Origin of the sequence: Curtobacterium sp. UNCCL17, from assembly GCF_000686685.1 — a bacterium.
Taxonomy (GTDB): domain Bacteria; phylum Actinomycetota; class Actinomycetes; order Actinomycetales; family Microbacteriaceae; genus Curtobacterium; species Curtobacterium flaccumfaciens.
In genome coordinates, this window is record NZ_JMLI01000021.1 from 114152 (window position 1) to 170090 (window position 55939).

Annotated in this window: 59 protein-coding genes and 1 tRNA gene (2 of these 60 cut by a window edge); 24 read left to right on the forward strand and 36 right to left on the reverse strand. The window is 71.0% G+C overall.

Features of this window, described 5'->3' with window-relative positions:
* The 3 genes in view from crtI to BR70_RS0103390 are tightly spaced (each overlapping or abutting the next) and all read right to left on the reverse strand, a layout consistent with a single transcriptional unit that may run on beyond the window.
* Positions 1-13: the 5' end (the start) of a phytoene desaturase family protein gene (gene crtI / locus BR70_RS0103380; RefSeq protein ID WP_231495635.1), read on the reverse strand. The gene continues 1628 nt to the left of window position 1, outside the view; 13 of the gene's 1641 nt are visible here — the first part of the coding sequence; the start codon lies at positions 11-13; its stop codon lies beyond the left edge, outside the window.
* On the reverse strand, positions 10-948 hold the full coding sequence (locus BR70_RS0103385) for a phytoene/squalene synthase family protein (RefSeq protein ID WP_027464927.1): 939 nt from the start codon (positions 946-948) through the stop codon (positions 10-12). Before BR70_RS0103385 ends, crtI begins: the two co-directional genes overlap by 4 nt.
* Complete coding sequence (locus BR70_RS0103390; protein WP_027464928.1) at positions 945-2003, reverse strand: polyprenyl synthetase family protein; 1059 nt, start codon at positions 2001-2003, stop codon at positions 945-947. The genes BR70_RS0103385 and BR70_RS0103390 overlap by 4 nt, the downstream gene beginning before the upstream one ends.
* Before the next feature lie 21 nt (positions 2004-2024).
* On the opposite strand from BR70_RS0103390, the gene idi reads away from it, so the two are divergent.
* The 6 genes from idi to BR70_RS0103420 all read left to right on the forward strand — a co-directional run bounded on the left by idi (position 2025) and on the right by BR70_RS0103420 (position 9703).
* Entirely contained in the window at positions 2025-2567 is a 543-nt protein-coding gene (idi, locus tag BR70_RS0103395) for an isopentenyl-diphosphate Delta-isomerase (protein WP_027464929.1), read from the forward strand.
* A gap of 246 nt (positions 2568-2813) precedes the next feature.
* Entirely contained in the window at positions 2814-3863 is a 1050-nt protein-coding gene (locus BR70_RS0103400; protein ID WP_027464930.1) for a magnesium and cobalt transport protein CorA, read from the forward strand.
* 117 nt (positions 3864-3980) lie between these two features.
* Entirely contained in the window at positions 3981-5000 is a 1020-nt protein-coding gene (locus tag BR70_RS0103405) for a LacI family DNA-binding transcriptional regulator (RefSeq protein ID WP_017886425.1), read from the forward strand.
* 724 nt (positions 5001-5724) lie between these two features.
* Complete coding sequence (gene mmsA / locus BR70_RS0103410) at positions 5725-7248, forward strand: multiple monosaccharide ABC transporter ATP-binding protein (protein ID WP_051596601.1); 1524 nt, start codon at positions 5725-5727, stop codon at positions 7246-7248.
* Entirely contained in the window at positions 7245-8537 is a 1293-nt protein-coding gene (mmsB, locus tag BR70_RS19315; RefSeq protein WP_035807945.1) for a multiple monosaccharide ABC transporter permease, read from the forward strand. Before mmsA ends, mmsB begins: the two co-directional genes overlap by 4 nt.
* A gap of 62 nt (positions 8538-8599) precedes the next feature.
* Positions 8600-9703 (forward strand): substrate-binding domain-containing protein, encoded by a 1104-nt coding sequence (locus BR70_RS0103420; RefSeq protein WP_027464932.1) that lies wholly within the window; start codon positions 8600-8602, stop codon positions 9701-9703.
* Positions 9704-9880: 177 nt separating this feature from the next.
* On the opposite strand, the gene BR70_RS0103425 is transcribed toward BR70_RS0103420, so the two are convergent.
* From BR70_RS0103425 to dcd, 3 genes are all read right to left on the reverse strand, one after another.
* Positions 9881-10228 (reverse strand): HepT-like ribonuclease domain-containing protein, encoded by a 348-nt coding sequence (locus tag BR70_RS0103425; protein WP_027464933.1) that lies wholly within the window; start codon positions 10226-10228, stop codon positions 9881-9883.
* Positions 10225-10740 (reverse strand): helix-turn-helix domain-containing protein, encoded by a 516-nt coding sequence (locus BR70_RS0103430; protein WP_051596589.1) that lies wholly within the window; start codon positions 10738-10740, stop codon positions 10225-10227. Before BR70_RS0103430 ends, BR70_RS0103425 begins: the two co-directional genes overlap by 4 nt.
* 92 nt (positions 10741-10832) lie before the next feature.
* Positions 10833-11420, reverse strand: coding sequence for a dCTP deaminase (dcd, locus tag BR70_RS0103435; protein WP_027464935.1), 588 nt, complete (start codon positions 11418-11420; stop codon positions 10833-10835).
* Positions 11421-11503: 83 nt separating this feature from the next.
* Between dcd and BR70_RS19320 the strand changes: the two genes are divergently transcribed.
* Together BR70_RS19320 and BR70_RS0103445 are read left to right on the forward strand one after the other, a co-directional pair.
* The gene (locus tag BR70_RS19320) at positions 11504-12595 is read left to right on the forward strand and encodes a GNAT family N-acetyltransferase (RefSeq protein ID WP_051596590.1); all 1092 of its coding nucleotides are present in this window, start codon (positions 11504-11506) and stop codon (positions 12593-12595) included.
* 52 nt (positions 12596-12647) lie between these two features.
* Positions 12648-14693: a bifunctional copper resistance protein CopD/cytochrome c oxidase assembly protein gene (locus tag BR70_RS0103445; protein ID WP_027464936.1), complete on the forward strand. Its 2046-nt coding sequence runs from the start codon at positions 12648-12650 to the stop codon at positions 14691-14693.
* A gap of 36 nt (positions 14694-14729) precedes the next feature.
* Here BR70_RS0103445 and BR70_RS0103450 read toward each other — a convergent pair whose 3' ends face one another.
* Positions 14730-15077 (reverse strand): hypothetical protein, encoded by a 348-nt coding sequence (locus BR70_RS0103450; RefSeq protein ID WP_027464937.1) that lies wholly within the window; start codon positions 15075-15077, stop codon positions 14730-14732.
* Positions 15067-16176, reverse strand: a complete 1110-nt coding sequence (locus BR70_RS0103455; protein WP_027464938.1) for a DUF6177 family protein — start codon at positions 16174-16176, stop codon at positions 15067-15069. The genes BR70_RS0103450 and BR70_RS0103455 overlap by 11 nt, the downstream gene beginning before the upstream one ends.
* Positions 16177-16371: 195 nt before the next feature.
* Between BR70_RS0103455 and BR70_RS0103460 the strand changes: the two genes are divergently transcribed.
* The 4 genes from BR70_RS0103460 to BR70_RS0103475 all read left to right on the forward strand — a co-directional run bounded on the left by BR70_RS0103460 (position 16372) and on the right by BR70_RS0103475 (position 20093).
* Positions 16372-16442: transfer RNA gene (locus tag BR70_RS0103460), tRNA-Gly, on the forward strand.
* 22 nt (positions 16443-16464) lie between these two features.
* Entirely contained in the window at positions 16465-17601 is a 1137-nt protein-coding gene (locus BR70_RS0103465) for an FAD-dependent oxidoreductase (protein WP_051596602.1), read from the forward strand.
* Positions 17602-17827: 226 nt separating this feature from the next.
* On the forward strand, positions 17828-18874 hold the full coding sequence (locus tag BR70_RS0103470; protein WP_027464940.1) for a glycerate kinase: 1047 nt from the start codon (positions 17828-17830) through the stop codon (positions 18872-18874).
* 172 nt (positions 18875-19046) lie between these two features.
* Entirely contained in the window at positions 19047-20093 is a 1047-nt protein-coding gene (locus tag BR70_RS0103475) for an NAD(P)-dependent alcohol dehydrogenase (RefSeq protein WP_027464941.1), read from the forward strand.
* 72 nt (positions 20094-20165) lie between these two features.
* On the opposite strand, the gene BR70_RS0103480 is transcribed toward BR70_RS0103475, so the two are convergent.
* The 4 genes from BR70_RS0103480 to BR70_RS0103495 all read right to left on the reverse strand — a co-directional run bounded on the left by BR70_RS0103480 (position 20166) and on the right by BR70_RS0103495 (position 24243).
* Positions 20166-21617, reverse strand: a complete 1452-nt coding sequence (locus BR70_RS0103480; RefSeq protein ID WP_155896755.1) for a hypothetical protein — start codon at positions 21615-21617, stop codon at positions 20166-20168.
* Complete coding sequence (locus BR70_RS0103485; RefSeq protein ID WP_051596591.1) at positions 21607-22479, reverse strand: TIGR03943 family putative permease subunit; 873 nt, start codon at positions 22477-22479, stop codon at positions 21607-21609. Before BR70_RS0103485 ends, BR70_RS0103480 begins: the two co-directional genes overlap by 11 nt.
* Positions 22466-23479 carry a permease gene (locus BR70_RS0103490; protein ID WP_027464944.1) on the reverse strand — a complete coding sequence of 338 codons (1014 nt, stop codon included), beginning with the start codon at positions 23477-23479 and terminating at the stop codon, positions 22466-22468. Before BR70_RS0103490 ends, BR70_RS0103485 begins: the two co-directional genes overlap by 14 nt.
* Before the next feature lie 185 nt (positions 23480-23664).
* Positions 23665-24243, reverse strand: a complete 579-nt coding sequence (locus tag BR70_RS0103495) for a TetR/AcrR family transcriptional regulator (RefSeq protein WP_027464945.1) — start codon at positions 24241-24243, stop codon at positions 23665-23667.
* Between the two features lie 106 nt (positions 24244-24349).
* Here BR70_RS0103495 and BR70_RS0103500 point away from each other — a divergent pair, with 106 nt between their 5' ends.
* Positions 24350-24664, forward strand: a complete 315-nt coding sequence (locus tag BR70_RS0103500; protein WP_027464946.1) for a DMT family transporter — start codon at positions 24350-24352, stop codon at positions 24662-24664.
* A 1-nt stretch (position 24665) separates the two neighbouring features.
* Positions 24666-25019: a DMT family transporter gene (locus BR70_RS0103505; protein WP_027464947.1), complete on the forward strand. Its 354-nt coding sequence runs from the start codon at positions 24666-24668 to the stop codon at positions 25017-25019.
* 290 nt (positions 25020-25309) lie between these two features.
* On the opposite strand, the gene BR70_RS0103510 is transcribed toward BR70_RS0103505, so the two are convergent.
* Positions 25310-26449, reverse strand: a complete 1140-nt coding sequence (locus BR70_RS0103510; protein WP_027464948.1) for a CE1758 family FMN-dependent luciferase-like monooxygenase — start codon at positions 26447-26449, stop codon at positions 25310-25312.
* 159 nt (positions 26450-26608) lie between these two features.
* The gene (locus BR70_RS22730) at positions 26609-27508 is read right to left on the reverse strand and encodes a phosphatase PAP2 family protein (RefSeq protein ID WP_197019611.1); all 900 of its coding nucleotides are present in this window, start codon (positions 27506-27508) and stop codon (positions 26609-26611) included.
* A 241-nt stretch (positions 27509-27749) separates the two neighbouring features.
* On the opposite strand from BR70_RS22730, the gene BR70_RS23545 reads away from it, so the two are divergent.
* Positions 27750-28196 carry a DUF4383 domain-containing protein gene (locus BR70_RS23545; RefSeq protein ID WP_027464950.1) on the forward strand — a complete coding sequence of 149 codons (447 nt, stop codon included), beginning with the start codon at positions 27750-27752 and terminating at the stop codon, positions 28194-28196.
* 327 nt (positions 28197-28523) lie between these two features.
* On the opposite strand, the gene BR70_RS0103525 is transcribed toward BR70_RS23545, so the two are convergent.
* The 12 genes from BR70_RS0103525 to BR70_RS0103580 all read right to left on the reverse strand — a co-directional run bounded on the left by BR70_RS0103525 (position 28524) and on the right by BR70_RS0103580 (position 38960).
* Positions 28524-29846, reverse strand: a complete 1323-nt coding sequence (locus BR70_RS0103525; protein WP_027464951.1) for an ATP-dependent DNA helicase — start codon at positions 29844-29846, stop codon at positions 28524-28526.
* The gene (locus BR70_RS19325) at positions 29843-31885 is read right to left on the reverse strand and encodes a bifunctional copper resistance protein CopD/cytochrome c oxidase assembly protein (protein WP_051596593.1); all 2043 of its coding nucleotides are present in this window, start codon (positions 31883-31885) and stop codon (positions 29843-29845) included. Before BR70_RS19325 ends, BR70_RS0103525 begins: the two co-directional genes overlap by 4 nt.
* A 193-nt stretch (positions 31886-32078) precedes the next feature.
* Entirely contained in the window at positions 32079-32366 is a 288-nt protein-coding gene (locus tag BR70_RS0103535; protein WP_017886454.1) for an HU family DNA-binding protein, read from the reverse strand.
* Between the two features lie 290 nt (positions 32367-32656).
* Entirely contained in the window at positions 32657-32962 is a 306-nt protein-coding gene (rpsN, locus tag BR70_RS0103540; RefSeq protein WP_017886455.1) for a 30S ribosomal protein S14, read from the reverse strand.
* Between the two features lie 2 nt (positions 32963-32964).
* Positions 32965-33135 carry a 50S ribosomal protein L33 gene (rpmG, locus tag BR70_RS0103545; RefSeq protein ID WP_017886456.1) on the reverse strand — a complete coding sequence of 57 codons (171 nt, stop codon included), beginning with the start codon at positions 33133-33135 and terminating at the stop codon, positions 32965-32967.
* The gene (gene rpmB / locus BR70_RS0103550) at positions 33135-33371 is read right to left on the reverse strand and encodes a 50S ribosomal protein L28 (RefSeq protein ID WP_027464952.1); all 237 of its coding nucleotides are present in this window, start codon (positions 33369-33371) and stop codon (positions 33135-33137) included. Before rpmB ends, rpmG begins: the two co-directional genes overlap by 1 nt.
* A 322-nt stretch (positions 33372-33693) precedes the next feature.
* The gene (locus BR70_RS0103555) at positions 33694-34389 is read right to left on the reverse strand and encodes an alpha/beta fold hydrolase (RefSeq protein WP_027464953.1); all 696 of its coding nucleotides are present in this window, start codon (positions 34387-34389) and stop codon (positions 33694-33696) included.
* Positions 34390-34399: 10 nt separating this feature from the next.
* Positions 34400-34825, reverse strand: a complete 426-nt coding sequence (locus BR70_RS0103560; protein WP_027464954.1) for a Fur family transcriptional regulator — start codon at positions 34823-34825, stop codon at positions 34400-34402.
* Positions 34822-35760: a metal ABC transporter permease gene (locus BR70_RS0103565; RefSeq protein ID WP_027464955.1), complete on the reverse strand. Its 939-nt coding sequence runs from the start codon at positions 35758-35760 to the stop codon at positions 34822-34824. Before BR70_RS0103565 ends, BR70_RS0103560 begins: the two co-directional genes overlap by 4 nt.
* Positions 35760-36605, reverse strand: coding sequence for a metal ABC transporter ATP-binding protein (locus BR70_RS0103570; protein ID WP_051596603.1), 846 nt, complete (start codon positions 36603-36605; stop codon positions 35760-35762). The genes BR70_RS0103565 and BR70_RS0103570 overlap by 1 nt, the downstream gene beginning before the upstream one ends.
* Before the next feature lie 47 nt (positions 36606-36652).
* The gene (locus tag BR70_RS0103575; RefSeq protein ID WP_027464957.1) at positions 36653-37564 is read right to left on the reverse strand and encodes a metal ABC transporter solute-binding protein, Zn/Mn family; all 912 of its coding nucleotides are present in this window, start codon (positions 37562-37564) and stop codon (positions 36653-36655) included.
* 127 nt (positions 37565-37691) lie between these two features.
* The gene (locus tag BR70_RS0103580; protein ID WP_027464958.1) at positions 37692-38960 is read right to left on the reverse strand and encodes a PTS transporter subunit EIIC; all 1269 of its coding nucleotides are present in this window, start codon (positions 38958-38960) and stop codon (positions 37692-37694) included.
* 178 nt (positions 38961-39138) lie between these two features.
* Here BR70_RS0103580 and BR70_RS0103585 point away from each other — a divergent pair, with 178 nt between their 5' ends.
* Both BR70_RS0103585 and BR70_RS0103590 read left to right on the forward strand, forming a co-directional pair.
* Positions 39139-39375: a PTS sugar transporter subunit IIB gene (locus BR70_RS0103585; protein ID WP_027464959.1), complete on the forward strand. Its 237-nt coding sequence runs from the start codon at positions 39139-39141 to the stop codon at positions 39373-39375.
* Positions 39372-39824: a PTS sugar transporter subunit IIA gene (locus BR70_RS0103590; RefSeq protein ID WP_027464960.1), complete on the forward strand. Its 453-nt coding sequence runs from the start codon at positions 39372-39374 to the stop codon at positions 39822-39824. Before BR70_RS0103585 ends, BR70_RS0103590 begins: the two co-directional genes overlap by 4 nt.
* Positions 39825-39901: 77 nt before the next feature.
* On the opposite strand, the gene BR70_RS0103595 is transcribed toward BR70_RS0103590, so the two are convergent.
* The 6 genes from BR70_RS0103595 to BR70_RS0103620 all read right to left on the reverse strand — a co-directional run bounded on the left by BR70_RS0103595 (position 39902) and on the right by BR70_RS0103620 (position 46366).
* Complete coding sequence (locus BR70_RS0103595; protein WP_027464961.1) at positions 39902-40636, reverse strand: GntR family transcriptional regulator; 735 nt, start codon at positions 40634-40636, stop codon at positions 39902-39904.
* 126 nt (positions 40637-40762) lie between these two features.
* Positions 40763-41344, reverse strand: a complete 582-nt coding sequence (locus tag BR70_RS0103600) for a GNAT family N-acetyltransferase (protein ID WP_035807952.1) — start codon at positions 41342-41344, stop codon at positions 40763-40765.
* Positions 41345-41434: 90 nt separating this feature from the next.
* Positions 41435-43039 carry a dihydrolipoamide acetyltransferase family protein gene (locus BR70_RS0103605; protein WP_027464963.1) on the reverse strand — a complete coding sequence of 535 codons (1605 nt, stop codon included), beginning with the start codon at positions 43037-43039 and terminating at the stop codon, positions 41435-41437.
* Between the two features lie 41 nt (positions 43040-43080).
* A complete protein-coding gene (locus BR70_RS0103610) occupies positions 43081-44040 on the reverse strand; it encodes an alpha-ketoacid dehydrogenase subunit beta (RefSeq protein WP_035808019.1) in 960 nt (319 codons plus the stop codon).
* Positions 44041-44126: 86 nt separating this feature from the next.
* The gene (locus BR70_RS0103615) at positions 44127-45263 is read right to left on the reverse strand and encodes a thiamine pyrophosphate-dependent dehydrogenase E1 component subunit alpha (RefSeq protein WP_027464965.1); all 1137 of its coding nucleotides are present in this window, start codon (positions 45261-45263) and stop codon (positions 44127-44129) included.
* Positions 45264-45286: 23 nt separating this feature from the next.
* Positions 45287-46366, reverse strand: a complete 1080-nt coding sequence (locus BR70_RS0103620; protein WP_027464966.1) for a histidinol-phosphate transaminase — start codon at positions 46364-46366, stop codon at positions 45287-45289.
* A gap of 61 nt (positions 46367-46427) precedes the next feature.
* On the opposite strand from BR70_RS0103620, the gene BR70_RS0103625 reads away from it, so the two are divergent.
* The 5 genes from BR70_RS0103625 to BR70_RS0103645 all read left to right on the forward strand — a co-directional run bounded on the left by BR70_RS0103625 (position 46428) and on the right by BR70_RS0103645 (position 50910).
* Complete coding sequence (locus BR70_RS0103625) at positions 46428-46826, forward strand: phage holin family protein (RefSeq protein WP_027464967.1); 399 nt, start codon at positions 46428-46430, stop codon at positions 46824-46826.
* Between the two features lie 47 nt (positions 46827-46873).
* Positions 46874-47386, forward strand: a complete 513-nt coding sequence (locus BR70_RS0103630) for a low molecular weight protein-tyrosine-phosphatase (protein WP_017886476.1) — start codon at positions 46874-46876, stop codon at positions 47384-47386.
* Positions 47383-48768 carry an adenylosuccinate lyase gene (gene purB, locus BR70_RS0103635; protein ID WP_027464968.1) on the forward strand — a complete coding sequence of 462 codons (1386 nt, stop codon included), beginning with the start codon at positions 47383-47385 and terminating at the stop codon, positions 48766-48768. The genes BR70_RS0103630 and purB overlap by 4 nt, the downstream gene beginning before the upstream one ends.
* A gap of 163 nt (positions 48769-48931) precedes the next feature.
* Positions 48932-50098 (forward strand): hypothetical protein, encoded by a 1167-nt coding sequence (locus BR70_RS0103640; protein ID WP_155896757.1) that lies wholly within the window; start codon positions 48932-48934, stop codon positions 50096-50098.
* Between the two features lie 2 nt (positions 50099-50100).
* On the forward strand, positions 50101-50910 hold the full coding sequence (locus BR70_RS0103645; RefSeq protein WP_231495636.1) for a L,D-transpeptidase: 810 nt from the start codon (positions 50101-50103) through the stop codon (positions 50908-50910).
* Positions 50911-51050: 140 nt separating this feature from the next.
* On the opposite strand, the gene BR70_RS0103650 is transcribed toward BR70_RS0103645, so the two are convergent.
* The gene (locus tag BR70_RS0103650; RefSeq protein ID WP_027464971.1) at positions 51051-51965 is read right to left on the reverse strand and encodes a LysR family transcriptional regulator; all 915 of its coding nucleotides are present in this window, start codon (positions 51963-51965) and stop codon (positions 51051-51053) included.
* 72 nt (positions 51966-52037) lie between these two features.
* On the opposite strand from BR70_RS0103650, the gene BR70_RS0103655 reads away from it, so the two are divergent.
* On the forward strand, positions 52038-53018 hold the full coding sequence (locus BR70_RS0103655) for an EamA family transporter (RefSeq protein WP_027464972.1): 981 nt from the start codon (positions 52038-52040) through the stop codon (positions 53016-53018).
* Here the strand turns inward: BR70_RS0103655 and BR70_RS0103660 are convergent.
* Both BR70_RS0103660 and BR70_RS19330 read right to left on the reverse strand, forming a co-directional pair.
* Positions 52987-53964, reverse strand: coding sequence for an epimerase (locus BR70_RS0103660; protein WP_027464973.1), 978 nt, complete (start codon positions 53962-53964; stop codon positions 52987-52989). The two genes, BR70_RS0103655 and BR70_RS0103660, sit on opposite strands and share 32 nt — an antisense overlap.
* A gap of 1 nt (position 53965) precedes the next feature.
* Positions 53966-54634 carry a DUF4166 domain-containing protein gene (locus BR70_RS19330; protein WP_051596594.1) on the reverse strand — a complete coding sequence of 223 codons (669 nt, stop codon included), beginning with the start codon at positions 54632-54634 and terminating at the stop codon, positions 53966-53968.
* Between the two features lie 48 nt (positions 54635-54682).
* Here BR70_RS19330 and BR70_RS0103670 point away from each other — a divergent pair, with 48 nt between their 5' ends.
* Positions 54683-55597, forward strand: coding sequence for a cation diffusion facilitator family transporter (locus BR70_RS0103670; RefSeq protein ID WP_081827221.1), 915 nt, complete (start codon positions 54683-54685; stop codon positions 55595-55597).
* A 229-nt stretch (positions 55598-55826) separates the two neighbouring features.
* Here the strand turns inward: BR70_RS0103670 and BR70_RS0103675 are convergent, their stop codons facing one another.
* On the reverse strand, positions 55827-55939 hold the final stretch of the coding sequence (locus BR70_RS0103675) for a hypothetical protein (RefSeq protein ID WP_155896758.1). It continues 493 nt past the right edge of the window; 113 of the gene's 606 nt are visible here — the last part of the coding sequence; the start codon falls outside the window, past its right edge; it ends in the stop codon at positions 55827-55829.

Consider the following 55939-nt stretch of genomic DNA (forward strand, 5'->3'; position numbering starts at 1 on the left):
GGGGCGGGGTCATGAGGAGCCTCCCGGCCGGTGGGTGGTGACGCGCGACCGGAGCGGTGTGCGTCCGGCGAGGACCTGCGCCGCGAGGCGCACCTTCACCGGGTTGGGGACGCGCACGCGCGTCGTGACGAGGCGGCTCGCCGGCGTGCGCGCGAGTCGGTCGTTGAGTTCCTGGAACAGCGCGTGTGCGAGTCCGACCGCGTTGCGGGCGTCGGCCGGCAGCAGCCGGATCGTCCGTGCGGCGTGGTCGAGGTCGGCCTGCACGTCGGCGACCAGGCGGTCCTTCGTGGCCTCGTCGAAGGACCGGATGTCGACGCCCGGGAAGTACGAGCGACCGAGCACCTCGAAGTCGGCGTGCAGGTCACGCAGGAAGTTCACCTTCTGGAACGCGGCGCCGAGCGCACGCGCCCCGGCGACGAGTTCGGCCTGGTCGAACGTCGGACGACCGGCCCGGTACACGAACGCGCGCAGGCACATCAGGCCGACGACCTCGGCGGAGCCGTACACGTACGCGTCGAACGAGGCGTCGTCGTGCTCGGTGCGGTCGAGGTCCATGCGCATCGAGGCGAAGAACGGGGCGGTGAGCTCGGCGCCGAAGCCGGTGGCGCGGGCGGTCCGAGCGAAGGCGTGGACGACCGGGTTCACCGAGAAGCCGAGCGCGATGGCCCGTTCGGTGTCGGCCTCGAGCTCGTCGAGCACCGTGCGGGCGAGCTCGCGGTCGAGCCCGGCTTCGGTCGCGGGGCCGTCGACGACCTCGTCGGCGACGCGCACCAGCGCGTAGACGTTCCGGATGTGCTCGCGCGTGTCGCGGGCGAGCATCCGGCTCGCCAGGCCGAACGATGTGGAGTACCGGTCGATGACGACGCCCGACGCGGCCTCGGCCGTGGCGTCGTAGAGCTGGAGGCGAGCCGGACGGGATCCGGTCGCCGTGGTGGTGCTGTGGGTCACCGGGCGCGCTCCACGAGTTCGGTCACGAGGGCCTCCAGGCGGTCGGCGAGGTCGTACGGCAGCCGGGCGAGCTCGGCCCGGGCGAGTGCGGTGTGGTCGGCGACGCGTTCTTCCGCGGCGCCGCGCGCACCGCAGGAGACCAGGGTCGCACGGACCTCGTCCGCACGGGCCTCGGTCAGGTCCGGGTCGCCGAGGTACGGCTCGAGGTCCGGCCAGCAGTCCGTGGTCGCCGCGTAGGCGATGAGCATCGTGCGCTTGCCCTCGCGCAGGTCGCCCAGCACGGTCTTGCCGGTCATGGTCTCGTCGCCGAAGACCCCGAGCAGGTCGTCGACGATCTGGTACGCGATGCCGATCTCGCGACCGAAGGCACCGAGGGCGGTGACGATCTCCTCGTCGGCGCCGGCCAGCACGGCGCCGGACTGCAGCGGAGCCTCGAACGAGTACACGCTCGTCTTCGCCCGCTCCATCGCCAGGACCTCTTCCACCGTCGGCATCACGCCGAGTGCGAGATCGACGTCGGTCATCTCACCGGCAGCGCTCGCGAACACGGCCTCGTCGAACAGTTCGAGCAGTCGCTCGCGCCGGGTGCCGTCGACGCCCGCTGCCTCGATGAAGCGGGGCGCCCCGGCGAGCGCCAGGTCACCGGCGATCACGGCGGCGCTCATCCCCCGGTGCTCGGCGGTCGGCAGCGGCAGGCCACCCGTCGTCCCGTTGTCGCGGAACGACCCGGCGACGTTCGGCTGCCCGCGGCGCGACCAGTCACGGTCGATGACGTCGTCGTGCACCACGAGTGCGGTGTGCAGGAGTTCGTACGCCGCTGCGACGTTGGCGGCGGCGTGCGCGTCGGTGCCGCCCATTCCGGCGTACGCGGTCATGACCATGCGGGGCCGGAAGCGCTTGCCGCCCATGCTCGCCTTGCGGAGCACGCGCCACAGTTCTTCCGACGGTCGGCCGTAGCGCTCGGCGCGCGCCGACGACACGGCGAAGAAGCGCTCGAGGCAGTCGTCGACGAGCGCGAGGTCGATGTGCGGCACGGTGGTCGCTTCCTCGCTCATTGGCCTAACCTATCGACACAGATGAACGCTTTCCCTGAATCCGTGGTGCTCCTGGCCGACGACCGTACCCCGATCGGCACGGCGGACAAGTTCACGGTGCACACAGCCCACACGCCCCTGCACCTGGCGTTCTCGTGCCACGTCCGGAACACCGACGGTGACGTCCTGGTGACCCGGCGGGCACTGTCGAAGAAGACCTGGCCGGGGGTGTGGACGAACACCTTCTGCGGCCACCCCGGTCCGGACGAGTCCTTCGAGGACGCGATCGCCCGTCGGGCCTCCCGCGAGCTCGGCATCACCGTGCGCGACGTCGAGGTCGTGCTGCCGGAGTTCCGGTACCGCGCGGTCGACGCCTCGGGCATCGTGGAGAACGAGGTCTGCCCCGTCTTCCGCGCCGTGACCGACGACACCCCGGTGCCCGCGGACGACGAGGTCGCCGAGTGGGCATGGGTGTCCGAGGACTCTCTCAGGCAGGCCGTCGCCGGCGCGCCGTTCGCCTGGAGCCCGTGGCTCGGGTGGCAGCTCGCCGAGCTCGAGACCGCTGGGCTGCACGTCACGCGCTGACGCTCCTGCGCCTGCCGCGACGGGTTGTCCGGCCCGCGACGCAGGCGTACGCTCGACCGTCGGCAGCGCTCCGGGCGCCGCCACGACGAGACGAGAAGGGCAGGTGAGGCGCGATGTCGGGTGACCATCCTCGATCGGGCCGGCCGCCCGTGTCGGTCGTCGCGCCCGCTCGCTGACCCTGCCCCGTCCCGGATCACCTCCGGGGCGTCATCGCGCCCGCCTGCTCCCCACCGAAGGAGTACGCACATGGCACTGATCGACAACGCGATCTACGTCCGGGGACGCCGCGTGGAGTCTCCGTCGACCCTGTCGCGACCGGCTCGAGGTGACCTGACGTGGATCGGGCTGCTCCGGCCCGACCCGCACGAGCTCGAGGCCGTCGCCACCGAGTTCGACCTGCACGAGAACGCCGTCGAGGACGCCCGCAAGGGACACCAGCGCGCCAAGCTCGAGCGCTACGGCGACACCCTGTTCCTGGTGCTCCGGCCGGCCTGGTTCGACCCGTCCGAGGGCACCGTGGAGTTCGGCGAGGTGCACCTGTTCGTCGGCGACCACTTCGTCGTGAGCGTCCGGCACGCCGCCCGACCCGACCTGGCGGCGCTTCGGGCGCAGGTCGAGGCGGACCCGGAGTTCCTGGCGAAGGGGTCGGAGGCGGTGACCGCGGCCGTGCTCGACGAGGTCGTGGACGGCTACGGCCCCGTCGTCCGGGTCCTGCAGGAGCAGATCGACGCCATCGAGGACCAGCTGTTCGCCGGGCAGGTCGACCCAGGGGTCTCGAAGCGCATCTACCAGCTGCTCAGTGAGGTCCTGGCGTTCCAGCGCGCCACCACCCCGGTGCCTGCGATGGTCACGGGGCTGCTCCGCGGTGCCGACAAGTACGGCGTGGACGACGACGTGCAGCACCGACTCCGCAATGTGCACGACCACGCACTCCGTGTCACCGAGCGCGTCGACTCGTTCCGCGCCCTGCTCGAGAACGCCCTGACCCTGCACGCCACCCTGGTGTCGCAGGAGCAGAACGAGGCGATGCGCCGGATGACCAGCGCGAGCCTGGCCCAGGGTGAGGAGAGCCGGCAACTCACCCGGGCAGCACACCGCCAGGGCGAGGAGGTGAAGAAGATCTCGTCGTGGGCGGCGATCCTGTTCGCACCGGGCCTGATCGCCGGTGTGTACGGGATGAACTTCGACCACATGCCCGAGCTGCACTGGCACTACGGGTACCCGGTCGCGATCCTCGGCATGCTCCTGCTGATGGGCGTGCTCTGGGCGATCTTCCGCAGGCGCAACTGGCTCTGAGCGGACGGCGGATCGACGCACAGGTGGCGTCGATCCGCCGGACGTGCATAATGATCTGGCCCGGAATGTGAACGTGCACATCGATGTGCCACGACGCCCGGGCGGAAACGAGCAGCAATGGCGTCATCGCGGACACAGCAACCGCGTTCGCCCAGCATCCGTGACGTCGCACGGATCGCGGGCGTCTCGCACCAGACCGTCTCGCGGGTGCTGAACAACTCGGATGCGATCCGGGCCGAGACACGCGACAAGGTCCTGGCGGCCATGGAGCAGCTGCAGTACCGGCCGAACCGGGCCGCACGCGCCCTGGTCACGAGCCGGACCCACACGATCGGCGTCCTGACGGCCCGCCGCGCCCACTACGGTCCCGCCGTGGCGCTGCAGGCGATCGAGGACGCGGCGATGCTCCGCGGCTACTCGGTCACGACGGCGAACATCGCCGAGGCGACCGATGCCGCCGTGCGTGAGGGACTCGGGCACCTGCTCGACCTCGACGTCGAGGGCATCGTCGTCATCGCACCCCAGCAGCGGGTCTTCGACCTGATCGCGGAGCTCGGCATCCGCACTCCCTACGTCACAATGCGCGCGAGCGTCGGCGAGGACCCGACGGCCCTGTGGGTGGACCAGATGGAGGGCGCACGACTCGCGACCGCACACCTGCTCGACCTGGGGCACGAGTACGTCCGGCACATCGCCGGACCACAGGACTGGATCGAGGCCGACGCCCGCATGCAGGGGTTCCTGCGCGAGATGTCCGACCGCGACATGGCCGTCGCGCCGCCGATCCTGGGCGACTGGACCGCCGACTTCGGCTACCACGCCGGCCGTGAGCTGCTGCGGTGGCGGGACTGCACCGCGATCTTCTGCTCGAACGACCAGATGGCGCTCGGGGTGATGCACGCGGCACGCTCGTACGGACTCGACGTCCCGGGCGACCTGTCCGTGGTCGGCTACGACGACATCCCCGAGGCGAAGCACTTCTGGCCGCCGCTCACCACGGTGCAGGTCGACTTCGCCGAGCTCGGGCGTCGCTGCGTGGACCTGCTGCTGCCGAGTGAGGGCGAACTGCTCCGCCCGATCGACATCGTCCCGCAGCTGGTCGTGCGCGCCTCCACCAGCGCACCCCGCACGCGCTGACGCACCTCGGGCCGCGAAACGCCCCGAGTACCTGCAACGAACGGGCATACCTGCGACGAAGTTCCGACCAGGTACGCCCGAAAGCACCAGGTACGCCCGGAACGACCAGGTACGCCCGGAACCACCCGGCCGCCCCGCAGTACCTGCCAGGAACGGGCATACCTGCCACGAACGGGCATCCCTGCCGAAAACTTCCAACCAGGTACGCCCGGAACCACCGGGTACGCCCGGAAGCACCAGCCACGCCCGGAACCGCACGGCCGCGGCGCACCGGCGAGCGCGGCTCCGAGCGCGGCTCCGAACGCGACCACGAAGCGGACGGGAGGCCCGTGGCCGGCCCGCCACGGGCCTCCCGTCCGCGCATGCGGATCCACGCAACGAAACGCCCGTTTCCGGGGCCCCTGGCCCCAACCCGGGGGACGTTCCCTCCGGATCACGCACGCCGTTACGAAAACGCGACCAATCCGAATTGACAGCCGCACCGAGGCTGTGCGTAAATTGCCTCCGTCCAGCCGATGTGACCGTTCACATGAGCGTCACACCGAGCCGGATCCGGACGCGACAACGAAGTCCTCACAGGCCCCCTGTGCTTTCGCTGCCGCAGCAGAACCACCCGAACACACTGCCGCACCGAAGCGGCAGAAGGAGATGCACTGTGGCGTCAACCCCGATCGACACCGGCCTCGAGACCCGGTCGATCACCGCACCCGAGACGATCCTCGAGATGCGCTCGATCACCAAGGAGTTCCCTGGTGTGAAGGCGCTGGCCGACGTCTCCCTCAGCGTCCGTGCCGGCGAGATCCACGCGATCTGCGGCGAGAACGGCGCCGGCAAGTCGACCCTGATGAAGGTCCTGTCGGGCGTCTACCCGTACGGCACCTACAGCGGCGAGATCGTCTACGAGGGCGAAGAAGTCCGCTTCTCGAACATCAAGCAGTCCGAGCAGGCCGGCATCGTCATCATCCACCAGGAGCTGGCGCTCATCCCGGAGCTCTCGATCACCGAGAACCTGTTCCTGGGCAACGAGCCGAGCCGCGGTGGCGTCATCAACTGGACCGCCGCGCAGCTGCGTGCGCAGGACCTGCTCGCCCGCGTCGGCCTGGCCGACGACCCGGACACGCAGATCAAGAACCTCGGTGTCGGCAAGCAGCAGCTCGTCGAGATCGCGAAGGCCCTGCACAAGGACGTCAAGCTCCTGATCCTCGACGAGCCGACCGCCGCGCTCAACGAGAACGACTCGCAGCACCTGCTCGACCTGATCGTCGGGCTGAAGGCCAAGGGCATCGCGAGCATCATCATCAGCCACAAGCTCAACGAGATCGAGCAGATCGCCGACGAGATCACGATCATCCGCGACGGCAAGGCCATCGAGACGCTCAACGTCAAGGCGGACGGCGTCAACGAGGACCGCATCATCCGCGGCATGGTGGGCCGCTCGCTCGAGTCGCGCTTCCCGGACCGCACCCCGAAGATCGGCGAGACCTTCTTCGAGGTCCGCAACTGGACCGTGCAGCACCCGCTCGACTCGTCGCGTCTGGTCTGCAAGGCCTCGAACTTCCACGTCCGCCGCGGTGAGATCGTCGGCTTCGCCGGCCTGATGGGCGCCGGACGCACCGAGCTCGCGATGAGCCTGTTCGGTCGCTCGTACGGCACCTGGCTCGACGGCCAGATCATCAAGGACGGCCGCGAGATCAAGGTCACGAACGTCCAGCAGGCGATCGAGAACGGCCTCGGCTACGTCTCCGAGGACCGCAAGGCGCTCGGCCTGAACCTGCTCGACACCGTGAAGCGCTCGACGGTCGCCGCCGACCTGCGGAAGATCTCGAAGGCCGGTGTCGTCGACTCGCTCGAGGAGTACTCGGTCGCCGAGAAGTACCGCAAGATGCTCCGCACGAAGGTGCCGAGCGTCGAGGACAACGTCGGCAAGCTGTCCGGTGGCAACCAGCAGAAGGTCGTCCTGTCCAAGTGGATGTTCACGGACCCGGACATCCTGATCCTCGACGAGCCCACCCGCGGCATCGACGTGGGTGCCAAGTTCGAGATCTACGGGATCATCCAGCAGCTCGCCGCCGAGGGGAAGGGCATCATCCTCATCTCGTCCGAGCTCCCAGAACTCCTCGGTCTCTCCGACCGGATCTACACCATCTTCGAGGGCCAGATCACCGCTGACCTCCCGGCCGACCAGGCCGATCCCGAATCGCTCATGCGCAGCATGACCTCCGCGCGGAAGGGCGCCACCGCCTCATGAACAACCTGAAACTGCTCTTCGGCAAGGGCAACAGCATCGGCCAGTACGGCATGATCATCGCGCTCATCGTGCTGCTGATCTTCTTCTCGATCACGACGAACGGGCTCATCCTCGAGCCGACCAACGTCATCAACCTGTTCCTGCAGTACTCCTACATCCTGATCCTGGCGCTCGGCATGGTCATGGTCATCATCGCGGGGCACATCGACCTGTCGGTGGGGTCGGTCGCAGCGGTCGTCGGCATCGTCGTGGCGCAGTCCATGGCCGTGTGGGACTTCCCGGTGTGGGCCGCCATCATCCTGGGTCTCGCGTGCGGTGCCCTGATCGGTGCGTGGCAGGGCTTCTGGGTCGCGTTCGTGAAGGTCCCGGCCTTCATCGTGACGCTGGCCGGTCAGCTCATCTTCCGTGGTGTGAACCAGATCATCGGCAACTCGACGTCGGTCCCCGTCCCGGACGCCTTCACCCCGATCGGCGCCGGCTTCCTCGGTGACTTCGGCCCCGACTTCGGCTTCAGCAACGGCACGCTGCTCATCGGCCTCGTCACGATCCTCGCGCTCATCATCATCGAGGCCCGTGGCCGTGCCCGCCGTCGGAAGATGCAGGCCGAGGTCCCGCCGCTGTGGGTCTCGATCGTCCGCACCGGCATCCTGGTCGCCGTCACGCTCGTCGCCACGTACCTGTTCGGCGCCGGTCCGGTCGGCACCTCGGTCCCGATCGTCGCGATCATCCTCGGTGTCCTGACCATCGTCTACGGCTTCGTCACGAAGAACACGATCTTCGGTCGCCAGGTCTACGCCGTGGGTGGCAACGCGAACGCAGCCGTCCTGTCCGGCGTCTCGGCGCGGCGGGTCAACTTCTTCGTCATGATGAACATGTCGGTCCTCGCCGCGATCGCCGGCATGGTGTTCGTCGCCTACTCCGGCGCCTCGGGCCCCGCGGACGGCACCGGCTGGGAGCTCGACGCGATCGCCGCCGTGTTCGTCGGTGGAGCGGCGGTCGCCGGTGGTGTCGGCACGATCTCCGGCTCGATCATCGGTGGTCTCGTGATGGCGCTGCTGTCGAACGGTCTGCAGCTCATGGGCCTCGAGTCCAACCAGGTGCAGATCATCCGCGGCCTGGTCCTGCTCGTCGCCGTCGCCTTCGACGTCTACTCGAAGTCGCAGGGACGCCCGTCGCTGATCGGCGGCATGATGCGGCAGTTCCAGCGGAAGGACACCGAGCAGAACACGGTGGCCGCCCAGCAGCCGCGGTCCATCGAGGACCAGCCGGACAAGATCACCCTCCCCTAGTTCACCCCTCCCCACAGCGGGGCTCCGGCCCCACACCTCCTCAACGAAGAGAAAGCAATCACATGCGCAAGAAGATCGTCGCCGGCCTCAGCCTGGCGCTCATCGCGGGCCTCGCCCTCAGCGGCTGCTCGGCACGCGGCTCGTCCGACGACGCCGGCAGCACCAGCAGCATCAAGAAGGGCGACCTCATCGGCGTCGCCCTGCCGGCCAAGACCTCGCAGAACTGGGTCCTCGCGGGTGCCGCGTTCAAGAAGTCGATCGAGGACGCCGGCTTCAAGGCCGACATCCAGTACGCCAACGCCGGCAACCCGGTCCCCGACCAGCAGTCGCAGATCTCGGGCATGATCACCAAGGGCGCCAAGGCCGTCATCATCGGTGCCGCAGACGGTTCGCAGCTGACCGCGCAGGTCAAGTCCGCCAAGGACCGTGGCGCCGTCGTCATCGCCTGGGACCGCAACATCCTGAACACGAAGAACGTCGACTACTACGTGGCGTTCAACAACTTCAAGGTCGGCCAGCTCCAGGCCGAGGCGCTGCTCAAGGGCCTCGAGGAGAAGAAGGGCGACAAGCCGTACAACGTCGAGCTCTTCGCCGGTTCGCCGGACGACGCCAACGCGACCGTGTTCTTCAACGGTGCGATGGACGTCCTGCAGCCGAAGATCGACGACGGCACGATCAAGGTCGTCTCCGGTCAGACCACGTTCCAGAAGGTCGTCACGCAGGGCTGGCTCGCGCAGAAGGCCCAGTCGCGCATGACCGACCTGCTCTCGCAGTACTACACGGGTGACACCGAGCTCGACGGCGTCCTGTCGCCGAACGACACCCTCGCCCGTGCGATCCTCACCGCGACCAAGGCCGCCGGCAAGGACAACCCCGTCGTGACGGGCCAGGACTCGGAGACCGCGTCCATCCCGCTCATCATGCAGGGCACGCAGTACTCGACGATCTTCAAGGACACGTCGAAGGAGGCCCAGGCGGCCGTCGACCTCGTCTCCACGCTGTCGAAGGGCGACAAGCCCGACACGAAGATGGACAAGACGAACAACTACAACGGCAAGAAGACGGTCCCCGCGATCGAGCTCACGCCGGTCCTGGTCACCAAGGACAACGCCGTCGAGGCCTACAAGGGCAACGACACCCTCGAGGAGCTCGCCAAGAAGGGCTGATCTCCCCAGCACCACGGACGGCCCCGTCTCGCCTCGGCGAGACGGGGCCGTCCTGCGTCGTCCTGCGGCCGGCCACACGGCGGACGGGAGGCTCGGTGCACGTCGTGATCCGTGCCTCCAGTCCGGCATGTGGTCCGCCCAGGGCACGTGGCCGCGCCCGGTCCGTGCCCGCGTCCGTCAGGGGTGGGCAGCGCGCAACCGGCGCGCGGCGTCGGCGAGGTGCGGGACGTCGGTGCGGGCGGTGCCGAACACCAGCGCACGCGTCGTGTCGAAGTACCGCCGGGTCAGCCGCTCCCCCAGGTCGGACACCCGCGACCACGGGATGCCGGGCTCGCTCGCGGTGACCCCGACCGGGAGCACCCGCACGGCCTCACCGATCTCGACCAGGCGCATCCGGACCGCGTCGTGCACCAGGTCCTCGGGCAGCCGCTCGTCGTCGACGTAGCGCCGGATCGCCTCGCAGGCCCGGATGACGTCGTCGAGGCGGTCGCCGACGGCACGGCGGACGCCCGGCTCGGCGCTCACAGCGGCACCGCGGTCCGGACGACCGCGGGGCGCATGCCCGCGGCGTCGACCACGTCGACGCGGACGCCGAGCAACCGCTCGGCGGCGTCCTGGATCCGCATGAGCGCGAAGATCCCGAGCCCCGCGTCGACGTCGACCATCAGGTCCACGTCGCTGTCCGGGCCGTCCTCACCCCGGGCGACGCTGCCGAAGATCCGTGGGTTCCGCCCGCCGAACCGCTGCACGATGTCGACGAGGTCCTGCCGGGCGGCGACCACCCGTTCGAGGAGCGGCTGGGGTTCCTCGACCGGCTGCAGGTCGATCGTCGTCGTGAAGCCCGCCGCCCGGAGCATCCGCTGCAGGGCGGCGAGCGACGGTTCCCGCCGACCGTTCTCGTAGGTGCTGATGACGCTCTGGGTGACGCCGGCGCGCTGGGCGAGCTGGACCTGGGTCAGTTCGGCGCGTTCACGGGCGTCGCGGATGAGCACCGCGGCCGACAGTGGCGGGGCGGACCGTGGGGGGACAGCGGACATGCTGCAACGATACACAGCATGCGACATTTCGTCTGCTGGTGGAACCGACGGGTCTGTGCAGGCCCGGACGGAACGGGACGGTCCGGCGCTCGTCAGCGCGGGTCGGAGACGTCCGCCCGGTGGAAGTTCTGCGCCGAGCGGGACGCGGTCGGGCCACGCTGACCCTGGTAGCGGGACTGGTACTCGGCGGAACCGTAGGGCTTCTCGGCCGGGCTCGACAGCTGGAAGAAGCAGAGCTGCCCGATCTTCATCCCCGGCCACAGCTTGATCGGCAGCGTCGCCACGTTCGACAGCTCGAGCGTCACGTGCCCGGAGAACCCGGGGTCGATGAAGCCCGCGGTCGAGTGGGTCAGGAGGCCGAGGCGACCGAGCGAGCTCTTGCCCTCGAGCCGCGCCGCGATGTCGTCGGGCAGCGTCACGACCTCGAACGTGGAGCCGAGGACGAACTCACCCGGGTGCAGCACGAACGCCTCGTCCGGGTCGGTCTCGACCAGGCGGGTCAGGTCGGGCTGGTCCACCGCAGGGTCGATGTGCGGGTACTTGTGGTTGTCGAACAGCCGGAAGAACTTGTCGAGCCGGACGTCGATGCTCGACGGCTGCACGAGCGAGGCGTCGTACGGGTCGAGGCCGATCCGGCCTTCGGCGAGCTGGGCGGTGATGTCGCGGTCGGAGAGCAGCACGGAGGAAGCCTAGCGGCAGCGGGCGTCGCGCCGGTATGCTGCCAGGCTGCCCACCACCCGGGCGGGCGGCGTTCGGAGCAGTGATGACCACGTACACCGTCGACGAGATCACGGTGCCCGCCACCATGGACGACGACCCGGCCGTCGTCTCGGTGTTCCGCGAGTGGGTCGACGTGCAGAACCGGGCCGAGGTCGCGACCACGCACCTGCCCGAGCTGCTCTGGACCCCCGAGGAACAGCTGCCGTACCTGCTCGACCCGGACGCACCCAGCCGACTGTTCCTGGTCCGCGACGACGAGGGGACCGCGGTCGGAGCCGGCTCGTACGACTCGAAGGTGGACCCTGCCGCCCCGAACTGCTGGATCGCGGTCAGCGTGGCACCCGAACACCGACGTCGCGGCGTGGGCACGCTCCTGGCCGAACACCTGGAGGACGTCGCTCGCGGTCAGGGACGCACGCAGTGGAAGACCTACGCGGTCTCACGACAGGTCGGGCAGGCATCCGGCCCCGGGTACCGACAGGCCCCCACCGGGTTCGGGGCCGTCCCGGAGGACGAGGCAGCGGTCCGGTTCCTGACCCGTCGAGGCTGGCGGCTCGGGCAGGTCAACCGGATCAGCCGTCTCGCACTCCCGGCTGCCGAGGCCGCGGTGGCCGAAGTCCGTGCGGCTGCGACCGTCGCGTCGGGTGACCACCACCGCGTGCACACCTGGACGGGTCCGACACCCGATCGGTGGCAGTCGGACCTCGCGCTCCTGCTGACCCGGATGAGCACCGACGCCCCGTCGGGCGACATGACCGAGCCCGAGGACGCCTGGACGGTCGAGCGGCTCCGGACACACGAGCAGCACCTCGAGGACGGACCCCGCACGATGCGCACGGTCGTGGTCGAGGACACCTCGACCGGGTCGCTCGTCGGGTTCACCCAGCTCGCCGTCCCCGGTCCCCTCGCGCAGCCGGTCATGCAGGGCGACACCCTCGTCGTCCGTGAGCACCGTGGGCAGCGGCTGGGATGGCTCCTGAAGGCGGTCGGGATCGAGGCCGTCGAGCGGGAGCATCCGGGGCACCCCTCGATCATCACGTTCAACGCGGAGGAGAACCGCCACATGCTCGACGTGAACGAGGCCGTCGGGTTCGTCGGCGTCGGCTGCGAGGGCATCTGGGAACGGCGGGTCTGAGCGCGCATCCGAGGGGCCGGTTGCCAGCCGGCACGCCTACCATTGGACGGTCATGACCGTCACGTCACCCGAAACCCAGCCCACCGGGTCAGCGCCGGACGCCGCCCCCACCACCGGGCGCTCGTCCACCGTCGCGACGGTCCTCGTGATCGCGATCCCGCTCGCCGTCGCGTGCTCGATCCTCGGGCTGACGATCACCGGTGCCTTCAGCGCGGGTCAGCAGCTGGTGTCCGCCGGAGACGTCGTCGAGTACGGCCTGCCGATCGCCCGCGTCGTGCACGACACGATGGCGGCGCTGACCATCGGGCTCCTCATCGTCGCCGCGTTCGCGCTGCCCGCGCAGAAGAAGGACCACGGCGCTCTGTCGAGCGTGCAGCACCGGGCCACCCGGTGGGCCGCGGCGACCGGCGCCGTCTGGTTCCTGGCCGCCGCGGTGAGCATCGTCCTGACCGGCGCGAACACCCTCGGTGTCCCGCTCACCAGCCCGGTGTTCGCCCGCAACTTCATGCTCTTCGCGTTCCAGGTCGAGATCGGCCAGGCACTCGTGGTGTCCGCTGCCGCGATCCTGGTCGCCACGGTGGTCGCCGCCTTCGCCACCCGGGTGACGACCCTGGCGTTCGCCACCGTGATCGGCCTGTTCGCCCTGCTCCCCCTGGCCCTGTCCGGCCACGCCGCCGGGTCGCTCGAGCACGCGAACGCGGTGAACTCGCTCGCGATCCACCTGGTCGGGGTGTGCGTGTGGGCCGGCGGCCTGGTCGCCGTGGTCCTGCTCCGCACCCGCACCAAGGGCGCGACCGGACGCGTGATCGCCCGGTACTCGACGCTCGCCGGCTGGTCGTTCGGGGCCGTGGCGTTCTCCGGCATCGTCAACGCGTCGCTGCGTCTGACCGGCCCGCTCGACCTCGTCACGACGACGTACGGCTGGCTCATCACCGTCAAGGCGCTCATCCTCGTACTGCTCGGTGTCGCGGGCATCGTGCAGCGCCGGAAGCTCGTGCCCGGGCTCCTCCGCGCGCCGCTCGACCGCCGCCTGTTCACCCGGTTCGCGCTGGCCGAGATCGTGTTCATGGCCGTGGCGATCGGCGTCTCGGTCGCCGTGTCCCGCTCACAGCCGCCGATCCCGCAGACCCCCGCGACGGGCGAGGACACCCGCTCCGGCCTGATCGGGTTCCCGTTCCCGCCGGCACAGACCACGCAGACCTACCTGACCCAGTGGCACATCGACTGGGTGTGGCTCGGCCTGGCCGTCGTCGGGGCCGTCTGGTACCTGCTGGCGGTGCGCAAGCTCCGGAAGCGCGGCGACGCCTGGCCCGTCGGTCGCACCATCGCCTGGCTGATCGGCTGCGCCCTGTTCATCTGGACCACCTCGGCCGGCCCCGCCGTCTACGGCATGATCCACTTCTCGTCGCACATGCTCCAGCACATGCTGCTGATGATGTTCGTCCCGCTGCCGCTCGTGCTCGGTGGCCCGGTGCTGCTCGCACTCCGCACCCTGCCGGTCCGGAACGACGGCTCACGCGGCGCCCGCGAGTGGCTCATGCTCTTCGTGCACTCACGCTGGATGCAGTTCCTCGGCAAGCCAGCCGTCGCGGGCATCATCTTCGCCGGGTCCCTCGTGGTGTTCTACTTCACGCCGGCGTACCAGGCCGCGATGCAGTCGCACGAGTGGCACGTCGCGATGATCATCCACTTCGTCCTGAGCGGCTACCTGTTCTTCTGGGTCTTCGTCGGCGTCGACCCGGGCCCACAGCGCCCGCCGTACCCGATGCTCATCATCACCCTGCTGGCCACCCTGGCGTTCCACGCGTTCTTCGGCGTCGCGGTCATGACGTCGCAGTCGGTGTTCGCGGTGGACTGGTTCCACGCGCTGGGCCAGACGAACGACGCCGCGCTGCTCGACGACCAGCACACCGGCGGCGGCATCGCCTGGGGTGCGTCGGAGCTCCCGATGGTGTTCGTGGCCCTGCTCGTCGTCCGGAACTGGATGCGCTCGGACAAGCGCGACGCGAAGCGCCTGGACCGCAAGGCCGACCGCGACGGCGACGCCGACCTCAAGGCCTACAACGAGCGCCTGGCCGCGATGAGCAAGCGGGACTGACCCGCGGTACCGGCCACACGGCAGGAACGACCCCGGTCAGTCCCCGTGGACGATGCAGACCGCGTCGAGGTCCATCGCGGCTTCGAGGGCGGCCGAGATCCCCGATTCCCCGTCGGGACCCGCGGGGGTCACGGTGTCGACCCACCACAGCGGCGTCGCCAGGGTCGGGGCGTCCGGCAGGATCCGCTCGACCTCGTCGAAGGAGTCCACCCGGCGCACGCCGAGCACGGTGATCACCGGGTGCGTGGCGTCACGGCAGACCTGCATCATCGGGCCGTCGTCGAGCGCCCGGACGCCCCAGGTCTCGTCGTGCAGCAGGAGCGCCTCCGCCACCTCGCGCGTCTCGACGGGCTGACGGCAGAGGATGGTGACGTCACGCGGCACCGTGACCGCCCACCATCCGGTCGTCGCGGACGTGGCCGTCGAGCGTGCCCTCGTCGTGCGCGGGGTCGAGCGGTGCGCCACCGACCAGCTGCAGGAAGCGGTCCTCGTCGATGCGGTCGAGGAACGACTCGAGCGCTTCCCAGCCGTCCTCGAAGCGGACGATCATCCCACCGTCTTCGGTCGCGTCGGCATCCGGACGGGCGGCCGAGCCGGAGCCGGCTGCGAAGGTCGCGGTCGTGGTGCGCGGCGGCGGCCAGACGCCGTCGCGGTCCAGGAAGCCGGCGGCCTCGGGGCCCACGACGACGGCGAGCGGCGACGGCTCGCCGTGCGAGACGGCCCGCACCAGGTGGTCGGCATCGCCTCGGCGCTGCATGACCACGCCGAACACGGGGACGACCTGGTCGGCGACCCGCTGCACGGCGTCGCACATCCGGTTCGCCAGCCCCGGGTCGGTGTTCTCCTCGGGCACGGTGAGCACGGCGGACATCGTCTCGACGACGACCCCGCCGACCAGGTGCGCGGTCATCGTCGCGGAGAACCCCTCGCCGACGGCGTACGAGGTCGAGATCCCGGGTGCCTCGTGCTTCGCGTACTGCGTCACGACCCAGCGGTCCCACGGCACGGTGAGCGGTTCGGCGGTGCCCCACCGGGTCGGGCAGGTGCCGACGGTGTGGCACAACGCCTCGATCGCAGAGCCCATGTCGACCGCACGGCCGGGGTGGTGCCGGAGGGTCAGGTCGATGCTGATCTGGCGCACCGAGTCAGCCGAGACCGGGTGCTCGGGCGACGGCGTGCCCACGAGTTCGGGGCCGCGGTGCACGAAGTCCTCGATGTCCGATGCGGCGACGCCGGTCCGGCCGTCACGCAGTGTGCCGTCGAAGTCGGACACCGCCCACGCGGCGCCGTACGCGCCGAGCGCGTGCCGGAGAGCCGGGGTGATCGCCGCGGCCCGGCCGGTGCGGAGCACGACCGTCCGTCCGGCGTCCGCCGACCGGCGGAGCAGCGAGGCGAGCGCATCGGTCAGCCACACGACGGGCGAGGCGGACTCGACCACGATCGCCGAGCCGACCACGTCGTCGATGAGGGGATGCCTGACCATCCGGGTCCTCCTCGGTTCGGGGCTGGAACTCCCTGGACGGTACACACGGGGGCGACACCTGTCCGTCAGGCTCGCACCCTCACAGCGGAGACTCGGGAGGCGCGACACGCGCCGGCGAGACGGCGTACGGTGCGCGGTCGGCTGGCTTCCAGGCGAGAATCCGCTAGGCTTGCCGAGTCCCGTTCTGCGGGGCGCGCGAGTGTAGTTCAATGGTAGAACTCCAGCTTCCCAAGCTGGTAGCGCGGGTTCGATTCCCGTCACTCGCTCCGTCGGACGTACGCTCGCCGCATGTCCTCGTCTCCCGGTTCCCCCGAACACATCGCACCCGTGGTCGTCATCGGTGCCGGGGTCGTCGGCGCCGCGACCGCCTACGCCCTCACCGCCCGCGGCGAGCGCGTCCTGCTCGTGGAACAGCACGCCCGCGGCCACCACCTCGGTTCCTCGCACGGTGCGACCCGGATCTTCCGGCAGGGCTACGCCGACCCCGAGTACGTCGCCCTGACCACCCGGGCGCTCGAACTGTGGGGAGCGCTCGAGGACGCCGCCGGCGAGGAGCTCGTCGTCCGCACGGGGGCCGTCGACCACGGTCGGCCCGAGGTCGTCGACGCGATCGCCGCCGCCCTCGCCGACGCGGACATCCCACACGAGTCACTGACCCCGGACCAGGCGGCGGCGCGCTGGCCCGGCATCGCGTTCGAGGGGCACGTGCTGACCCATCCCTCCGCCGGGCGCATCCGCTCCGACCGGACGATCGAGGTGTTCCTGACGCTGGCCGAACGGACCGGTCTCGCCGACCTGCGGTTCGACACGCGGGTCACCGGGCTCGAGGACCACGGTGACGACGTCACCGTGACGCTGTCCGACGGCAGCGCGGTCCGAACCGCGTCCGTGGTGGCCGCGGTGGGCTCGTGGGCCCCCACGCTGGTCGGCGGGCTGCTCGCCGGACGCGGGGCGGGCCTCCCGGCCATCCGCGTCACCCAGGAGCAGCCGGCTCACTTCCCCAGCCACCTGCCGGACGCGGCCTGGCCGAGCTTCGTGCACTGGGCCGACGGCGACGACGTGTACGGGCTGCTGACGCCGGGCGAGGGCGTCAAGGTCGGGTTCCACGGCACCGGCCCCGTCGTCGACCCGGACCACCGGGACTTCGTGCCCGTGCGTGCCGAAGCCGAGCGGCTGCAGGCGTACGTCGCGCGGTACGTGCCGGGGGTCGACGCGACGAAGCCGACGTTCATCAGCTGCCTGTACGACAACTCCCCCGACGAGGACTTCGTCATCGACCGCGTCGGGCCGCTGACCGTGGCGACGGGGTTCTCCGGGCACGGCTTCAAGTTCGCGCCGCTGCTCGGCGAGATGCTCGCGGACCTCGCGACGGGCGGGGTGCCGCACCCGCGCTTCGCCCTGCCGGAGCCGGTGCCCGCGCCCTGAGGCCAGCGCTCGGTCGTTCGCGAGACGCCGGCGTCTTCGTTCGACGCCGCCATGGCGTCGAGACGCCGCCGGATCCGGAGGCGTCTCGAGGACAACGAGGCGTCCTGCGCACACGCCGGCGTCTCGCACACGCGCACACGCGCACACGCGCACACGCGCACACGCGCACACGACGGCGTCTCGCACGCACGCCGGCGTCTGGCGACCGGCCACTACGGTGGGAGCCGTGCGCATCATCGTGGCTCCGGACTCGTTCAAGGGCACCGCGACGGCGACGGCCGTCGCCGGGGCCGTCCGTACCGGTTGGCTGACCGAACGCCCCGACGACGACGTGGTGCTCGTCCCGATGGCCGACGGCGGCGAGGGCACGCTCGACGCCTTCGAGTCCGCGGTCCCCGGATCAGTCCGGGTCCCCGTCACCGTGACCGGACCGGCCGGCACGCCGGTCGACACCCACTGGCTGCGGCTGCCCGACGACCGCGCGGTGGTGGAGCTCGCGGCGACGAGCGGCCTCCCCCTGCTCGACGCACCGATGCCGGACACGGCGACGAGCCGCGGGTTCGGCGAGGCGATCGCCGCCGCGCTCGACGCCGGTGCGACGGGGCTCGTGCTCGGCATCGGGGGCAGCGCGTCGACCGACGGCGGGCGTCCGGTGCTCGAGGCGCTCGGACTCGACAGCGAAGGAGCCGGCACCGGCGGCCTCCGCGCGCTCCCCCCGCTCGGTGTCACCGTGCTCACCGACGTGACCTCTCCGCTGCTCGGTCCGACCGGTGCCGCCGCCGTCTTCGGCCCGCAGAAGGGCATCACGCCCGACCGTGTGGCGTCGTTCGACGACCGACTCGCCACCTGGGCCGCACGCTTCCCCGACGTCGACCCGGACACCCCGGGCGCCGGAGCCGCCGGCGGTGTCGGGTTCGGCCTGCTGATGTGGGGCGCCACGCTCGCCGGTGGGGCCGCGGCCGTCGCCGAGGTCCTCGGGCTGCCGGCGCTGCTCGACGGTGCCGATGTGGTGATCAGCGGCGAAGGGTGCTTCGACGGCCAGAGCGCCGTCGGGAAGGTGCCCTCGGTGGTCCGCGACCTGACCGCGGCGCACGCTCCCGGTGCCCGCTCGATGCTCGTCGCGGGCGCGATCGAGGCCCCGCTCGACGACTACGCGGCCGCCGCGTCGCTCACCGTGCTCGCGACGCAGACCACCGGCGAGCCCGACGACGCCCTCGCCGACCCGCTGCGCTTCGCCACGATCGCGGGGCAGAGGCTGGCCCGGCTCGCCTGAGCGAGCAGAACGACGCGAGCACCGCGGCGGCGCCGCGCCGCGCAGCCGCCGCGACGCGCCCGTCCGCGGGCACAGGGGTGTCCTGGTTGTACCTCCCACCCGGCCGCGGCTGCGCGCACACTGGTTCCGGGCCGGAACCGGCCCGCAACGCACCACCCCCACGAGGAGATCATTGCGCACCGTCAACGCGTACGCGGCACCGTCAGCGACCGAGCCGCTCGTCAAGACCACCATCACCCGTCGGGACGTCGGCCCGGACGACGTCGCGATCGACATCGCCTACGCCGGCATCTGCCACTCGGACATCCACACCGTCCGCGGTGAGTGGGGCCCCATCCAGTACCCGCAGGTCGTCGGCCACGAGATCGTCGGCCACGTCACCGAGGTCGGCGCGAACGTCACCAAGCACAAGGTCGGCGACCGCGTCGGCGTCGGCTGCATGGTGAACTCGTGCGGCGAGTGCGAGAACTGCGTCGCCGGCCAGGAGCAGTACTGCCTCAAGGGCAACATCGGCACCTACGCCAGCGTCGACCCGGCCGACGGCTCGATCACCCAGGGCGGCTACTCGCAGGCCGTCGTGGTGAACGAGGACTTCGTCCTCCGTGTCCCCGAGTCGCTCGACATCGAGAAGGTCGCGCCGCTGCTCTGCGCCGGCATCACCACCTACTCGCCGCTGCACCACTGGAAGGCCGGCCCCGGCACCAAGGTCGCCGTCGTCGGCATGGGCGGGCTCGGCCACATGGCCGTCAAGATCGCCGTCGCGCTCGGCGCCGAGGTCACCGTCCTGTCGCAGACCACCTCCAAGCAGGAGGACTCGCTCCGCTACGGCGCGAAGGCCCACTACGCGACGAAGGACCCGGAGACGTTCGAGAAGCTCGCGAACTCCTTCGAGCTGATCATCAACACCGTCTCGGCGAAGATCCCGATGGGCGCCTACCTCGGCCTGCTCAAGGTCGACGGCACGCTCGTCAACGTGGGCGCTCCGTCCGAGCCGCTCGAGGTGCCGGCCTTCGCGCTCATCCCGCGTCGGCTCAGCTGGGCGGGTTCCGCCATCGGCGGCATCCAGGAGACCCAGGAGATGCTCGACTTCTGCGCCGAGCACGGGATCCTCCCGGAGACCGAGCTCATCAGCGCCGACCAGATCAACGAGGCCTACGAGCGCGTGCTGTCCTCGGACGTCCGCTACCGCTTCGTGATCGACGCGGCCACGCTGGCCTAGTCGTCACCACCTGACAAACTGGAGGCCCGGTACCAGCTGGTACCGGGCCTCCAGTCTGTCGTCTCTGGACCGTCAGCCGACCTCGTCACCGGACGGCAGCGCACCGCACCAGTCGACGGAGCCCGCGTCGATGCTCGCCTCGAGCGCGCCGGAGGCCGCGTCGACGATGCTCACGAGCTCGCCGGCCGCCGACTTCGTCGCGACCGCGACGAACTGGCTGTTCGGGGACGGGCAGACCGCGGTGACGCTCGCGTCGTCCGGGATCGCCACCGGCAGCCGGGAGGCCCGTCCCCCGTCCACGCGCACGATCCGTGCCGCGATGGTGCCGTCCGACCGCACATCCCCCAGCACCCGCAGGTACGTGTCGTCGGACAGCTGGGCGATGCGGCCGAGGACGGCCGCATCGGTACTCGCGGCGGGCGCCTGCAGCGCCGACTTCGACCCGTCGGTCAGGTCCAGCCGCTCGATGCCCGTGCCTGTCTCGACGACGGCCGTGGTGCCGGTGCCGACGAAGCCGTGCAGGTAGGTGGCGCTGCCGAGCCGGACCGGGTCGGCACGCCCGCTCATGTCGACGAGCACCAGGTCGTCGCCGCCCGTCCGGACCAGGGCACTCTCGGTCCGCGGCACGTAGGCCCACTGCCCGACGGTCATCGGCACGGCGCCCGTCTTCGGCTTGCCGTTCGCCGCGATCGCCGTGGGCATGTGGGTGCCCGTCATGTCGACCACGTACAGGCCGGTGTTCCGGGACTGCCCGGTCGAGGTGTCGGCGTACTCGAACCCGAACGAGGCACCGTCGTCGGCGACGTGGAGCGCCGTGACGCGACCCTCGGAGGTCGGCAGGGTGAGGTGTTCGACGGGGGCGTCGGCGTCCTGCACACCACCGCTCAGCGCCACGATGTCGACGGACGAGCTGGCGTCCGTGCCGCTCACGACCACCAGGGAACGGCCGAGCCGGGCGTACTCGGAGATCGCGGTGCCCTCGTAGACCGTGGTGGCGCCGCCCGCGTCGAGGGAGCGCCGGACGATGCGGTCCTTCGCCCCGGCCTGCCCCGGCACGAGTGCGAGCACGTCGGTGCTGCCGGTGCGGATCGCCGCCGTCAGGTCGGACGTGGCGCGCTGCCCGGGTGCCCGGACCCCCGCGACCGTCACGGTGTACTCGCGGTCGTAGGCCAGGGGTCCGGCGAACTCGACCGCGATCGTGTTGCCGCTCGAGGTCACGGTGTGCGCCGCAGCCGGGCTGACCCGTACGTCGGCGGCGGCGACCTTCTGCAGCGCCTGGTTCGCCGTCAGGATCACCCGCTGGGCCGGACGGGTGACGAGGCCGGTCGCGTCGTAGGACACGTCGCGGAGCCGCGGGCCCTGCTGCGAGCCGACGACCGCGGCGAGCGCGGCGACCACGGCGAGGACCACCACGACGGCGACGTACCGGCGGTGGAAGCGGTGTGCGACGGGGCGCCGCTCGCGGCGCTGGTCTTCACGGCGCTGGCCTTCGCGGCGCTGGTCTCCGCGGCGCTCAGAACTCATACGGGTCCTCGGGCTGCGCGATGTCGGTGATCTTCGCGGCCTTGACGACGATGCGGGCGTCGGCGGACTGGTCCGGGTTGGCGGCCAGGGCTCCGCGGACGGTGACCCACTGCCCCTCGTCGGGGACGGCCCCGGTGCCGTCGCCGTCGCCGGTCACGACGCCGAGACCGACCGGTTGCGCGTCCACGGCGCAGCAGCTGATCACGAAGCGGGTGAGGGTGAAGGACCCGTCGTCGCCCGGCACCACGAAGCCGGACAGTTCGACCTGCTTGCCGACGAGGGCCGTGGTGTCGGTGGTCTGCCGGATCAGCGCGGCCCAGTCCTTGACGCCGTACTTCGAGGTGTCGACGCCCTCGCTGCCGAGCAGCTGCACCGCGGACTCGGAGCCGGTCGCGTTGGACAGGGTCGCGGAGTCCACGCTCCGCTGCTGGGCGGTGCGGGCGGACAGGGTCGTCGGCGGCAGGACGAGCATCGCGACCGTGACGCCGATCGTGACGACGGCGGCGGCACCGCCGAGGGCGAGGCGGACGGCGCGACCGCGGCCGGGGCGCGGCTCGTGGGCGTCGGCGTCGTGCTCGTGCTCGTGCCCGTGGGGATCGGCGTCGTCGTGCTCGTCGGCAGGGTGCTCGTCCGCTTCGTCACCGTGCGTGTGGCCGTACCCGCGGGCGGTGGCCACCAGTCCGGCGATCGACGCGGGCACCCCGACGGCGGCGAGCACGACCGTGAACACCGAGTACCGCGGGTTGATGTACAGGTCGAGGTGCCCGACCAGCGCGAGCCACAGCGTGCAGAGCGCCGCGGCCAGCACCGACCCGAGACCCAGGTACGCGGCCGCGTTGCTGCGTGCATCAGACGAGGACATTCATCACCAACCCGACGGCTCCGGCGAACAGGACGCACACGACGGACAGCAGCACCAGGAAGCGGACCCGGAACGTCGTGCGCAGCAGGGCGATCATCTTGACGTCGATGATCGGCCCGATGATCAGGAAGGCCGTGATCGACCCGGGCAGGAACGTCGACGCGAACGACAGCGCGAAGAAGGCGTCGACGTTCGAGCAGAGCGACACCGTCATCGCCAGCAGCATCATCGCCGCGACGGACAGCACCGGGTTCGAGCCGACGGCCACCAGGGTCGAGCGGGGCACGGCCACCTGGATCGCCGCGGCGAGGCCGGCACCGACGAACAGCGCCGGCATCATCGTCGCCGTCTCGCCGCCGAACTGCGCGGCGCTCTGGCGCCAACGGTGCAGGCCGCGGGGCGCTCCGACGGCCGCACGGCACCGGGCCTCGAAGGCGGGGAGCAGCAGGTCGGCCGGACGGCGGTGCGCGGCGACGATCCAGCCGACGAGGTTCGCGATGACGAACCCGCCGACGATGCGCACCGGCAGGATCCACCCGGACCAGCCGAACGCCTGCGCGGTGCTGATGATGACCAGCGGGTTGAGGATCGGGGCCGCGACGAGGAACGTGACGGCCTCGGCCGGCGTGAACCCGCGCATCATCAGGCCTCGGGCGAGCGGGACGTTGCCGCACTCGCACACCGGGAACAGCATGCCGATCAGGGAGATCACGGCGCGACGGCCGAAGGCGTTCTGCGGCAGGACCTTCTCGAGCGCGCCGACCGGCACCCAGACCTCGACGACGATCGACAGCAGGATGCCGAGCACCACGAACGGCAGGGACTCGACGACGACGCTGATCGCCAGCGTGAGGAAGTCCTGCACGACGTCCGGCAGCCCGGTCGACCCGATGCTCGGGGAGAACAGCCGGATCCCCAGCAGGACGACGACGGCGAGCAGCACCAGGTCGGGGCCGGTGAGGCTCCGAGTGCGCTGCGGCGGCCGCGTGGTCGTCGTCACCGGGACAGGATAGGTGACGCGTCCTGCCCGGGGCTGCGCGCGCGCTCGCACGGTGCGAGGGGACGGCCGGTGAATCGTTCGGTGCGAGGTTCTGTACTCGGTGCGTGGTCGCGAGCCTCCCACCGAGTACGGAACCTCGCACGACCCGCACGCCCCCTCGCACCGTGCGAGGGCGGGCCACGCGATCAGGCCGCGGCGACGCCGTCCAGGTGTCGGTCGAGTACGTCGATCGCCCAGTCGCCGGACTCCCCCGGAGCCAGTCGGACGACCTGCATCGCGAGCCCGTCCAGGAGCGCGTGCAGACGGCAGGCCTCGTACTCGCGGTCGTCAGCCGGCACGCCGAGCAACCGGAGGATCTCCTCGCACCACGTGCGCATCGCCGCGACGGTGCGGTCGAGCGTCGGCCGGAGCGCGACGTCGGTGAGCGCGGCGTTGCCGAGTGCCAGGTAGACCTCGAGCTCGATGACCCGCTCCTCGTCGAGGGGCAGCAGCTCGAGCACGATCCGGCGTGCGCGTCGGGCGGGCGTGAGGTCAGCCGGAATGGCGTCGATGCGCTCGCGGATCCGGTCGAACACGAGCGTGATGGTGTGCTCGCGGACGCTCGCCTGGGTCGGGAACGTGTAGCGGACCGTGCTCGGCGGCAGCCCCGCCTCGGCGGCGACGTTCCGCACGCTCAGCGCTCCGAGGCCGTCGCGGGCGAGGACCCGGCAGGCCGCCTCGGACACGGTGCGGCGCCGTTCGTCGACGTCCATGCTCCTGGCCACGACGCCATACTCGCACAGTCGTACGAACTCGTGCTACCGTCGATGTCGTTGTCGCACAGTCGTACGACAACGAGAACGAACGACTCCAGCAGGAAAGGACATCGTCATGGCATGGGCAATCCTCGTGCTCAGCGGCGTGCTCGAGGCCGTCTGGGCCACCGCCCTCAGCGCCTCGAACGGCTTCAAGAAGGTCGTCCCCACGATCGTGTTCGTCGCCGGGATGGCACTGAGCATGGTGGGGCTGGCGTTCGCGATGAAGAGCATCCCGGTCGGCACCGCCTACGCCGTCTGGGTCGGCATCGGGGCGAGTCTGACCGTGGTCGTCGCGATCCTCCGCCGTCAGGAGGCCGCGTCCTTCGCACGCCTCGCCCTGGTCTTCGGCCTGGTGGCGTGCGTCATCGGCCTCAAGGTGGTGAGCTGACATGGCGTGGATCGTCCTGTTCGTCAGCGCCGCGCTCGAGACCGTCTGGGCGACCGCCCTCGGCGAGAGCGACGGCTTCACCGAGCTCCGACCGACGATCGTGTTCGCCGTCACGATCGTGATCAGCCTGGTCGCCTTCGGCTACGTCCTCAAGCACATCCCGATCAGCACGGCGTACGCGGTGTGGACCGGTACCGGCGCCGCGCTCACGGTGCTGTGGGGCATGGCCACCGGCGCGGAGCCCGTCACCGTCCTGCGCCTGCTGTTCATCGCCGGCATCGTCGGGTGCGTGGTCGGCCTGAAGCTCGTGCCGGCCCGCCCGGTCGCCGAGCCCGCTGCCGAACTCACGCGCTGAGCGACAGCTCACGCACCAGCGACCCCGTGAGGTGTCGCTGACCCCGTGACGTCGGCGCGGGCCCGAGGACGCGCGCCGAGACGGACGGGAGGCCCGGTGCCAGCTGGCACCGTCCCTCCCGGCACGGCCGTCGTGCCGCTGGCGCGTCACGCCGGAACCGGCGGATGGGGCCCACCTCCCGGCACACTCGGGGCCGCGCCCACCGCGCATGGTGAGCAGCAATGGTCGGGTCACCTGGCGGGACCCGACCATTCCTGCTCACGATGCGAGCGCTGGGAGCGCTGGGAGCGTCAGACGGACGCGCCCGTCCACTCGTCCTCGGCGGCGACGTGGTCGCTGCCGACGGTGCCGGCCGCCATCGCGGCAGCGGCACGTGCCGCGTGCGACGGCGGGTCCGACGGGACGTCGGCGGGGCGGCCCTCGTCGTTCAGCTTGCGCAGCTCCGGCACGATGTCCGTCGCCAGGATGTCGATCTGCTCGAGCACCGTCTTGAGCGGCAGACCGGCGTGGTCGATGAGGAACAGCTGGCGCTGGTAGTGGCCGACGTGGTCCTTCATCGCCGCGTACCGGTCGATGACCTGCTGCGGCGAACCGACGGTGAGCGGGGTCTGGGCGGTGAAGTCCTCCATCGAGGGGCCGTGACCGTAGACCGGGGCGTTGTCGAAGTAGGGCCGGAATTCGTTGATCGCGTCCTGCGAGTTCTTCCGCGCGAAGAACTGCCCGCCGAGCCCGACGATCGCCTGGTCGGCGCGGCCGTGCCCGTAGTGCTCGAAGCGCTGGCGGTACAGGCCGACCATCTGCTCGGTGTGCTGGATCGGCCAGAAGATGTTGTTGTGGAAGAAGCCGTCACCGTAGTAGGCGGCCTGCTCGGCGATCTCCGGCGTGCGGATCGAGCCGTGCCAGACGAACGGCGGGACACCGTCGAGCGGACGCGGGGTCGAGGTGAAGCCCTGCAGCGGCGTGCGGAACTTGCCCTGCCAGTTGACGACGTCGTTCTCCCACAGCTGGCGGACGAGTGCGTAGTTCTCGATCGCCAGGTTGACGCCCTGGCGGATGTCCTGCCCGAACCACGGGTAGACGGGGCCGGTGTTGCCGCGGCCCATCATCAGGTCCATGCGGCCGTCGGAGACGACCTGGAGCATCGCGTACTCCTCGGCGATGCGCACCGGGTCGTTGGTGGTGATCAGGGTCGTCGACGTGGACAGGGTGATGTCCTTCGTCTTCGCCGCCAGGTAGGCGAGCAGCGTGGTCGGCGACGAGGCCACGAACGGCGGGTTGTGGTGCTCCCCGGTCGCGAAGACGTCGAGCCCGGCCTGGTCGGCGTGCTCAGCGATCGTCAGGATGTCGCGGACGCGCTGGGTGTCGTCCGGCGTGGTGCCGGTCGTGGGGTCGGTCGTGACGTCACTGACCGTGAAGATGCCGAACTGCAGGATGCGCCGCCTTTCGCGATTTCGATGCGTTTGCATCGACTTGCTCGGTACAACGTAGCGCACGGCGTGGCATTCCCGCCAGGCTCACGCCCGTCGGACGGGCAGCCTGGAGGCCCGAGTCGGCTCCCGGGTCAGCCGACGGCTTGCAGCGTGGCTGGGTCAGCGGACGGCCGGCAGCGTGGCCGGGTCGGTGCGCGCGGCGTGGTGCATCCCGTCGAGGAACCACACGATCGTCACGACCGCCAGGACGCTCGCACTGGACGCCAGCCGTCCCGCAACCAGGATCGCAGCGTGGTCGTGCGCGCCGCCGCCGGTCAGGCCGACCACGAGCGCCGCGACACCGATCGCCAGCGTGACCCCGGTCGCGACGAGGAGCACGACGCTCACCACCCGCCGCGGCCCCTGCCGACCGTCACGGTCGCCCCGGAGCCCGCGGTCGACCCGGGGCCCGACCGCGCGGACGATCCCGAGCCAGAACATCGCGATCGCGCAGGCACCGATGATGTCGCTGACCCGGTGCCAGCCGTAGACCACGGTCTGGTTCGCCACGAAGACCGCGTACCCGGCGCCGACGATGGTCACCAGCGGGCGGAACCGACGAGGCGTGACCATCAGGACCGCGAACAGCGCCGCCAGCGCGATCGTCGCGTGCCCGGACGGGAACGAGTTCGGCGTCGTCGACTGAGCGATCTCAGGGCGCACGGCGATACGCTTGACGAGCGTCGAGGTGGCCGCCGACGCGAGCACCACGACCCCCGCGCCGAGTCCCACCGAGAGCCGCCGTCTGGCGAACGCCACGGCGACGATCACGACGACGAGCAACAGGATCACCGGCACCGAGATGACGTTGAGCGCAGTGTCCGAACTGAACAGGTCGGACTCCCGGACCCCGCCGAGCGCGGCGTCCTCCGCTTTCTGACCGACCGGGGTCAGCACCGCGACCCCGTAGACGAGAGGCACGATCACGAACCCCAGAGCCGCCAGCGCAGCCCACCGCCCCCGCCGCGAGACCCACGGTCCGCGCGACTCGGATGCACTGCGCTCGGGTGTCAAGGTCACCGGGCTGGTCCTCCTCGGGGTGGTCGTCGTCGGGCTCGTCGCACGACTGGCGGCGGCGCTGCGATTGGGTCGGTCGGGGTCCGACACGATACCGTTGGAGCACCGGCCGGAGGCTGGGAACCGCACCCCCGTCGGCCGTGCACTGCGCGCTGACACGAAGGGATCGGTGATCCCCGCCGGGCCGTCGCACCACGCGGGACCGACGCACGTCGCGTCGGCAGTGTACGAGGAGGAAACCGAAGTGGCCATCAAGGAACCGGGCATCATCGCCTCGCCGAACCGGGGTCTCGCACTCACGGCCGGCGGCGTCCTCGCACTCTGGGGCGTCCTGGGCTTCTTCTTCGCCGCTGACGGCGACCCGGGCTTCTTCAACCGCCAGGGCGGCATGCTGTGGAACGCGTTCGGCGTGAACCCGGCGCTCTGCTTGGTGTGGGTGCTGCTCGCCGCAGTGCTGCTCATCACCGGCCTCGGCAACACCGTCGGATCGCGCAACGGCAACCTGCTCGTCGGGGTCCTGCTCGTCGTCTTCGCGGTGTACGGCTTCGTCTTCGTCGACACCTCGGCCAACGTCTTCGCCCTCAACACCACGGACAACGTGTTCCACGCCGTCGTCGGTGTGCTCCTGCTGCTCACCGCGCTCGGTGCCGACAAGGAGAACCTCCGCGCGCTGCGAGCGGCGCGCGCCTGACGCACCCGCTCGGCTGCACTCCCCGACGCCCGTCTGCCGCTCCGGCAGGCGGGCGTCGTCGTGTGCGCGGAGTCGGGCGGCGGGGCCGGGGGCCGGCTGGGGCGGGGCCGGCTGGGGCGGGGGCGGCCCGGCGGGTGTGTCGTCCGGTCACGACTCCCCGCTCAGGTCCGCCGGCCGGTCACGAACCGTCGGCTGGGGCGCGTCGGAGCGACAGGTCGTGACCGCTCGAGGCGGCACCGACGGGGAGTCGTGACCGCTCAACCGCGCCGCGCGCAACGGACGGAACCCGCTCGGACCGCGGCGTCGGGCAGCCGCAGGTCGGACCCGTCAGTCGGCGTCGGGCTCGGCGTCGCGCTGCTTCTTCGGGGCCTCGAGCTCGGTGGCGACGATGCGGGGCGCCTCGGACATGAAGCGCCGGACGTCCAGGTCCACGATGATGTCCTGCGGCCGGAGCGGGCGGGTGAGGAACAACCCCTCGAGCGAGGTCAGCCGCGACAGCGCCACGTACGTCTGGCCCGCGCTGAACACCCGGTTGCCGAGGTCGACCACGGCCCGGTCGTAGGTGCTGCCCTGCGACTTGTGGATGGTAACGGCCCAGGCCAGTCGGAGCGGGAACTGCTGGAACTCCCCGACGGTGTCCTTCTTGAGTTCCTTCTTGTCCGCGTCGTACGAGTACTTGAACTTCTCCCACACCGACGGCTGGACCTCGAAGGACTCACCGTCGACGTCGACCCACACGGTGTCGCGGATGGCCGTCACGATGCCGAGGGTGCCGTTCACCCAGCGCTGGTCGGCGTCGTTGCGCAGGAACATCACGTGCGCGCCGGGCTTCAGCTCGAGGGCTTCGTCGGCCGGGAAGTTCCGTCCACCGAAGTCGCCGTTCACGTCGGCCTTGGCGGTCTTCACCTTGCCGGGCAGCCGTTCGAGGGCCGCCTTGTTGATCCGGGCGACCGTGTCGTTGCGGGTCGCCAGGGTGATGGCGTCGTCCGGAGCCGGACGTGCCCCGGCGGTGTTGAGCTGCTCGGCGATGTCCGCGGTGACCCGGCCGTGCCGGACGGCGGTGAGCATCGCGGCGAAGGCGTCGTCGCGCTGCCGGTGCACCGTGGCGAGCTCGATGATGTTGAGCTCGGCCTCGAGCCACACCTTGGCGTCGAAGAACCACATCGACCGGTAGTGGTCGGTGAAGTAGGCGCGCTCGTCGACGTCGCCCGGCACCGGGGGCAGCTGGTACGGGTCGCCGAACATCACGACCTGCACGCCGCCGAACGCCTCGAACTGCCGACCGCGGGCCTTGCGGAGCGACCGGTCCATGCCGTCGAGCAGGTCGGCGTTGACCATCGAGACCTCGTCGATGACCAGGGTGTCGATCGTGTTGAGGAGCTTGCGGGTGTCCGGGCCCTGCCGCAGCTCGGCGTCGGCGATGAGCCCGATCGGCAGCCGGAACAGGGAGTGGATCGTCTGGCCGCCGACGTTGAGCGCAGCGACCCCCGTCGGCGCGCAGATCACGACCTGCTTCTCGGTGTTCCACGACAGGTGGTTGAGCAGCGTCGACTTGCCCGTGCCGGCCCGGCCGGTGATGAAGACGTGGTCACGGGTGTGCTCGATGTACTCGAAGACGGCGCGCTGTTCGTCGCTCAGCTCGATGCTCATCGGGCGTCCGCCCCGGGCGAGGGTTCGAGGTCGTCACTGCCGTCGTCGAAGTCCAGGTCGTCCTGGTCGTCCCGGGCCGCGGGCTCGGCGGCGGCGGTCGGACCGGCCACAGCTGCGTCGCCGGCAGCAGCTGCGTCGACGACGTCGACCGGGTCTCCACCGTCACGCCGCAGCCGCACGAGCACCACCACGACCACGGTCACCAGGAGCAGCACCCCGGCGACGATCAGCACCAGGCCGGCCCGGGCCTGGTCGACGAGCGGGTCCGGCCCCCACGTCCGGCCCATCGCGCCGAACCACGAGGCCTGCAGCAGCCCGAGCGGCCCGCGCATGGCGATGCCGAGCGAGACCGTGCCCGCCGCGATCACCACGGCCCCGACGATCCGGACGGCCACGGCCGCCGTGGTCGGACGACGGTGCCCGGCGGGGATCGGTGTACAGAGCGTCGGGACGGCCAGCAGCCCGACCAACAGGAACACGGCGTCGCTGACGGTGCGGCCGGTGGGGTCGCTCACGGACCACCGGACGGCGTCGGTGGCGAAGAAGGCCCACCACAGGGCTGCCGCGAGCAGGAACGCGGGGAACGGCTGGGCCAGGTACCGCACGGAGGGGTGCTCGACGATGACGTCGGTCCACTCACGCACGCCTGTGCTGTCGTCGTTCCGGGGGTGCACGGCGGCGCGGATCAGGGCGACGGGTGCCGCCGCCCACACCAGGGCGGGGACCACCAGGCCGAGCAGCACGTGGGCACCGACGTTCGCCGAGACGAGGAACCGGTCGTACTGGTGCAGCGAGCCCGAGGTCGCGACCACCAGGGACACGACCGCCAGGGCCGCGGCGATCGAGCGACGCGCCGGCCACCGCACGCCGCTCCGTCGCAGTCGCACGACGCCGGCCACGTAGGTCGCAGCGAGCAGGACGGCGGCCATCAGCCAGAACAGGTCGATGTTCCACTGGGTCAGCCAGCCCCACGCACCGGGCGCGTGCGGCAGCAGGTCGTCGGTCAGGAGCTCCGCGGGGCTCGGGTCGGTGGTCTTGCTCAGGGCGATCTGGTCGACCGGGGTGGCGGTCCGCCCGAGTGCCGCGGCGAACCCCGACGCCACACCCATCACCGCGAGCTCGACGACGATGAGGGTCCAGAAGGGCCGCTGCCGATCGGGCGAGGTGGTCAGCGCACGGATGGCCCGACGACGCTGCACCGCGCCGAGGACCCCGATGGCGACGATCGCACCGATCTTCACCAGGACGAGCGTGCCGTACGGGGTGAACAGGTTCGACAGCGCCCCGACGCGGATCTGCGCCGACGCGGTGCCCGAGACGGCGACGAGCACGAAGCAGCCGAGGGCGATGCTCGAGTACCGGGCCACGACCGCGGCCAGCCGGTCGCCGGGCAGCACCCCGCGCAGCAGCACGAGCATGACGAGCCCACCGACCCACAGCGCCGCACCGACCAGGTGCAGCCCCAGGGCCGTCACGGCGGCGTCGTGGCTGGCGGTGCCGGCGGCGTGGCCCTGCTGCGCGAGCGGGATGAGGCCGATCATCGAGACGCCGGCGGTCAGGGCGACCATGCCCCGCGAACGGACGGCGAAGCAGAGCACCGTGACGGCCGCGGCGACGAGGACGGTCACGAGCCAGGCCAGCCCGAGCTCGGTGCCGGTGAGGAAGACCCCCATCGACTGCCCGAACTGCTCGTCGATGCTGATGCGCGAGCCGGCGACGCTGAGGAACGTGCAGAACGTCGCGACGGCCGACGCGACCGTCCAGACGCCACTGGCCCCGGCGGCGACGTCGATCGCGCGGTTCCACTCGGGGCCGGAGCGCGAGAGGCCGATGGTCGCCAGTGCGAGCCCACCGATCGTGGTGGCCGCGGACAGGTCGACGACGAGCCGGGCGATCGGCAGCCCGAAGCGGACGACTGGCCCCGGGTCGGCGATGAGTGCGGGGTTCGCGCCCCCACCGATGACGAGTGCCGTGAGCAGCGCCACGAACCCGACGAGCAGGAGCACGGCGGGACCGGCGATGCGCGCGATCCGATTCACCCGTCAAGCCTAGGCGGTGCCCACCCGGCCGACGGACGGGGCGGGCCGATCTGTGCAAACCGGCACGGGCCTCCAGGCCGACCATGCGCACCGGGCGCACGCACGCGCGCCCGACCGAGCACACGTCCCCGCACGCGCCCGGGAACGACGAAAGGGACGGCCGAAGCCGTCCCTCCCGATGCGCGGAACAGTCTTACTTGACCGCAGCCTTGAGCTTCGAGCCGGCGCTGACCTTGACCGAGTCGCTCGCGGCGATCTCGATGGCGTCACCCGTCTGCGGGTTGCGGCCGGTGCGGGCGGCGCGGTGCGTCTTCTCGAAGGCGATCCAACCGGGGATCGTGACCTTCGTGCCGTCGGCGACGGACGACGAGACGACGCTGAAGAGCGCGTCGACGACGCCGTTGACGGTGGCCTGGCTCTGGCCGGACTCAGCGGCGACGGCAGCGACGAGCTCGGTGCGGTTCAGTGACTTGTCAGCCATGGATGTCCTCCTCGGACTTCTTGCAGTATCGGTCGGACGCACGTGTCGTCCGGCGCCCGGAGCGGTTGCCCCGTGCCACGGTGCCAGTGGGCCGAGGGCCCGGCGGAACCGGAGTTGAACCTACCAGCCGCCGGGGGTGAAAACCGCCGACTCGCCCGGATTTCCGGGGTTGTCGGGGCTCCGAGGGGGTGCTGGAGGGGCAGATGTGACGAATGACGGCTCGCGTGTACCCCGTACACAGCGAACGCCCCGCCACCAGGAGGTGACGGGGCGTCGTGTACTGCGAGTGCTTACCAGGAGCTCTTCGTGATGCCGGGGAGCTCGCCGCGGTGGGCCATGTCACGGAAGCGGACACGGCTGATGCCGAACTCACCGAGGTGGCCACGGGGGCGGCCGTCGATGGCGTCACGGTTGCGGTACCGGATGGGCGATGCGTCGCGGGGCAGCTTCTGCAGGCCCACGCGGGCGGCCTCACGCGACTCGTCGGTGCCGTTCGGGTCCACGAGGGCCTTCTTCAGCTCGAGACGACGCTCGGCGTAGCGCGCGATGATGACGGCACGCTGGTTGTTCTTCGCGATCTTGCTCTTCTTCGCCATGCTTAGCGCTCCTCACGGAAGTCGACGTGCTTGCGGATCACCGGGTCGTACTTCTTCAGCACGAGTCGGTCGGGGTTGTTCCGACGGTTCTTCTTGGTCACGTAGGTGAACCCGGTGCCCGCCGTCGAGCGGAGCTTGATGATCGGACGGATGTCCTGACCCTTTTTCGCCATCAGATCTTCTCCCCACGGGCGAGGAGATCCTTGACGACGGACTCGATGCCACGTGCGTCGATCACCTTGATGCCCTTCGCGCTGAGCGTGAGCGTGACGTTACGACGAAGCGAGGGCACGTAGTACGTCTTCTTCTGCACGTTCGGGTCGAAGCGACGCTTCGTCCGGCGGTGCGAGTGCGAGATGTTGTGACCGAAGCCGGGAACGGCGCCGGTCACCTGGCACACTGCTGCCATGGTTTCCTCCTGAGTACCGTGCGACCGGACGGCCGCACCCAAGTTCACTTGCCTGGTGCACACGCGCACTGCCACCGGGGTGACCGTGCGAGGGGGTTGTGTGCACCGCCCAGGTCCGCATCCCCTGTCGAAGGAGAGCCGGACACCGCGCGACCGCGGCGTTCGCGACGGTCGGAGGGCTTGGAACAACGGGTCCGCCGCGCGGACGCGGAGAACCAGGGGTCCACGTTACGCGAGGACCGGGCGTGTCGCAAGCCGCGCCTCCAGGCCTGGAGGCCCGTGGCGGTCGGACCGGACCGCTCACGCACCCGCGTGGTCGCCCCTACGGCGCCTGCGTCGGCTTGGGCGCGAGCGCCTGCACCATCAGCTCACCGAGCTGCTGCGGCGCCGTGAACATCGGCCAGTGGCCGGTCTCGAGCCCGACGATGGAGAGTTCCTCGGTCGCGACGAGCTCGGCCGCCCAGGCCTGGTGGTCCGCCACCATCGCCAGCAGCTCGGCGGCGGGGATCTCGCAGGTGATGATCGTCGCGGGGATCGTGTGCCGTGCGGGGTCGGCGTAGTGGAACCGGTCCGACGGCACCGAGGCCGGCTCGGGGATCGCCCGGCGCTCGACGTCCTGCCGGACCTCGGGCGTCATGCCCCGGACGGTGGCGGGTTCCCAGATGTCCCACGACGGCAGCGGTACGACCCCGTCGACCACGGGCAGCTCGTCGTTGACGCACCCGCCCTCGGGCCCCGGGAACGTGTCGACGTAGAGCAGGTGCGCGACGAGCGAGGGGCGCTGGTCGGCGGCCATGTACGCGATCGGCCCGGCACCCGAGTGTCCGGCCAGCACGACCGGTTCGTCGGCGGACGCGACGTCGTCCAGGATCGCGACCAACGCGGCGACCTGCTCGTCGAGCGTGTCGCCGTCGCGCGTGATCGCCTGCACCGAATGCCCGGCCTCGCGGAGCACCGGGGCGACGTCGTCCCACGCGCTCGCGTCGAGCCAGAACCCGGGGACCAGGATGACGTGCATGCGGGGCAGGTTACTCGTCGGTGGCGGCGGTCGCGCGGGCTGCCGTGCAGACGGCGCACTCGCCGAAGATGTCGACGACGTGGCTGGCGTTGGTGAACCCGTTGGCGGCAGCGACGTCCTGCGCCCACTGCTCCACCGGGTCCGCTTCGATCTCGACGGTCCGGCCGCAGTTCCGGCAGATCAGGTGGTGGTGGTGCGCGTCCGTCGTGCACGCGCGGTACAGCGATTCGCCGTCCTGCTGCAGCGAGTCGGCGTCGCCCTCGGTGGCCAGGTCGGCGAGGGCCCGGTAGACCGTGGCCAGTCCGATGGTCGAGCCCTCGTCCCGCAGGTGCTGGTGCAGCGCCTGCGCGCTGACGAACCCCTCGGTGGAGTCGAGGGCACCGCGCACCGCTTCGCGCTGCCACGTGTTCCGCTTGGTCTTCTGCACGGCGTTCATGCTGACACCTCTTCCTTCCGACCGGCTGTCGACGTCGTCCCTGCCTGGAGGCCCGGCTCGCCCCCGCCACGCTGGTTCCGGCCGGCGACGCGGTTGCGTCCCCGCCTGTCGCGTCGCGACCCGATGATCCGGCAGACCACCCAGATCGCGAACGAGATCGTCGTCACGTACGGGCTGATGGGCAGGCCACCACCCAGGGCGAGCAGGATGCCACCGACGACCGACGTCACCGCGAACACCGTCGACAGCACCGGTACGACGACCGGGTGCGAGCTGAGGCGCAGGGCCGCGGCCGCCGGGGTCACGAGCAGGGACAGCACGAGCAACGCACCGACGATCTGCACCGACACGGCGGTGGCCAGTCCGAGCACGAGCATGAACACGATCGCGAGGGTGCGCACCGGGATCCCCGCAGCCGCAGCCACGTCGGGGTCGACCGAGGCGAACATCAGCGGGCGCCAGATGACGAGCAGCGTCGCCACGACGATCGCGGCGACCACGATCAGGAACGCCAGCTGCGGGTTGTCGACCGAGACGATCTGCCCGGTGAGCAACCCGAACTTGTTGGCGGCCCGGCCCTTGTAGAGCGCCAGGCAGAGGATGCCGAGCCCGAGCCCGAACGGCATGAGGACGGCGATGATCGAGTTGCGCTCCCGGGCACGCGACCCGAGGACGCCGATGAGCAGGGCAGCGATGACCGATCCGACGAGTGAGCCGGAGACGACGTTCACCCCGAGCAGCAGCGAGGCACTGGCCCCGGCGAACGAGAGCTCCGAGATGCCGTGCACGGCGAACGGCATGTTCCGGGCGACGACGAACGGGCCGATGAGCCCGCCGACGATGCCGAGCACCGCGCCGGCCCAGATCGAGTTCTGCACCAGCACGAGGAGCTGGCCGTAGTCCTGGAATGAGAAGACGGTCGACAGCACGTCCATCAGATCCGCCCTTCGTCCGGCTGGTCGGCGTGCGGGTCGACCTCGCCCGGGTGGTGCTCGTGGGCCTCGTTCGCCCCGACGATGACGATGCGTCCCATGGTGCGGACGACGTCGACGGGCGTGCCGTACAGGTCGCTCAGGACGTCGGCGCGCAGGACCTCGTCCGGGGAACCGATCCGGAACCGTCCCCCGGCGATGTAGAGCACCCGGTCGACGACGTCGAGGATAGGGTTCACGTCGTGCGTCACGAAGAGCACGGCGGCCTCGCGCTGCCGGCGCTCGCGGTCGATGAGCTCGGTGATCCCGCGCTGGTGCCGCAGGTCGAGCGAGATGAGGGGTTCGTCGCACAGCAGCAGGGCGGGGTCGGCGGCGATGGCCTGCCCGACGCGGGTGCGCTGCTGTTCGCCGCCGGAGAGCTCGGCGACGGGGGCGTCCGCGAAGGCGGTGGCGCCGACCTCGTCGAGGACCCGGTCGATGCGCATCCGGTCGGCCTTCGACGCACGTCGGATGCCCCACCGGTGCCCGGTCACGCCCTGGGCGATCATGTCCCGCGCGCGCAGGGGCGTCCCCGCCTCCATCAGACGCTGCTGCGGGATGTAGCCGATCTTCCGGTGGCCGCGGTGCACCGGCTGCCCGAGGAACGACATCGTGCCGCTCGTCAGCCGCTGCTGCCCGAGGACGGTACGGAGCAGTGAGGTCTTGCCGGCGCCGTTCGGGCCGAGGACCGCGACGAACTCCCCCGGCGCGAGGTCGAGGTCGAGGCCTGCCCAGAGCTTCCGGGCGCCGTAGGACAACCCGGCGTCGCGGAGCGCGAGGACCGGACGAGCCGCAGCCCGGTCGTCCACCGTGGTGGTCGCCGGGCCGTGGGTCGCCGCTGCTGCGGTCGAGGTCGTCACTTCTGGAGCGCTGCCTTCACCGCGTCGATGTTCGCCTGCTGCCACGAGACGTAATCCTGCCCCTTGGGGAGCGTCTCCGTGACACCGACGACGGGGATGTCGTTCTGCTCGGCCGCCTTCTGGACCTGTTCGGTCTCGGGGCTCGACGCCTGGTTGTTGTAGGCGAGCAGCTGCACGCGCTTGCCGGTGAACAGCGCGAGGGTGTCGCGGAGGGCCGCCGGCGGGACGTCGTCGCCTTCCTCGATGGCCTCGGAGAAGGCCGGCGGGGTCTCGTTCTCGAGCCCCATCGCGTCGAACAGGTACCCGGGCACCGGCTCGGTGTACGCGACCTTGTCGCCGGAGTCCTGCTTCTTGACGGCGTCGGTCTGGGCCTCGAGGTCCTCGAGCTTGGTGGTGAGCGTGGCGGCGTTCTTCTCGAAGGCGTCCTTGCCGCTCTCGTCGAGCGCGCTGAGGTCCTTCGTGACCGCCTCGACCAGCTTCACCATCGTCGGGTAGCTGTAGAAGACGTGCTCGTTGAACTCGGCACTGCCGCCCTTGTCGAGGCCGGAGAGCTTCACGACGTTGATCGTGTCGGCCTTGGTGTCCGAGGCGTTCGCGAGCGTCGTCATGAAGTCGTCGTACCCGCCACCGTTCTCGATGAGCAGGTCGGCCTTCGACACGGAGAGCTGCGTGCGGGCGCTCGACTCGAACGAGTGCGGGTCCTGCGACGGGTCGCTCAGGATGCTCGTCACGGTGACGGCGTCGCCACCGATCGTCTTGACGATCGAGCCGTAGACGTTGGTGGAGGCGACGACGTTGACCGTGCCGTCACCGCCGGCCTCCCCCGAGGCGGACGAGGTGGCGCACCCGGTCAGGGCGAGCGCGGCGGCGCTGGCGACGAGCGGGAGGGCGAGGAGGCGGTTGTGCATGGCACGACGCTAACGCCTACTGATAACGATTGTCAAAACCGCTATGAGGGCTCTCAGCGCGACCAGGAGACGGACGGGAGGCCCGGTGCCAGCTGGCACCGGGCCTCCCGTCCGTCGGAACGCGCGTCTACGGCTTGGTGGCCGCGTCGATCGTGTTCTCGGCGATCGTGTCCTCTTCACGGCCGGGCGTGCGGAGGTTCCACTTCTTGATCACGAAACTGAACAGGAAGTAGTAGACGACCGCGTAGCCGAGGCCGATCGGGATGAGCCAGATCGCGCCGTCCGCCTTGCCGAAGTTCAGCACGTAGTCGATCGCACCGGCCGAGAACGAGAACCCGTCGTGGATCCCGAGGGCGTTCACCAGGGCCAGCGACGTGCCCGTGAGCACCGCGTGGATGACGTACAGCGGGAACGCCACGAACATGAACGAGTACTCGAGCGGCTCGGTGATGCCCGTGACGAACGAGGTCAGTGCGGCGGAGATCATGATGCCGCCGACGAGCTTGCGGTTCTGCGGCTTGGCGTTGCGCCAGATCGCGAGGGCACCGGCGGGCAGTGCGAACATCATGATCGGGAAGAAGCCGGTCTGGAAGATGCCGGCGGTCGGGTCGCCAGCGAGGAACCGGGCGATGTCGCCGTGGTAGGTGACGCCGTCGGCACCGGTGAAGCTGCCGAGCTGGAACCACGGGAAGAAGTTGAGCAGCTGGTGCAGCCCGATCGGGATGAGCATGCGGTTCACGAAGCCGAAGATGCCGCCGCCGATCACGGCGTTGTCGGCCACGGCCGTGCCCGCCGCGGTCAGCGCGATGTCGAAGTAGCGGTACACGAAGGACATCGCGACGGCGATGACGAGACCCGCGACCGCGGTGAGGATGGGGACGAGGCGACGGCCCGAGAAGAACCCGAGGAAGTCGGGCATCTTCGTGCGGTGGAACTTCTCCCACATGACCGCGGAGACGAGCCCCATCACGATGCCGCCGAGCACGCCGAAGTTGATCGTCGCCTGGTCACCGTTGGCGTCCTTCACACCGGCGAGGACGATCGGCGACATCGCGGCGAACACCTGGTACATGACCATGTACCCGACGACGGCCGCGAGCGCGGTGGTGCCGTCGGACTTCTTGGCCCAACCGATCGCGATGCCGACCGCGAAGAGCAGCGGGAGCCAGGTGAAGACACCGTTGCCCGCGGCCGCGATGATCGTCGCGCCCTGCTCGAAGCCGGGGATCGCGCCGAGCATGTCGGACTGGCCCAGGCGGAGCAGGATGCCCGCTGCAGGCATGACCGCGATCGGCAGGAGCAGACTCCGTCCGAGGCGCTGGGCCTGTGCGAACAGCCGTGACTGCTTCTTCGGCTTCTTCTTCTCCGGCACATCCGTGGCAGTGGTGGCGCTCATCGGAGGTCCTCTCGTCATTGGGTGGAGCTGTCGGGGTGAGTTGAGTCGTGCAGCCAGCGCAGGTAACCTCGGCGGTGTCGCCAGGTCCGGTCCTGTCCGGTCATGACCAGTTCCGTAGTCTGATCCGCGAGCGGACCGGTGTCAACCTGCGACGCAAACCCTTAACGAGGAGGAAACGATGGCCGACATCAAGGCAGCCGACATCATCGCCGCACTCGGCGGTGCCGAGAACATCGAAGAGGTCGAGGGCTGCATCACGCGCCTCCGCGTCGAGGTCGAGGACGGGGATCTGGTCGACAAGGCCGCCCTGCAGGCAGCCGGGGCCCAGGCGGTCATCGGCGGCGGCACCGGCTGGCAGGTCATCGTCGGAACGGTCGCCGACAACCTCGCCCAGGACATCCAGGACGAACTGTGACCGTCGTCCGCACTCCGTTCGGCGGCCCGGTCGTCGCCCTCGCCGACGTGCCCGACCCGGTGTTCGCCGGGCAGCTCGTCGGTGCCGGCGTCGCGGTCGACCCCACGGGCGTCGAGGGCGCGGTCACCGCGGTGGCCCCGGTCGACGGCACCATCGTGAAGCTGCACCCGCACGCGTTCGCCCTGCAGGGCGCCGCTGGCACCGACGTCCTGGTGCACGTCGGCATCGACACCGTGAAGCTCTCCGGCGAGGGCTTCGAGCTCCTCGCGACCGAGGGCGACACCGTCACCGCCGGCGACCCCGTCGTCCGGTTCACCCCCTCGGTGATCTCAGCAGCCGGGTACTCGCCGATCTGCCCGGTCGTGGTGCTCGGGTCCACGGCCGACAGCGTCGACCAGGGGACGGTCGGCACCACGGTGCTCGACGGCGACACCCTCTTCGAGGTCTAGGGGTCCTTCCTCGTCGAGAGCGACCGTGTGCTGCGGACCACCCGCGGCAGACGGTCGCTTTCGCGTTGCTGGGCGGACTACGCGACCGCGGGGGTCGCGGTGACCTCCATCTGCACGCGGTAGCGGTCCGAGCGGTACCAGCTGCGGGTGTGCTCCACGGGTCGCTCCCCCGCGTACGACACCCGGTCGAACTCGAGCACCGGTGCCCCGGTCTTCGTGCCGAGCAGGGTCGCGACGTCGTCGGCCGCCGGGTTCGCCGCGACGGTCTGCTGCGCGCGGTCGATCGGGGTGCCGTACTCCGTGGCGATGATCGAGTACACCGACCCGGACAGGTCGTGGTCGAGCAGGCCCGGGAACGCATCGGCCACGAGCCAGGCGTCGTCGATCGAGACCGGGGCGCCGTCGGCCATCCGCAGGCGCTTCACGTGGAAGGCCGGCACGTCCTGATCGATCCGCAGGGCCGCGGCGGTGTCGGCCGGCGGCACGCGTTCCTCGCGCACGAGCACCACGGTGGTCGGCTCGTGCCCCATCGCCCGCATCTCCTCGGTGAACGAGGCGAGGTGCAGCGTCGACTGCACGGGCCGGTGCGCGACGAAGGTGCCCTTGCCGCGGACGCGCTCCAGGTACCCCTCGTTCACCAGCTGCCCGAGGGCTTCGCGCACGGTGATCCGGGAGACGCCGTACTCGGCGATGAGCTGGCGTTCGGACGGGATCGCGGCACCGGGAGCCAGGCGGGTCGTGACGAGGTCGAGCAGGATGCGCCGCAGCTGCTGGTGCTTCGGTTCGGCACCCTCGGTGATGCGGCTCGTCATGCGTCCCTCGTGCTCCGTTGCTGGTCCTGGGCGGTGGTCATGCGCGGACATGACCAGTGCCCATCACAGTAGCGAGTCAGGCCGGGAAGACCAACGTGCGCGGTGACGACGGGACGGAGTCGGTGCTCAGGCGTTGGCGACGAGCCAGGCGAACTGCTCGTCGGAGAGCAGCCGATCGGTCCAGACCTGCCCCTCGACCCCGGCGGCCGCACGGTTCTGCGCTGCGGGGGCCCCCTGCCACACCAGCGACAGCCCGGCACGACGCAGCACGGCTGCAGAAGCAGGGTTGTTCGTGAGCACGCGGCCGGTCACCGGGACGTCCGGAGCGGTGTCGGCGGCGGCACGGGCGGCAGCGAGGGCGATCTCGGACGCGAAGCCCTGCCCCCATGCCGCGGGTGCCAGTCGGTAGCCGAGGTTCCAGACCCCACCGGCGGTCATGTCGACCCCGCCCACACCGACGAAGGCGTGGTCGGAGGCGCTGCGGACCGCCCAGGACCCGAGGCCGTGGCGTGCACGACCGCCGATCTTGCGCTGCACCATGTCCACGCTCGAGCTCCGTGCCACGTGCCGGCCGGTGGGCAGGTGCTGCCACGTGCGGGCGTCCGAGAAGAGCGCGTGCACGTCGTCGATGTCGGCCGGGGTCAGCGGCGTGAGCAGGAGGCGATCCGTTCGGATCTCCTGCGAGGGGGTCAGGAGCTGGTGGACCATGCACCGATCATGCCGCCGACCCCCGACATCCGTGTGAACACCACGCGACGTTTGCGGAAGCCCGCAGGAGACCGGCAGCAGGCCGAAGCGCTAGTCGAGCAGGAGTGCCGGTTCCTCGAGCACCGAGGCGACGTCGTGCACGAAGCGGGACGCCACGTCACCGTCGACGACCCGGTGGTCGAACGAGGCACCGATGGTCGTCACCATGCGCGAGCGGACCTCGCCGTCGACGACCCACGGCTTCGGCTTGATCGTGCCCATGGCGACGATCGCGACCTCGCCCGGGTTGAGGATGGGGGTCCCGGTGTCCATGCCGAACACTCCGATGTTGGTGATCGACACCGTGCCGTTGGCCATCTGCTTCGGCGTGGTCTTGCCGTCGCGGGCGGTCAGGGTGAGCTCCTCGAGCGCCTGTGCCAGCTCGAGCAACGACATGTCCTGCGCGTCCTTGATGTTCGGCACGATGAGCCCGCGCGGGGTCGCCGCGGCGATGCCGAGGTTCACGAAGTGGTGGACGATGATCTCGCGGTCGGTCCAGGTCGAGTTCACCGAACGGTTCCGGCGGACGGCCCAGATGACGGCCTTCGCGACGATGAGCAGCGGCGAGACCTTCACGCCGGCGAACGTCGGCGAGGCCTTGAGCCGCTTGACGAACTCCATCGTGTGGGTCGCGTCGACGTCGACGAACAGCGACACGTGGGGTGCCGTGAAGGCGGACGTCGTCATCGCGGTGGCGATGGCCTTGCGGACGCCCTTGACCGGGATCGTCTCGCTGCGGACCTCGCCCCACTCGGGCGTCTCGATGTTCCGGAAGACGCTGGCCTGCTTCGCGTGCCGGATGACGTCGTCGCGGGTGACCTCGCCGGCAAGACCGGTCGCGACGATCTCGGTCAGTTCGACGCCGAGGTCCTTCGCGAGCTTCCGGATCGGCGGCTTCGCCAGGACGTTGGTCGCGGTGCTCTGCTTGTGCGCGGAGCCCGTGCCGAGGGCGCTGATCGCCTCGGCGGTGCTCTCCTCGCCCGGGTCGACGGAGGCTTCCGCCGCCGCGGCGGTGTCCACACTGGAGGCGCGGCTCGCCTCGGCCGCGAGCGCTGCGGCCCGGCGGGCGCCCGGCTTGCGACGGGAGGGCGACGAGGTCGCCGAGCCGTAGCCGACGAGGACGGCACCGGAGGACTCGTCCGTGCCCTGGACGGAGGCGTCGACCGCGACCGGCTGGACCGGCGCCGCCGGCGCGGCGGCAGGGGCAGGGGCAGGCGCTGCCGGTGCGGGGGCAGCGGCGCGTGCCGGCACCGCCGCGGGAGCGGGAGGGGTCTGCGCGACCGGAGCCGACGGGGCGGCAGCGGCCTGCGGGGTGGACGCGACCACGGGCGAGACCGGGGCGGACTCGGCGACGGGCGCCGCGCCTCCCGACTGTTCCGCAGGCGGCGTGAGGGCCGCTCCGGACGCGACCGACGCGTCCGAGTCGACGCGGATGATCGGCTTGCCGACCTCGACCGTGTCGCCCTCGGACACGAGCAGGCCGGTGACGGTGCCGGCGAACGGCGATGGCAGCTCGACGAGCGACTTCGCGGTCTCGATCTCGACGAGCACCTGGTCGACGGCGATCTCGTCCCCGATCGCGACGCGCCACTGCACGATCTCGGCCTCGGTGAGACCTTCACCCACGTCGGGCAGGGGGAATTCGGCGGCGGCCACTACGGCTCCTTCGCGGATCTGGTCGAGCTCGGTCGGACGGGTCAGTAGGCGAGGGCGCGGTCGACGGCCTCGAGGATGCGGTCGGCATCCGGCAGGTGCAGGTGCTCGAGCTTCGACACCGGGAACGGCACGTCGAAGCCGGAGACCCGGAGCGGCGGTGCCTGCATCGTGTAGAACGCCCGCTCGGCGACGGTCGCGGCGATCTCGCTGCCGACGCTGACGAAGCCGGAGGCCTCTTGTGCGATGACCAGGCGACCGGTCTTGCGGACGGAGGCCAGCAGCGGCTCCCAGTCGATCGGCGAGATCGAGCGGAGGTCGATGACCTCGCAGCTGGTGCCCTCGGCCTCGGCGATTTCCGCCGCCTGCATCAGGGTGGCGACCATCGCGCCGTGCCCGACGAGCGTGACCTCGGTGCCGGTGCGGGCGACGCGGGTCGTGTGCATCGGGACGTGGCCGTCGACCAGGTCCACCTGGCCCTTGGGCCAGTAGCGGGACTTCGGCTCGAGGAAGATCACCGGGTCCTTCGACGCGATGGCCTCTTGGATCATCCAGTAGGCGTCGTTCGGGGTGCTCGGGCTGACGACCCGCAGGCCCGGGGTGTGCGCGAAGTACGTCTCCGGGGACTCCTGGTGGTGCTCCACGGCGCCGATGTGGCCGCCGTAGGGGATGCGGATGACGACGGGCAGCGACATGTGTGCCGGCAGGCGGTTCGCCATCTTCGCGAGCTGCGAGGTGATCTGGTCGAAGCCGGGCCACACGAAGCCGTCGAACTGGATCTCGACCACCGGGCGGTAGCCGCGCAGGGCGAGGCCGATCGCGGTGCCGATGATGCCGGCCTCGGCGAGCGGGGTGTCCCGCACGCGCTCGGCGCCGAAGCGGTCCTGCAGGCCCTCGGTGATGCGGAAGACGCCGCCCAGCTGGCCGATGTCCTCGCCCATCAGCAGGACCTTGTCGTCCGCTTCCATGGCCGCGGCGAGCCCGGCGTTCAGGGCCTTGGCCATCGGCAGGGTCGGGGTGGGGTCACTCGGGACCTCGCCGGCGCCCGGGTGGGACCGCAGGGTGTAGTCGAAGAGCTGCTCGGTGGTGCTCATGCGTGGGCGCCCCCTTCGAAGCCGGCCTCGTACTGGGCGAGCCAGGCCTTCTGCTCGGCGATCCGCGGGTGCGGCTCGCGGTACACGTTGTCGAACATGACGTCGACGGACGGTGCGGTCAGGGCGACGGTGCGACGTCGGACGTCGGCGGCGATGTCCTCGCCCTCTTCGTCGAAGGCGGCGAACTGCTCGTCCGTCGCACCCTTCGAGCGCAGGTACGCCTCGGACCGGACGATCGGGTCGCGGAGGACCCATTCCTCGAGCTCGCCGTCGGCGCGGTACCGGCTCGGGTCGTCGGAGCTGGTGTGCGCACCGATGCGGTAGGTGTCGGCCTCGATGAAGGCCGGGCCCTGGCCGCTGCGGGCGTGCTCGGTCGCGACGACCGAGGCCGTGTAGGACGCGAGGATGTCGTTGCCGTCGATCAGGACACTCGGGATCCCGAAGCCGCGCGGGCGGTCGACGAGCGGCGTCGGGGACTGCACCGACACCGGCACCGAGATGGCCCAGTGGTTGTTCTGCAGGAAGAAGACGACCGGGGCCTTGGTCGACGCGGAGAACACGAAGGCCTCGTTCACGTCGCCCTGGCTGGTGGCGCCGTCGCCGAAGTAGACGATCGAGCAGGCGTCGCGGTCCGGGTCGCCCGTGCCGACGTCGCCGTCGAGCTTCTGACCGAGCGCGTACCCGGTGGCGTGCAGGGTCTGCGAGCCGATCACCAGGGTGGAGATGTGCGTGTTGCCGCGCTGGTCCGGGTCCCACCCGCCGTGGGTCTGCCCGCGGTACATCGCGATGATCTCCATCGGCTCGACGCCGCGGTGCATCGTGACGGCATGCTCGCGGTAGGACGGGAACACGTGGTCCTGGGCGCGCAGGGCGAAGGCCGAGCCGGTCTGCGCGGCCTCTTGTCCGTGGCTGGGCACCCACAGGCCGAGCTGGCCGGTGCGCTGGAGGTTGTGGCCGGCGTGGTCGAACCGACGGGTCAGCACCATGCGGCGGTGCATCGCCAGCAGGGTCTCGTCGGGGATCGCCCGCGCGGCGGCGGCGAACTCGGCGTTCTCGTCGGTCTCCACGAACCGACCCTCGGGGTCGAGGAGCCGGACGGTGGTCGTCGCGGGAGCCGCGGCGCGGAATGACATGCGGGCCAGCGTAGCGCCAGGCACTAGTCGGCCACCTGGAGGTCCCCCACAAGTGAGCGGGCTGTTTGGAGGAGCGTTTCCACAGCTTCGTGCTCGCCGATCGAGATGCGGATGCCCTCTGGCGGGAAGGCCCGGACGATGATGCCGGCGTCCTCGAACGCGGCCGCCGCAGCGACGGTCCGTTCACCCGTCGGCAGCCAGAGGAAGTTGCCCTGGGCGTCGGGGACGTCCCAGCCCTGTGCCCGGAGCTCGACGACGATCCGGTCGCGCAGGGTCGCGATCTCGGTCACGCGCTCGAGCAGCTCGGCCTCGCGTTCCAGGCTGGCGAGCGCCGCCGCCTGGCCCTGGGCGGTCACGGACAGCGGGATCGCACAGGCACGGACGGCGTCGAGCACGTAGTCCGGACCGAGCGCGTAGCCCACCCGGAGCCCGGCGAGCCCGTACGCCTTCGAGAAGGTGCGGAGGACCACGAGGTTGGGGTGCGCGGCGAGCAGCGGGTGGCCGTGCACGGCGGCCTCGTCGGTCACGAACTCCGCGTATGCCTCGTCGAGCACGACCAGCACCGACTGCGGCACCGCGGCCATGAACGCGTCGAACTCCGCGGCGGTCACGATCGGCCCCGTCGGGTTGTTCGGCGAGCAGACCAGCACCATGCGGGTGCGTTCGGTGACGGCCGCGGCCATCGCGTCGAGGTCGTGCCCACCGTCGGCACGGTTCGGCACCTGCACGCTGGTGGCGCCGGCGACCGTGACGACGCCCGGGTACGCCTCGAACGAGCGCCACGCGTAGACGATCTCGTCACCGGGGCCGGAGGTCGCGCGGGCGAGTTCGTGCAGGATCGCGACGCTGCCCGGGGCGACGTGCACCTGCTCGGCGGTCAACCCGAAGCGGTTGGCCAGCACGGCGCGCAGGGCGAGGGCGGTGGCGTCGGGGTAGCGGTTGTACGAGGTCTGGGCCTGCACGGCCTCGACGACCCCGGGGAGCGGCGGGAACGGGTTCTCGTTGCTCGACAGCTTGAAGGCGGAGTCGGACGCCTGTCGCCCCTGCTTGTACGCGGGGAGGACGGCCACCTCGGGCCGGATGTGCACACGCTGCTCGCTCACGGGTTCAGGCTACCGGCAGGCCCACGGCACCCACGAGGGGAAGCGAGGGCATCATGGGCGCATGCGATTCCTCGTCCGCCTCGTCGTCAACGCCCTCGCGCTCTGGCTCACCACGCTGATCGTCAGCGGCGTCTCCGTCACGCCGTTCGGTGACGGCGGGACCACCGCGACCGTCCTCACCTTCCTGCTCGTGGCGTTCGTGTTCGGGCTCGTGAACGCGGTGATCGGCACGGTCATCCGGATCGTGGCGTTCCCGATCTACATCCTCACGCTCGGGCTCATCTCGTTCGTCGTGAACGCGATCCTGCTGCTCATCGTCGCGGGCATCTCGGACGCGTTCGGCTTCGGCCTCGAGGTCGACTCCTTCGGCTGGGGCATCGTCGGTGCCTTCGTGCTCGCGGTCTTCGCCTGGCTGATCGGGCTCTTCGCCCGCCCGGTGCTCAACCGCCAGCGGGCGTGACCCCGGCGGGCCTCGCGGAGGACCCCGCCCTGCGTCATGATGTGCTCATGACCCAGGACGTCGACGCCCCGTTCCGCGTCTCGTTCGTCTGCAGCGGCAACATCTGCCGCTCCCCCATGGCCGGTGTCGTCTTCGCGCAGATCGCCGCGGACGCCGGCCTCGCCGACCGGTTCCAGGTGGAGTCGGCCGGCACCGGTGACTGGCACGTCGGTGAACCCGCCGACGAGCGCACGATCGCAGCGCTGGCGGCGCGCGGATACGATGGCAGCAGGCATCGCGCCCGTCAGTTCGACCCGGACCGGTTCCCGGACCTCGACCTGGTGGTCGCACTCGACCGCTCCCACGAGCGCATCCTGCGTTCATGGGCCCCGACCATGGACGACTCCGCCAAGGTGACGCTCCTGTTGCGGTACGACGCCGCCTGGCCCCAGCAGGCCGACGTGCCGGACCCGTACTACGCGGACCGGCACGAGTTCGACCGAGTGCTCTCGACCGTCGAACGGGCCTGCCGGGCGCTCTTCCACCAGCTCGAGCCGGCAGTCCGTCAGGGAGCCCCATGACCCCCCTTCCCCCGCAGCCGATCAGCCCGCTCGACGGGCGCTACTACCCGATCGTGCACACGGTGGGCGAGCACCTCTCCGAGGCCGGCCTCAACCGCGCGCGCATCGTGGTCGAGGTCGAGTGGCTCATCTTCCTGACCGACCACGCGATGTTCACCACCTCACCGCTCAGCGTCGACGACAAGGCCGCACTGCGCCGGATCGTCTCGACCTTCGGCCAGGACCAGATCGCGGAGCTCGCCGACATCGAGGCGACGACCCGTCACGACGTCAAGGCAGTCGAGTACTTCGTGCGCCGCCGGCTGTCCGAGCTCGGGCTCGACGCGATCGCCGAGCTCACCCACTTCGCCGCCACGAGCGAGGACGTCAACAACCTGTCCTACGCACTCACGGCGCGGGACACCGTCGACCAGGTCTGGCTGCCCGGCTTCCGCGCCGTGCTCGAGAAGCTCCGGACGCTCGCCGTCGAGCTGAAGAGCGTGCCGATGCTCTCGCACACCCACGGTCAGCCGGCCACCCCGACGACGCTCGGCAAGGAGCTCGCGGTCGTCGTCTACCGGCTCGAGCGGGTGCTCGCCCAGATCGAGGGCGGCGAGTACCTCGGCAAGTTCTCCGGCGCGACCGGCACCTTCTCGGCTCACCTCGCCGCGGACCCCGAGGCCGACTGGCCCGCGCTGTCCCGCGAGTTCGTCGAGGGCCTCGGCCTGACCTGGAACCCGCTCACCACGCAGATCGAGTCGCACGACTGGCAGGCCGAGCTGTACGACCGGGTGCGTCACGCCAACCGGATCCTGCACAACCTGGCGACCGACGTGTGGACCTACATCTCGATGGGGTACTTCACGCAGATCCCCGTCGCGGGTGCGACCGGGTCGTCGACGATGCCGCACAAGATCAACCCGATCAAGTTCGAGAACGCCGAGGCGAACCTCGAGATCTCGTCGGCGCTGTTCTCCACCCTGTCCGAGACCCTCGTCACCAGCCGGCTGCAGCGCGACCTGACCGACTCCACCACGCAGCGGAACATCGGCGTCGCGTTCGGGCACTCGCTGCTCGCGCTCGACAACCTGCGCCGCGGGCTGGGCGAGATCGCGGTGAACGAGGCCAAGCTCGCCGACGACCTCGACCACAACTGGGAGGTGCTCGCCGAGGCGATCCAGACGGTCATCCGCGCCGAGGTCACCGCCGGGCAGTCGAACATCGAGGACCCCTACGCGATGCTCAAGGAGCTCACGCGGGGCAAGCGGGTGAGCCAGCAGGACCTCATCGTGTTCGTGAACCGTCTGGACATCTCCGACGGCGCGAAGGCCCGGCTGACGAACCTGACGCCGGCGACGTACACGGGCCTGGCGGACGAGCTGGTCGACCACCTCGACGTCTGAGCACGATGCGGTGCGTCCTGACACGGACGCACCGCACCGCACCGCACACCAGGGGTGCGGAATCCTCACGAACTGGTAGGTTGATCGTGCTGAGCGTCGTCTCAGCACGGGGGGCGTCGCAGTGGACGAACCCTGTCCTCTTCACCGGATGGATCTCCACACCGTGCTTCGTTCCCGTATCGCCGCGGCCGCCGTCGGCGTCACCGTGCTCGGCGTCACCGCCGCGCTCGTCCCCACCGTCTCGACCGCCACGGTTCCGACGACCTCGGCGTCGCCGAACGTCACCTGGACCGACTCGGCCGCCGACTTCACGGCGGCGCCGGAGACCGCGGTCCCCCTGACCGACCAGTGGTACTGGGCGTCCCTCGGGGACCCGACCGCGGGTGGCAGCATCACCGACCACGCCACGATCGACGCCGACGGCCTGTCCGTGTCCGCGGGCGAAGCAGTGGGCATCATCCGCGGGCTCACCAAGCCGGTCGCCCCGAGTGGGCTCGGCGCACTCGTCTCCGGCGCCAGCGCGACGACGACCGGCGCGACGAGCTTCGCACTCGCGATCCAGTCGACCGCCGACAGCTCCGACCAGACCGTGGTCTTCGCCGCGGGCGACGGCGACGCCGGCCTGAGCGGCGCGTCCACCGAGTGGATCGACCCCGCCACCGGGACGACCGAGTCGACGAGCGAGCTCGCGACGGACCTCTCCGACGCCGGCGCCCAGGTCGTCGGGTACATCGTGTACGTCGGTCTCGACGCCTCGACCGGCATCCCCGCACCCGGCCCGACGGACGAGCCGACCGCACCGACCACCGAGAGCCCGGCACCGACCGTCGCGCCGACGGATCCGACCGTCGCGCCGGGCGGCCCGCTCGACCTCTCCGCGCCGCTCGAGTCCACGGCGCAGGCCCTCGCGGCCGATGCCTCCGGTTCGGTCTCCGCGCTGCGCGTCGACGACACCACGACGTACTTCACGCCGCAGCCCACCGCGGTGACGAGCGTCGAGGACACCCGCGTGTCGCAGTCGGTCTCCGGGTTCCAGGTCGTCGGCAGCGGGTTCGCGCCCGCCGAGGGCGTGCAGGCGACGATCACCCAGGGCGGCGAGACGTACGCGGTCGCCACCAACGCCTCCGTGGCCGACCAGGACGGCGACGTCGTCGTGGTCGTCGCACTGCCCGAGGGCGTGGCGACCGCCGGCGCGTTCACGGCGACCCTGGTCGGCACGTCCTCAGGCCAGACCGCCTCGGCGGCGGCGACCTTCATCGCCGACCCGGCCGGCCCGGCCGTCGCGCCGGTCGCCGTGCCGGTGCCCGGAACGGCGTCCTTCACGGGCTGATCTTGCCGATCCTCCCGACCGAGCCACGGCGGCGCGCGACACTGATCGCCGCCGCCGTGGCCGTCGTCTGTGCCGGGGCTGTGGCGTTCGTCGCCCTCGGCCCCCTGTCGGCGACGCCCACACCGGCACCCACGCGGTCCGTCGCCGCGTCCCCGACGCCCAGTGCGACGCCGACGCCGACGGCGACTCCCTCGACGAGTCCGGCCCACGCGGTCGACGCCCCCGTCAGCACCACCGTCGCCGCCGTCCGCGGCGACTCGGTTCCCGTGAGCGCGACCGCCGGCGGGGCGTCCGGCCAGACCCTGTCGAACCCGCAGCAGTCCGGCGCACCACTGGTCTTCCGCGTGGTCGACCGGCAGGACGGCTGGGTCCGGGTGCAGCTGCCGCAGCGTCCGAACGGCAGCCTCGGCTGGGTACGGACGGGCGCTGTCACCCTCTCCGAGGACCCGTACGCGATCGTCGTCACCCGCGCGGAGAACACCCTCGACCTGTACAAGGCCGGCAAGGTCGTGGACTCCTACCCCGTCGCGACCGGTACCGGCGGGACGCCGACGCCGACGGGCCGCTTCGCCCTGACCGAGCTGCTGGCGCCGACGAACGCCGGGTACGGCCCGTACGCCTACGGCACGACGGCGTTCTCGGACGTGCTCAACTCCTTCGGTGGTGGCCCGGGACAGATCGGGCTGCACGGCACCGACGACACCTCGAGCATCGGCACCGCTGCCTCGCACGGCTGCATCCGCATGCACAACGCCGACATCACCGCGCTCGCGGAGCTCCTGCCGCTCGGCACCCCGATCCAGGTGCGCTGACGCCCCTGGCGCCCACCGAGTGAGCAGAAGAGGTCGAGTCGCGGCGCGGGACCCGACCGCTTCTGCTCACGAAGCGGGTCTGCCGCAGCGCCCACGCGGCCTGGAGGCACGGCGCGCGTCCGGCGGTGGGCGCCACCGTCTCAGGTGGTGACCTCCAGGGCGACGGCGACCAGCGCCTCCAGGACGGTGCGGACCACGGGCCGGACGGCACGGTCGGGGCGGACCAGTGCCTCGATGCGGCGTCCGGCACGGACGTCGGCGAGTTCCGCCAGGTGGAAGCGCCCGGCGGCCCGCGTGCCCGACGTGTACCGCGGGACGAGTGCGATGCCGTGCCCTGCCGCCACCAGGTTCTCGATGACCGGCAGGTGGATCGTGCGGAACGCGACGCTCGGCGGGGTGTCCGTCGCCGCGGCCATCGCGTGCAGCACCCGGTCGATCGGGTACCCCTCCGGCACGCCGATCCAGCGTTCCGCGACGACCTCGTCGATGCCCACGCGTGCGCGGCCGACCAGGGCGTGCCCGGGCGGCAGGGCGACGTCGAGCGGTTCCCGCAGGAGCGGCACGGTGTCGACCGATCCCTGGTCGGCCGGTCGCACGCCGTCCGACCGGTGCCCGACGACCACGTCGTGGTCGGCGGCGAGCGGTGCGAACTCCCCCTCGCTGACGTCGACGTCGACCAGGGTCAGCGCGATGCCGGGGTGCGCCTGCATCCGGGTGAGCACGCCGGGCAACAGCAGTTCGGCGGCGGACGGGAAGATCGCCAGGGACACCGGTCCGGTCGTGCCGCCGAGGTGTTCCTGCCAGGCGGCGTGCACCCGGGCGATGGCGGTCGCGACCCCGGGTGCCAGGCCTGCCAGGACCTGGCCGTGCGGGGTCAGGCGGACGCCGCGCCCGACGCGTTCGACCAGTGGGACCCCGACCTGCCGCTGCAGCGTCTGCAGCTGCTGGGAGACGGCGCTGGGTGTGCGGTGGGTGGCCTCGGCGACGGCTGTGACGCTGCCACGCTCGGCGAGCTCGCGGAGGACCGCGAGCAGCTGCACGTCGAAGTCAACCATGCAGGGACCCTACATCGTGCTTCGCGAAGGATTCGATGGACCTACAACGTACTGGCCGGGACGATGAGGAGCATGACCGCTCGTGACCGTCTCTTCGCCGTCGTGGTGGCCGTGGTCTGGGGACTGAACTTCCCCGCGACGGCGCTCGCGCTCGAGCACTTCCCGCCGTTCCTGCTCGCAGCGCTGCGGTTCACGATCCTGGCGGTCCCGACGCTGCTGTTCGTGCCACGGCCGCGGATCCCGTTCGGGCGACTGCTGCTCGTCGGCCTCGGGCTCGGCGTGCTGCAGTTCTCGTTCCTGTACCTGAGCATGGCGTCCGGCATGCCGTCGGGGCTGGCCTCGCTCGTCCTGCAGGCATCCGCGCCCTTCACGGTGGTGCTGGCCGGGGTGTTCCTGCGCGAGCGGCTCACCGGCCGGCAGGTCGTCGGGGTCACCGTCGCCGTGGCCGCCCTCGCCGCGATCGCCCTGCACCGCTCGCAGACCGCCGCGCTGCTGCCCGTCGTGCTCGCGCTGTGCGGTGCGCTCGGGTGGGCGATCGGCAACGTCGCGACCCGGCGGGCGGGCGCCGCGAACCCGCTGCACCTGACCCTGTGGTGGTCGGTCGTGCCACCCGTGCCGATGGCCGTGCTGTCGCTCGTGGTCGAGGGACCGGACCGCATCGGGGCCGCACTCGGCACGGCGTTCACGCCGGCGGCGCTGCCGGCCGACCTCGGCCTGCTCTACATCGTGGTCGTCGCGACCCTGGTGGGCTACGGCATCTGGTCGCGGCTGCTGGCGACCTACCCCTCGAGCACGGTCGCGCCGTTCTCGATGCTCGTGCCGGTGGTCGGGGTGCTCGCGTCGTGGGCGGCCTTCGGCGAGGTGCCCGACCTGGTCGAGGTGCTCGCCGGCGCGGTCGTCGTGGCCGCCGTGCTGTGGTCGTCGCGTCCGGCGCGGGACCGCCGGCCGCGACCGGGCCGGAACCCGGCGCCGGATCCGGCCCCGACACCAGCTCCGGTCGACGGGGTCCCGGTGCCGGCGCTCAGCCCCGGTGCTGGCGGCGCTCCGCGATGATCCCGGCGAGCGCCCCACGCAGGTGCGGGTACCGGAACTCGTAGCCCGCCTCGGTCAACCGGGTCGGCACCACCCACCTGCTCTTCAGCACGAGTTCGGTCTCGGTGCGGATCGCGAACGACCCGAGTTCGAGCATCCACCGCCAGGTCGGTACCCCGAACCGGCGTCCGACGGCGTCGCGGATGGTCGCCATCACGGTGCGGTTGTCGGACGGGTTCGGGCTCGAGAGGTTCACCGGCCCCTCGATCTCCGGGTGGTCGCGGAGGAACCGGATCGACCCGAGGACGTCGGCGATGTGCACCCAGCTGAAGCGCTGCCGTCCGTGCGTGGGCCGGTGGTGGTGGTACGTGCCGGCGCGGAGCCGGGAGCGCGTCGGCACCCACGGCCCGTCGTACTGCGGCCCGCCGAGGCCCGCCTGCGCGAGCCGGAGGAGCGGCAGCAGGGCGCTGCCGTCGCCGAACACGATCGCCATCCGGAGCGCCACACGACGGGTGCCGGGCAGGTCGGCGCCGAAGAAGGCGTCCTCCCACGCGCGGGCCACGGAGACCGAGAACCCCTCGCCGATCTCGCCGGTGGTCTCGTCCTGCGGGCGGTCGTCGGCGTGCCGGTAGATCGTCGCGGTCGAAGCGTTCATCCACAGCGGCGTCGGGTGCTCCGACGTCCGGATGGCCTCGGCGAGCTCGAGCGTGGTGTCCACCCGTGAGCGCATGATCTCGGCACGGTTGCGTCGGCCGTAGCGGCAGTTGACGCTCTTGCCCGCCATGTTCACGACCATGGCGGCACCGTCGACGAGTTCCCGGATGCGCAGGGTGTTGCCCCACACCGCGTCGCCGGTCCGGCCGATGGTGACGACCCGGTAGCCCTCTGCCGCGAAGGCGTCCCGCAGGTACCGCCCCACGAAGCCGCTCGCTCCCGCGATCACGACGCGGCCCTTCTCGTCGCTCATCTCATCCCCGTTCTGTGTCCGGCGCGATCTCGTACCGGAACGCCCCCTCGTACCGGTACAGCGTGCCGACCACCGGCGCGGTGAGCACCAGGGACACGCGCTGCAGGTCGGCTTCGTCATCGAATCGTTCCGTGAGCGTCACACGCGGGCTCAGGGCGGCCGGGAGGCGCAGATCGCGTCCCAGCGCCCGGAACGTCACGCGCGTGGAGACCAGGCGCAGGGCGCCCGCGTCCGGACCGGTGTCGTCGACCTGCGCCCGCAGACGCGCGCTGACGCGCCCGCGGCGACCGAGGTGGTCGACCAGGCCGTCGGGTTCGGCGGTGATGGCGTCCACCATCGTGCGGGCTCCCGAGCGGAACCGGAAGGTGCGGTGCGCGCGGACGGCGGGGCGAGCCTCCAGGCCGGTGCCGGGTCCACGACGGACGCGAGCCGGGCGGTTCTCGACGGTGAAGGGCACGTCCCGTTCCCACACCGGGAACATGACGGCGTCGCGCGCGAACCACGCGAGGACCGGCCAGACCCACCGGCGCGGGGTGCCGACCACGGTGAAGACGCCCTCGCCGCGACCGACGTGTCCGGGCGGGACGGCAGCGAAGTAGGTCCGGAGCCGGGGGTGCAGCCGGGCCAGCACCTCGGGTGGGGTGGACAGCTCGTAGGGCGACCGGCTCACGCTGACGATCCTGGCATGTCGTCAGTGCGGATCCCTACGATGTCGCACATGGGACACGACCACGGGCACGGCGTCGGGCACGCCTCGGAGCGCGCCCTGCTCATCGCGTTCTGCATCTCGGCGGGCATCCTGCTCGCCGAGGTCGTGGGCGCCGTGGTCACGGGTTCGCTCGCACTGCTCGTCGACGCCGGGCACATGGTCGTCGACACCGGCGGACTCGGCATCGGACTCGTCGCGACGCGGCTCGCCCGCCGGTCGCCGACCGCACAGCGCACCTGGGGCTTCCAGCGGGCCGAGGTCCTCGGGGCCACCGCGCAGGCCGCGATCCTGCTCGCCGTCGGCGTCTACGTGATCATCTCGGCGGTCCAGCGGCTCGTCGTGCCTGAGGAGATCCACTCCGGGCCGCTGCTCGTCTTCGGCATCGTCGGACTCCTCGGCAACCTGGTGGCCTACGCGGTGCTGCTCCGGGCCTCGGGCGAGGGCTTCACCTCGCGCGCTGCCCGGCTCGAGGTCCTCAACGACACCCTCGGGTCGGTGGCCGTCATCATCGCCGCGGTCGTGCTCATGCTGACCGGGTGGGAGCGGGCGGACTCCGTCGCCGCGATCCTGATCGGCCTGCTCATCCTGCCGCGGGCGATCCGGCTGCTGCGCGAGACCGCGAACGTGCTGCTCGAGTCGACGCCGCCGGGGCTCGACCTCGACGACGTGCGGGGCCACATCCTCGAGCTCGACCACGTCATCGCCGTGCACGACCTGCACGCGACGCTCGTGGCGACCGGGGTGCCGAACCTGACCGCGCACGTGGTCGTCGACGACCACTGTTTCTCGACGGCGCACGCCCCGGCGATCCTCGACGAGCTGCAGCGGTGCGTGGCGGAGCACTTCGACGTGCCGGTGGAGCACTCGACGTTCCAGTTGGAGCCGGCGTCGCACCGGCGGCACGAGTACGAGGTGCACGCGTAGGGTCGCGCGCCCGGCGTGTGTGCGTCTCGGCGGCGCGGCGCTGCGGCGGTGGGGGACGACGCGGAACGACGAGGTCGACGTCGTACGACGACGACATCGTCGCTTCGTGCAGACGCGGACTGTTGCGTGGCGGTGGTTGCGACAGCGTCGATGTCGTACGACGACGGCGGTGTCGTTCGACGTCAGTGGGCAGCGTGGTCTGTCGCAGAACGGGTGGACAGCGACGGCGTCAGCAGTCGTCGGTGCGCGTGGGGTAGGCCGTGATCACCCGGTCGGTGGTGGCCGAGACGATCACCTTGACGAAGGGCTCATCGTCGGGGCGTGAACCGTCGTCGAACCGGA

Bases quoted from the DNA above. Each gene is read 5' to 3' on its own strand.
- BR70_RS0103560 (WP_027464954.1), bottom strand. From the start codon at position 34,825: ATGAACGCCGTGCAGAAGACCAAGCGGAACACGTGGCAGCGCGAAGCG.
- BR70_RS0103555 (WP_027464953.1), bottom strand. From the start codon at position 34,389: ATGCACGTCATCCTGGTCCCCGGGTTCTGGCTCGACGCGAGCGCGTGG.
- BR70_RS0103600 (WP_035807952.1), bottom strand. From the start codon at position 41,344: ATGGTCCACCAGCTCCTGACCCCCTCGCAGGAGATCCGAACGGATCGC.
- BR70_RS0103615 (WP_027464965.1), bottom strand. From the start codon at position 45,263: ATGTCATTCCGCGCCGCGGCTCCCGCGACGACCACCGTCCGGCTCCTC.
- BR70_RS0103575 (WP_027464957.1), bottom strand. From the start codon at position 37,564: ATGCACAACCGCCTCCTCGCCCTCCCGCTCGTCGCCAGCGCCGCCGCG.
- BR70_RS0103625 (WP_027464967.1), top strand. From the start codon at position 46,428: ATGCGATTCCTCGTCCGCCTCGTCGTCAACGCCCTCGCGCTCTGGCTC.
- BR70_RS0103400 (WP_027464930.1), top strand. From the start codon at position 2,814: ATGGCACTGATCGACAACGCGATCTACGTCCGGGGACGCCGCGTGGAG.
- BR70_RS0103500 (WP_027464946.1), top strand. From the start codon at position 24,350: ATGGCATGGGCAATCCTCGTGCTCAGCGGCGTGCTCGAGGCCGTCTGG.
- rpsN (WP_017886455.1), bottom strand. From the start codon at position 32,962: ATGGCGAAGAAGAGCAAGATCGCGAAGAACAACCAGCGTGCCGTCATC.
- BR70_RS0103405 (WP_017886425.1), top strand. From the start codon at position 3,981: ATGGCGTCATCGCGGACACAGCAACCGCGTTCGCCCAGCATCCGTGAC.
- BR70_RS0103650 (WP_027464971.1), bottom strand. From the start codon at position 51,965: ATGGTTGACTTCGACGTGCAGCTGCTCGCGGTCCTCCGCGAGCTCGCC.
- BR70_RS0103670 (WP_081827221.1), top strand. From the start codon at position 54,683: ATGGGACACGACCACGGGCACGGCGTCGGGCACGCCTCGGAGCGCGCC.
- BR70_RS0103580 (WP_027464958.1), bottom strand. From the start codon at position 38,960: ATGAGCGCCACCACTGCCACGGATGTGCCGGAGAAGAAGAAGCCGAAG.
- BR70_RS0103655 (WP_027464972.1), top strand. From the start codon at position 52,038: ATGACCGCTCGTGACCGTCTCTTCGCCGTCGTGGTGGCCGTGGTCTGG.
- BR70_RS19320 (WP_051596590.1), top strand. From the start codon at position 11,504: ATGACCACGTACACCGTCGACGAGATCACGGTGCCCGCCACCATGGAC.
- BR70_RS0103445 (WP_027464936.1), top strand. From the start codon at position 12,648: ATGACCGTCACGTCACCCGAAACCCAGCCCACCGGGTCAGCGCCGGAC.
- BR70_RS0103390 (WP_027464928.1), bottom strand. From the start codon at position 2,003: ATGAGCGAGGAAGCGACCACCGTGCCGCACATCGACCTCGCGCTCGTC.
- BR70_RS0103455 (WP_027464938.1), bottom strand. From the start codon at position 16,176: ATGGTCAGGCATCCCCTCATCGACGACGTGGTCGGCTCGGCGATCGTG.
- purB (WP_027464968.1), top strand. From the start codon at position 47,383: ATGACCCCCCTTCCCCCGCAGCCGATCAGCCCGCTCGACGGGCGCTAC.
- rpmB (WP_027464952.1), bottom strand. From the start codon at position 33,371: ATGGCAGCAGTGTGCCAGGTGACCGGCGCCGTTCCCGGCTTCGGTCAC.
- BR70_RS0103505 (WP_027464947.1), top strand. From the start codon at position 24,666: ATGGCGTGGATCGTCCTGTTCGTCAGCGCCGCGCTCGAGACCGTCTGG.
- BR70_RS0103430 (WP_051596589.1), bottom strand. From the start codon at position 10,740: ATGTCCGCTGTCCCCCCACGGTCCGCCCCGCCACTGTCGGCCGCGGTG.
- BR70_RS0103420 (WP_027464932.1), top strand. From the start codon at position 8,600: ATGCGCAAGAAGATCGTCGCCGGCCTCAGCCTGGCGCTCATCGCGGGC.
- idi (WP_027464929.1), top strand. From the start codon at position 2,025: ATGAACGCTTTCCCTGAATCCGTGGTGCTCCTGGCCGACGACCGTACC.
- BR70_RS0103565 (WP_027464955.1), bottom strand. From the start codon at position 35,760: ATGGACGTGCTGTCGACCGTCTTCTCATTCCAGGACTACGGCCAGCTC.
- BR70_RS0103595 (WP_027464961.1), bottom strand. From the start codon at position 40,636: ATGACGAGCCGCATCACCGAGGGTGCCGAACCGAAGCACCAGCAGCTG.
- rpmG (WP_017886456.1), bottom strand. From the start codon at position 33,135: ATGGCGAAAAAGGGTCAGGACATCCGTCCGATCATCAAGCTCCGCTCG.
- BR70_RS0103480 (WP_155896755.1), bottom strand. From the start codon at position 21,617: ATGAGTTCTGAGCGCCGCGGAGACCAGCGCCGCGAAGGCCAGCGCCGT.
- BR70_RS0103525 (WP_027464951.1), bottom strand. From the start codon at position 29,846: ATGAGCATCGAGCTGAGCGACGAACAGCGCGCCGTCTTCGAGTACATC.
- BR70_RS0103585 (WP_027464959.1), top strand. From the start codon at position 39,139: ATGGCCGACATCAAGGCAGCCGACATCATCGCCGCACTCGGCGGTGCC.
- BR70_RS0103485 (WP_051596591.1), bottom strand. From the start codon at position 22,479: ATGTCCTCGTCTGATGCACGCAGCAACGCGGCCGCGTACCTGGGTCTC.
- BR70_RS0103465 (WP_051596602.1), top strand. From the start codon at position 16,465: ATGTCCTCGTCTCCCGGTTCCCCCGAACACATCGCACCCGTGGTCGTC.
- mmsB (WP_035807945.1), top strand. From the start codon at position 7,245: ATGAACAACCTGAAACTGCTCTTCGGCAAGGGCAACAGCATCGGCCAG.
- BR70_RS0103630 (WP_017886476.1), top strand. From the start codon at position 46,874: ATGACCCAGGACGTCGACGCCCCGTTCCGCGTCTCGTTCGTCTGCAGC.
- BR70_RS0103535 (WP_017886454.1), bottom strand. From the start codon at position 32,366: ATGGCTGACAAGTCACTGAACCGCACCGAGCTCGTCGCTGCCGTCGCC.
- BR70_RS0103660 (WP_027464973.1), bottom strand. From the start codon at position 53,964: ATGAGCGACGAGAAGGGCCGCGTCGTGATCGCGGGAGCGAGCGGCTTC.
- mmsA (WP_051596601.1), top strand. From the start codon at position 5,725: ATGCGCTCGATCACCAAGGAGTTCCCTGGTGTGAAGGCGCTGGCCGAC.
- BR70_RS0103610 (WP_035808019.1), bottom strand. From the start codon at position 44,040: ATGGCCAAGGCCCTGAACGCCGGGCTCGCCGCGGCCATGGAAGCGGAC.